Origin of the sequence: Bifidobacterium pullorum subsp. saeculare, assembly GCF_016899725.1 — a bacterium.
GTDB lineage: Bacteria > Actinomycetota > Actinomycetes > Actinomycetales > Bifidobacteriaceae > Bifidobacterium > Bifidobacterium pullorum_C.
This window is the reverse complement of the sequence record NZ_JACLYU010000001.1, coordinates 57,672-115,342: the sequence shown is the minus strand read 5'-3', so window position 1 is coordinate 115,342 and position 57,671 is coordinate 57,672. Positions and strand designations below refer to the sequence as shown.

The 57,671-nt window shown below is 68.4% G+C and carries 47 protein-coding genes, 1 tRNA gene and 2 pseudogenes (2 of these 50 cut by a window edge); 19 read left to right on the top strand and 31 right to left on the bottom strand.

The window, feature by feature from the left end; genetic code table 11:
- A protein-coding gene (locus tag H7U32_RS00480; RefSeq protein WP_204467071.1) for a hypothetical protein crosses the window boundary here: on the top strand, positions 1 to 73 show its 3' portion. The gene continues 599 nt to the left of window position 1, outside the view; the window shows 73 of its 672 coding nt (coding positions 600–672); the start codon falls outside the window, past its left edge; its stop codon occupies positions 71 to 73.
- Between the two features lie 14 nt (positions 74 to 87).
- Here the strand turns inward: H7U32_RS00480 and H7U32_RS00475 are convergent, their stop codons facing one another.
- The 13 genes from H7U32_RS00475 to H7U32_RS00415 all read right to left on the bottom strand — a co-directional run bounded on the left by H7U32_RS00475 (position 88) and on the right by H7U32_RS00415 (position 16,974).
- Positions 88 to 1,509, bottom strand: a complete 1,422-nt coding sequence (locus H7U32_RS00475) for a glycosyltransferase family 39 protein (protein WP_204467069.1) — start codon at positions 1,507 to 1,509, stop codon at positions 88 to 90.
- 198 nt (positions 1,510 to 1,707) lie between these two features.
- Positions 1,708 to 2,709, bottom strand: coding sequence for a glycosyltransferase family 2 protein (locus H7U32_RS00470; protein ID WP_239457373.1), 1,002 nt, complete (start codon positions 2,707 to 2,709; stop codon positions 1,708 to 1,710).
- 158 nt (positions 2,710 to 2,867) lie between these two features.
- Positions 2,868 to 3,515, bottom strand: coding sequence for a guanylate kinase (gene gmk, locus H7U32_RS00465; RefSeq protein ID WP_204467068.1), 648 nt, complete (start codon positions 3,513 to 3,515; stop codon positions 2,868 to 2,870).
- The gene (pyrF, locus tag H7U32_RS00460; RefSeq protein WP_204467359.1) at positions 3,512 to 4,477 is read right to left on the bottom strand and encodes an orotidine-5'-phosphate decarboxylase; all 966 of its coding nucleotides are present in this window, start codon (positions 4,475 to 4,477) and stop codon (positions 3,512 to 3,514) included. The genes gmk and pyrF overlap by 4 nt, the downstream gene beginning before the upstream one ends.
- A 108-nt stretch (positions 4,478 to 4,585) precedes the next feature.
- The gene (gene carB, locus H7U32_RS00455) at positions 4,586 to 7,975 is read right to left on the bottom strand and encodes a carbamoyl-phosphate synthase large subunit (RefSeq protein ID WP_204467066.1); all 3,390 of its coding nucleotides are present in this window, start codon (positions 7,973 to 7,975) and stop codon (positions 4,586 to 4,588) included.
- Between the two features lies 1 nt (position 7,976).
- Entirely contained in the window at positions 7,977 to 9,176 is a 1,200-nt protein-coding gene (gene carA, locus H7U32_RS00450; protein WP_204467064.1) for a glutamine-hydrolyzing carbamoyl-phosphate synthase small subunit, read from the bottom strand.
- A 161-nt stretch (positions 9,177 to 9,337) separates the two neighbouring features.
- Positions 9,338 to 9,805, bottom strand: coding sequence for a transcription antitermination factor NusB (gene nusB, locus H7U32_RS00445; protein ID WP_204467063.1), 468 nt, complete (start codon positions 9,803 to 9,805; stop codon positions 9,338 to 9,340).
- A gap of 93 nt (positions 9,806 to 9,898) precedes the next feature.
- On the bottom strand, positions 9,899 to 10,462 hold the full coding sequence (efp, locus tag H7U32_RS00440) for an elongation factor P (protein WP_204467061.1): 564 nt from the start codon (positions 10,460 to 10,462) through the stop codon (positions 9,899 to 9,901).
- Between the two features lie 184 nt (positions 10,463 to 10,646).
- Positions 10,647 to 11,846 carry an elongation factor Tu gene (tuf, locus tag H7U32_RS00435; RefSeq protein WP_204467060.1) on the bottom strand — a complete coding sequence of 400 codons (1,200 nt, stop codon included), beginning with the start codon at positions 11,844 to 11,846 and terminating at the stop codon, positions 10,647 to 10,649.
- A gap of 134 nt (positions 11,847 to 11,980) precedes the next feature.
- On the bottom strand, positions 11,981 to 14,107 hold the full coding sequence (fusA, locus tag H7U32_RS00430) for an elongation factor G (RefSeq protein ID WP_204467058.1): 2,127 nt from the start codon (positions 14,105 to 14,107) through the stop codon (positions 11,981 to 11,983).
- A gap of 45 nt (positions 14,108 to 14,152) precedes the next feature.
- Positions 14,153 to 14,623, bottom strand: a complete 471-nt coding sequence (gene rpsG / locus H7U32_RS00425; RefSeq protein ID WP_204467056.1) for a 30S ribosomal protein S7 — start codon at positions 14,621 to 14,623, stop codon at positions 14,153 to 14,155.
- 5 nt (positions 14,624 to 14,628) lie between these two features.
- Positions 14,629 to 15,000, bottom strand: coding sequence for a 30S ribosomal protein S12 (rpsL, locus tag H7U32_RS00420; protein WP_003813881.1), 372 nt, complete (start codon positions 14,998 to 15,000; stop codon positions 14,629 to 14,631).
- Positions 15,001 to 15,921: 921 nt separating this feature from the next.
- Positions 15,922 to 16,974, bottom strand: coding sequence for a bile acid:sodium symporter family protein (locus tag H7U32_RS00415; protein WP_204467054.1), 1,053 nt, complete (start codon positions 16,972 to 16,974; stop codon positions 15,922 to 15,924).
- A 229-nt stretch (positions 16,975 to 17,203) separates the two neighbouring features.
- On the opposite strand from H7U32_RS00415, the gene H7U32_RS00410 reads away from it, so the two are divergent.
- Both H7U32_RS00410 and H7U32_RS00405 read left to right on the top strand, forming a co-directional pair.
- Positions 17,204 to 17,279, top strand: a tRNA-His gene (locus H7U32_RS00410).
- Between the two features lie 63 nt (positions 17,280 to 17,342).
- Positions 17,343 to 18,374 (top strand): threonine aldolase family protein, encoded by a 1,032-nt coding sequence (locus H7U32_RS00405; RefSeq protein WP_204467053.1) that lies wholly within the window; start codon positions 17,343 to 17,345, stop codon positions 18,372 to 18,374.
- A gap of 8 nt (positions 18,375 to 18,382) precedes the next feature.
- Here H7U32_RS00405 and H7U32_RS00400 read toward each other — a convergent pair whose 3' ends face one another.
- Positions 18,383 to 19,546 carry a glycosyltransferase gene (locus H7U32_RS00400; protein WP_204467051.1) on the bottom strand — a complete coding sequence of 388 codons (1,164 nt, stop codon included), beginning with the start codon at positions 19,544 to 19,546 and terminating at the stop codon, positions 18,383 to 18,385.
- 74 nt (positions 19,547 to 19,620) lie between these two features.
- Between H7U32_RS00400 and purT the strand changes: the two genes are divergently transcribed.
- The gene (purT, locus tag H7U32_RS00395; RefSeq protein ID WP_204467050.1) at positions 19,621 to 20,874 is read left to right on the top strand and encodes a formate-dependent phosphoribosylglycinamide formyltransferase; all 1,254 of its coding nucleotides are present in this window, start codon (positions 19,621 to 19,623) and stop codon (positions 20,872 to 20,874) included.
- Between the two features lie 80 nt (positions 20,875 to 20,954).
- Positions 20,955 to 22,409 carry an NADP-dependent phosphogluconate dehydrogenase gene (gene gndA, locus H7U32_RS00390; RefSeq protein ID WP_204467048.1) on the top strand — a complete coding sequence of 485 codons (1,455 nt, stop codon included), beginning with the start codon at positions 20,955 to 20,957 and terminating at the stop codon, positions 22,407 to 22,409.
- 16 nt (positions 22,410 to 22,425) lie between these two features.
- Here gndA and pgl read toward each other — a convergent pair whose 3' ends face one another.
- The 5 genes from pgl to purC all read right to left on the bottom strand — a co-directional run bounded on the left by pgl (position 22,426) and on the right by purC (position 30,524).
- Positions 22,426 to 23,229, bottom strand: coding sequence for a 6-phosphogluconolactonase (gene pgl / locus H7U32_RS00385; protein WP_204467046.1), 804 nt, complete (start codon positions 23,227 to 23,229; stop codon positions 22,426 to 22,428).
- 38 nt (positions 23,230 to 23,267) lie between these two features.
- Entirely contained in the window at positions 23,268 to 24,302 is a 1,035-nt protein-coding gene (locus H7U32_RS00380) for a glucose-6-phosphate dehydrogenase assembly protein OpcA (protein WP_204467045.1), read from the bottom strand.
- A complete protein-coding gene (gene zwf / locus H7U32_RS00375) occupies positions 24,299 to 25,867 on the bottom strand; it encodes a glucose-6-phosphate dehydrogenase (protein ID WP_440201413.1) in 1,569 nt (522 codons plus the stop codon). Before zwf ends, H7U32_RS00380 begins: the two co-directional genes overlap by 4 nt.
- A 120-nt stretch (positions 25,868 to 25,987) precedes the next feature.
- The gene (locus H7U32_RS00370) at positions 25,988 to 29,737 is read right to left on the bottom strand and encodes a phosphoribosylformylglycinamidine synthase (RefSeq protein ID WP_204467041.1); all 3,750 of its coding nucleotides are present in this window, start codon (positions 29,735 to 29,737) and stop codon (positions 25,988 to 25,990) included.
- A 37-nt stretch (positions 29,738 to 29,774) separates the two neighbouring features.
- Positions 29,775 to 30,524 (bottom strand): phosphoribosylaminoimidazolesuccinocarboxamide synthase, encoded by a 750-nt coding sequence (gene purC, locus H7U32_RS00365; RefSeq protein ID WP_204467040.1) that lies wholly within the window; start codon positions 30,522 to 30,524, stop codon positions 29,775 to 29,777.
- Between the two features lie 363 nt (positions 30,525 to 30,887).
- Between purC and H7U32_RS10660 the strand changes: the two genes are divergently transcribed.
- From H7U32_RS10660 to H7U32_RS00345, 4 genes and pseudogenes are all read left to right on the top strand, one after another.
- Positions 30,888 to 31,409 carry an MFS transporter gene (locus tag H7U32_RS10660; protein WP_239457392.1) on the top strand — a complete coding sequence of 174 codons (522 nt, stop codon included), beginning with the start codon at positions 30,888 to 30,890 and terminating at the stop codon, positions 31,407 to 31,409.
- Positions 31,294 to 32,287 (top strand): annotated as a pseudogene (locus H7U32_RS00355) (IS3 family transposase). The gene H7U32_RS10660 and the pseudogene H7U32_RS00355 overlap by 116 nt, the downstream one beginning before the upstream one ends.
- Complete coding sequence (locus H7U32_RS00350) at positions 32,284 to 32,493, top strand: hypothetical protein (RefSeq protein WP_204467038.1); 210 nt, start codon at positions 32,284 to 32,286, stop codon at positions 32,491 to 32,493. Before H7U32_RS00355 ends, H7U32_RS00350 begins: the two are co-directional and overlap by 4 nt.
- 150 nt (positions 32,494 to 32,643) lie before the next feature.
- Positions 32,644 to 33,033 (top strand): hypothetical protein, encoded by a 390-nt coding sequence (locus H7U32_RS00345; RefSeq protein ID WP_204467036.1) that lies wholly within the window; start codon positions 32,644 to 32,646, stop codon positions 33,031 to 33,033.
- Positions 33,034 to 33,174: 141 nt separating this feature from the next.
- Here H7U32_RS00345 and H7U32_RS00340 read toward each other — a convergent pair whose 3' ends face one another.
- The 3 genes from H7U32_RS00340 to H7U32_RS00330 form a co-directional block, all read right to left on the bottom strand.
- Positions 33,175 to 33,396 (bottom strand): hypothetical protein, encoded by a 222-nt coding sequence (locus H7U32_RS00340; protein ID WP_204467034.1) that lies wholly within the window; start codon positions 33,394 to 33,396, stop codon positions 33,175 to 33,177.
- Between the two features lie 54 nt (positions 33,397 to 33,450).
- Positions 33,451 to 35,052: a Y-family DNA polymerase gene (locus H7U32_RS00335; protein WP_204467033.1), complete on the bottom strand. Its 1,602-nt coding sequence runs from the start codon at positions 35,050 to 35,052 to the stop codon at positions 33,451 to 33,453.
- Between the two features lie 123 nt (positions 35,053 to 35,175).
- A complete protein-coding gene (locus H7U32_RS00330) occupies positions 35,176 to 36,369 on the bottom strand; it encodes an SLC13 family permease (protein ID WP_204467031.1) in 1,194 nt (397 codons plus the stop codon).
- Positions 36,370 to 36,732: 363 nt separating this feature from the next.
- On the opposite strand from H7U32_RS00330, the gene H7U32_RS00325 reads away from it, so the two are divergent.
- The 8 genes and pseudogenes from H7U32_RS00325 (at position 36,733) to dnaG (ending at position 47,064) form a co-directional block, all read left to right on the top strand.
- Positions 36,733 to 37,602, top strand: a complete 870-nt coding sequence (locus tag H7U32_RS00325) for a MurR/RpiR family transcriptional regulator (protein ID WP_204467029.1) — start codon at positions 36,733 to 36,735, stop codon at positions 37,600 to 37,602.
- A 117-nt stretch (positions 37,603 to 37,719) separates the two neighbouring features.
- Positions 37,720 to 38,606, top strand: a pseudogene (locus H7U32_RS12550) (ABC transporter ATP-binding protein).
- 1 nt (position 38,607) lies between these two features.
- Positions 38,608 to 40,344, top strand: coding sequence for an ABC transporter permease subunit (locus H7U32_RS00315; RefSeq protein ID WP_204467028.1), 1,737 nt, complete (start codon positions 38,608 to 38,610; stop codon positions 40,342 to 40,344).
- 67 nt (positions 40,345 to 40,411) lie between these two features.
- Positions 40,412 to 41,452 (top strand): ABC transporter substrate-binding protein, encoded by a 1,041-nt coding sequence (locus H7U32_RS00310; RefSeq protein WP_204467026.1) that lies wholly within the window; start codon positions 40,412 to 40,414, stop codon positions 41,450 to 41,452.
- A 240-nt stretch (positions 41,453 to 41,692) separates the two neighbouring features.
- Positions 41,693 to 42,865: a 2-aminoethylphosphonate--pyruvate transaminase gene (gene phnW, locus H7U32_RS00305; RefSeq protein WP_275051208.1), complete on the top strand. Its 1,173-nt coding sequence runs from the start codon at positions 41,693 to 41,695 to the stop codon at positions 42,863 to 42,865.
- A 69-nt stretch (positions 42,866 to 42,934) separates the two neighbouring features.
- On the top strand, positions 42,935 to 43,729 hold the full coding sequence (gene phnX / locus H7U32_RS00300) for a phosphonoacetaldehyde hydrolase (protein WP_204467024.1): 795 nt from the start codon (positions 42,935 to 42,937) through the stop codon (positions 43,727 to 43,729).
- Positions 43,730 to 43,826: 97 nt separating this feature from the next.
- Positions 43,827 to 44,777: a hypothetical protein gene (locus H7U32_RS00295; protein ID WP_204467023.1), complete on the top strand. Its 951-nt coding sequence runs from the start codon at positions 43,827 to 43,829 to the stop codon at positions 44,775 to 44,777.
- Positions 44,778 to 44,973: 196 nt separating this feature from the next.
- A complete protein-coding gene (gene dnaG, locus H7U32_RS00290; protein WP_204467021.1) occupies positions 44,974 to 47,064 on the top strand; it encodes a DNA primase in 2,091 nt (696 codons plus the stop codon).
- 18 nt (positions 47,065 to 47,082) lie between these two features.
- On the opposite strand, the gene H7U32_RS00285 is transcribed toward dnaG, so the two are convergent.
- Positions 47,083 to 48,372: a deoxyguanosinetriphosphate triphosphohydrolase gene (locus H7U32_RS00285; RefSeq protein WP_204467020.1), complete on the bottom strand. Its 1,290-nt coding sequence runs from the start codon at positions 48,370 to 48,372 to the stop codon at positions 47,083 to 47,085.
- 22 nt (positions 48,373 to 48,394) lie between these two features.
- Entirely contained in the window at positions 48,395 to 49,741 is a 1,347-nt protein-coding gene (gene alr / locus H7U32_RS00280) for an alanine racemase (RefSeq protein WP_204467018.1), read from the bottom strand.
- Positions 49,742 to 50,028: 287 nt separating this feature from the next.
- On the opposite strand from alr, the gene H7U32_RS00275 reads away from it, so the two are divergent.
- Positions 50,029 to 51,459 carry an amino acid permease gene (locus H7U32_RS00275; RefSeq protein ID WP_204467016.1) on the top strand — a complete coding sequence of 477 codons (1,431 nt, stop codon included), beginning with the start codon at positions 50,029 to 50,031 and terminating at the stop codon, positions 51,457 to 51,459.
- Positions 51,460 to 51,541: 82 nt separating this feature from the next.
- On the opposite strand, the gene gnd is transcribed toward H7U32_RS00275, so the two are convergent.
- From gnd to H7U32_RS00260, 3 genes are all read right to left on the bottom strand, one after another.
- Positions 51,542 to 52,435, bottom strand: a complete 894-nt coding sequence (gene gnd, locus H7U32_RS00270) for a phosphogluconate dehydrogenase (NAD(+)-dependent, decarboxylating) (protein WP_204467015.1) — start codon at positions 52,433 to 52,435, stop codon at positions 51,542 to 51,544.
- Between the two features lie 75 nt (positions 52,436 to 52,510).
- Entirely contained in the window at positions 52,511 to 53,839 is a 1,329-nt protein-coding gene (locus H7U32_RS00265; RefSeq protein WP_204467013.1) for a GntP family permease, read from the bottom strand.
- A 123-nt stretch (positions 53,840 to 53,962) separates the two neighbouring features.
- The gene (locus H7U32_RS00260) at positions 53,963 to 54,511 is read right to left on the bottom strand and encodes a gluconokinase (RefSeq protein WP_204467011.1); all 549 of its coding nucleotides are present in this window, start codon (positions 54,509 to 54,511) and stop codon (positions 53,963 to 53,965) included.
- A 182-nt stretch (positions 54,512 to 54,693) separates the two neighbouring features.
- Between H7U32_RS00260 and H7U32_RS00255 the strand changes: the two genes are divergently transcribed.
- A complete protein-coding gene (locus H7U32_RS00255) occupies positions 54,694 to 55,404 on the top strand; it encodes a FadR/GntR family transcriptional regulator (RefSeq protein WP_204467010.1) in 711 nt (236 codons plus the stop codon).
- A 36-nt stretch (positions 55,405 to 55,440) separates the two neighbouring features.
- Here H7U32_RS00255 and H7U32_RS00250 read toward each other — a convergent pair whose 3' ends face one another.
- From H7U32_RS00250 to H7U32_RS00235, 4 genes are all read right to left on the bottom strand, one after another.
- A complete protein-coding gene (locus H7U32_RS00250) occupies positions 55,441 to 55,944 on the bottom strand; it encodes a GNAT family N-acetyltransferase (protein WP_204467354.1) in 504 nt (167 codons plus the stop codon).
- A gap of 167 nt (positions 55,945 to 56,111) precedes the next feature.
- The gene (locus H7U32_RS00245) at positions 56,112 to 56,597 is read right to left on the bottom strand and encodes an S-ribosylhomocysteine lyase (RefSeq protein ID WP_204467008.1); all 486 of its coding nucleotides are present in this window, start codon (positions 56,595 to 56,597) and stop codon (positions 56,112 to 56,114) included.
- 51 nt (positions 56,598 to 56,648) lie between these two features.
- Positions 56,649 to 57,227, bottom strand: coding sequence for a cysteine hydrolase family protein (locus H7U32_RS00240; RefSeq protein WP_204467006.1), 579 nt, complete (start codon positions 57,225 to 57,227; stop codon positions 56,649 to 56,651).
- 21 nt (positions 57,228 to 57,248) lie between these two features.
- Positions 57,249 to 57,671 carry the 3' end of a purine-cytosine permease family protein gene (locus H7U32_RS00235; RefSeq protein WP_204467005.1) on the bottom strand. The gene runs 1,077 nt beyond the window's last position, so 423 of the gene's 1,500 nt are visible here — the last part of the coding sequence; the start codon falls outside the window, past its right edge; it ends in the stop codon at positions 57,249 to 57,251.

Below are 57,671 nucleotides of genomic sequence, written 5' to 3'. Positions count from 1 at the left end.
GGGTGACGCCGGCTTCCTGCCACGCGGTCCGTTGGCGGACGGCATGCGCATCCCCGCCATCGTCCAAGACTGAGTCCTCACTGCCTCTCAGCGGAAACGGCACACCGTGTATTCGCCGATATCCGTGCAGGAGGCCAGCGGGTGGCGCGCCGTGGCCGACGGCGGCCGGCCGGCGCCGAAGGTCTGGATGACGGTGATGGAGCGCACGCCTGCCGGCAGGTCGTCCAGCGACCGTATGACGGGCACCGTCCCACGCAGCGGCGCATAGCCGCCCCAGGACGGTAGACCGCCTTCCGGTGCGATCAGCCGGTACCCGGGGCATGCGCGGTAATACCACCATGCGTCGGTGGCGGTGAACGGGTCGGCGGCCACCACGATGTCCCGCGCCGAGCAGGGCACCGCGGCGGCCACGGCGCGCGCATGGGGCGTGCGCGACTGCTCGTAGACGGTGTTGCCGTTGACGGCGAGCGCGATGTCACCGGCCACGACCATCGTCAGCACGCATGCCCATGCGCCCCAGCGCCGGCAGACCGCGGCCAGCCGGGCTGTGCGGCGGCTTCTGCCATCCCCCGCGGCCGCGACGCGGGCGGTCCCGTCCCCGCCGTCCCGCAGCGCCACGTCCGCGCACAGCACGCCGAGAAAGGCGTAGCAGAACGGCATGGCCATCACGGTGTAGCGCACCATCACCAGCACGCCGTATCCATGCATGAAAGGCTCGCGCACCGCCGCCACCAGAACGAGCAGCAGCACCGGTCCCAGCCACATCAGCGCCAGCATCCGCCACCGGCGGGGCACCTGCCGGCACGACGCCACGACCACGACGGCCACGGCCAGCAGTCCGAGCGTCACCAGACCCGTGGCATGCGCCGCGCCGAGACCGGTGAACCAGGCCATGACCAAATCCGCCAACGCGGCCGGCGTGAACGCGCCGTGCATCGCCGGCAGCACGGCATGCCCGAACTGGTCGAAGGCGGTCGGCAGCCACAGCAGGAACAGCACGACGGCCAACGCGTACGCGCCCAGCCACCGCCACGATGCCCGCTCACCGCTCCCGTCACGGATGGTGCGCACGAGCAGCCATATCGCCTGGGTGAGCCAGACCAACGCCATGAGATATTGCGTGAGCATGCCCGCGACCACGACGATGCCATACGCCACCCACCACAGCCAGATGCGACGGCGGGCGGAGGCTCCGCCGGCGTCCCGCTCGGCGCGCAACGCCCTGAGCATCGCGATGGTGCCCAGCACGGCGAGCAAAGCCGTCAGCGCATACATGCGCAGCTCATAGCCGTAGCGCAGGGTGAGGGGCCCGAGCACGAGGAACGGCAGAGCCAAGGCCATGCGCCGCGTTCCGGCGAGCATCGTCACCAGCCTGGCCGTGGCCACCACCGTCAGTTCACAGAGCGCGGCGCCCATCGCGCGCATCGCCGGCTCCGAGAACCCGAACACCGCGGTCCAGCCGCGCAGCAGCAGGTAGTACAGCGGCGGGTGCGCATCGACCGCCAGCATCGCCATCATCCGGGGGGAACGGCAGGGACAGCACCATCGTGGTGTAGCCTTCGTCGAACCACAACGAGCGCCCCACGCCCAGCAGGAAGGAGATCAGGGCGGCCGCCACGCCGCCCACCCACGGCAACGCCCGAGCCATCCTGGGCAATGCCCGGGCCATCCGCGCCGTCCCGCCGCCTGCGGTCCTCGAGCCGCCCGTCACGACCGGCCCCCTGCGCCGCGCGCCGTCGACTCCTCCTCGACCAGATAGTCGGGCCGTCGCTTCACCTCGGTGAACATGCGCCCCAGGTATTCGCCGATGACGCCCAACGCCAGCAATTGCACACCGCCGAGGAACAGCAACGCCACCAGCAGCGAGGCGTAGCCCGGCACGTCCACGCCGAGGGCCAGCGTGCGCGCCACGATGTACCCCGCGTAGCCCAGCGCCAGCACGGACACGGCCGTGCCGACGTAGGCGGCCACGCGCAGCGGCGCGGTGGTGAACGAGGTGATGCCGTCCAACGCGAGCCGCATCAGCTTCGGATAGTTCCATTTGCTGTGGCCGGCCGTCCGCGCGTCGCAGTCGTAGAGGAATTCCTTCTTGCGGAAGCCGATCCAGCTGAACAACGCCTTCGTGTTGCGGTTCGCTTCCCGCAGGCGACGCAGCGCGAGCACGCACCGGCGGTCGAGCAGACGGAAGTCGCCGGTGTCGGGCTGGATGGCGACCGGGCTCATCGCGGCCAACAGCCGGTAATACCACCGTGAGGTGGTGCGTTTGAACCAGCTCTCGCCCGCCCTCGACCGTCTGCGGGCGTACACGTCGTCGTAGCCTTCGCGCCACAGGTCCAGCATCCGCGCAATCAGCTCGGGAGGGTCCTGCATGTCCGCGTCCACGATGACGGCAGCGTCGCCCTCGGCCCGGTCCAGGCCGGCGAGCATCGCGCATTCCTTGCCGAAGTTGCGCGACAGGAACACATAGTCCGCGTACCCGCGGCGCTTGGCGTACGCGCCCACCAGGCCGCGCGTGCCGTCCGTCGAGCCATCGTCGACGAACAGCACCTCGTAGCGGCACCGGTCCGCCGGCCCGCGCGCGGCGAGCGCGTCGAGCCGGTCGAACGCCGCCGGCAGCACCGCCTCCTCGTTGTAGGTGGGCACGATGAGCGTGACGGTCGGCGTCATGGCCTCCCGTCCGCCGATGACCTGCGCTGGTCCCCCGGCCATGGCCGTTCCTTCCCCTCGGCGAGCCGGCCCCGAGCCGGCATCCTTGGTCTCCAGTGTGGTACGGCCAAGGTCGCGGGGCGGTCAGGGGACACACGGAAACGATCCCGGCCGCATCGAAGGCAGCCGGGGCGTTCCCCTAGGGGAGGGATGCGGGGGCGTCAGTCGGCCAGGCCGTATTCGGCGGCGATGACGCCCCAAAGCTCGTCGGCGGCGCGGTCGACGGTGTCGTTGACGATGACCACGTCGAACTCCGGTTCGGCGGCCAGCTCCACCTTGGCGGTCTCCAGGCGGCGGGCCTGCTGCTCGGGCGTCTCCGTGCCGCGGCCGGTCAGGCGGCGCTTGAGCTCGTCGAACGAGGGTGGCGCGATGAACACGTACACCACGTCCAGCCCCAGCTCGCGGGCGCGTTCGCGCACGCGGCGCGCCCCCTGCAGGTCGATCTCGAGCAGCGTGGGCACGCCGGCGGCCAGATGCTCGAGCACCGGCTTGAGCGGCGTGCCGTAATGCGCCATGCCGTGCACGACGGCGGTCTCCAGGAACTCCCCCGCCCGTTCGCCGGCGAGGAACTGCTCCTCGGTCATGAAGTGGTAGTCCACGCCGTCGGTTTCGCCGGGGCGCGGCGCGCGCGTCGTCGCCGACACAGACACCCACACCTCGGGATGCCGCTCGAGCAGGCGTGCCTCGACCGTGCCCTTGCCCACGGCGGTCGGGCCGGACAGCACCACCAGGCGTCCGCCTTTGCGGCCGGCCTGCGCCGATGCGGACGGCGGCACGGTGGTCGTCGTGGTCGTGGTGGTCGTGGTCATGCGTGGTGCTCCTTCGGTCCGGTCTCGTCGTCGTCATGGTGGTGGGGGTTCTCCGGCTGCGCGGTCGCCTCGAGCAGCGCCTGGCGGATGTCCAGCAGCACGGCTTCGGTGGCCTCCGTCAGGTCGGCGATGTCCGGGCCGTGCGTGGCGATGGCGCGCGACACCGTGACCAGCACATTGCCGCTGGTGCCGCTGAACACGTCGGTCAGGTCCTCGGCCTTCGCGCCCTGCCAGCCGTAACCGGGCGACAGGATCGGGCCGGTGAACTCGGCCGGGTCGAGGCCGGAGTCGTCGAGCCACTGGCCGATGGTGGCGCCGACGATGAGTCCGACGGAGCCCATGCCCTTGACGCCTTCGTTGTGCTTCTGCGCGGTGGCGGCGATGCCGTAGGCCACGGTTTTGCCCTTGTACTCGCCGTGCTGACGGATTGCGGTCTGCAGGCTGCGGCCCTCCTCGTTGGAGGTGAGGGAGGCGACGAACACGCCGCGGCCGTTGTCCAGGGCGTCGCCGATGAGATGGTTGAGGGAGCGGGCGCCGTAGTACGGCAGCAGCGTGATGGCGTCCGCCAGCAGCGGGGCGCCGGGTTTGAAGTAGGCGTCGGCGATCGCGGAGATCGTGGTGCTCAGCCCTCCGTGCAGGCAGTCCACGATGGTGATCATGCCCATCTCGCGGGCGGCGAACAGCACACGTTCCAAGGCGGCGAAGCCCTTGGAACCGTAGCGTTCGAACATCGGGGACTGGAATTTGACGGCGGCGGCGCGCCCGTTGGCGGCCTGGAGCATGCGCATCGCGAACATCTCGGCGCCGTCGGCGTCCACATCGTAGCCCCAGTCGGTGAGCAGACGCCGGTGGGGGTCGATGCCGACGCACAGCGGACCGTACTTGTTCATCGAATTGCGCAGGCGCAGGCCGAAGTCGGAGCGCAGCGCCTCCTGGGCATCCTCATGCGTGCTGGCGATCATCGTCATCGCGGTCCCATCCTTTCTCCTCGCCTTCCATGGTAGCCGCTGCGCAAACGGCGACGGGCGGGGTCGCCCCCGCCCGTCCGTCGTCATCCTAGTCGCCCGGCCTCAGGCCCGGGCGTCCTGCTGCTCCAGCTTGAAAAGCTGGGCGGAATGCTCCTGGATGCTCATGATCTGGTAGTCGTTGCGCTTGACTGCCTCGATGGCCAGCAGCACGGCGGAGAACTCGGTCATCGTCGTGAACTGCGGGATGTCGGCGGCGATGGCGGCGGCGCGGATCGAGTAGCCGTCGGAGCGGGAGCCGCGGGAGTTCGGCGTGTTGAGGATGAGGTCGATCTTGCCTTCCTCGATGAGCTCCATGACGTTCTTGCCGGTGGACCCCTCGGCGTGGCGCACCTCGACCGGGGCGTCCGGTTCGGAGTCCATGCGCGAGGAGATCTTGTCCACGATCTTCGCGTCGATGCCGTAGCGGCGCAGCACGGAGGCGGTGCCCTCGGTGGCCCAGATGTCGAAGCCGAGCTCCACCAAGCGCACGGCCACCATCGGCAGCTGGCGCTTGTCGGAGTCGTTCACCGAGACGAACACGTTGCCGCCGGTGGGCAGCCCGCCCTCGTAGGCGGCGAGCTGGCTTTTGGCGAAGGCGTGCGGGAAGTCGCGGTCGAAGCCCATGACCTCGCCGGTGGAGCGCATCTCCGGGCCGAGCAGCACGTCCACGGTCTTGCCGACCGGAGTGCGGAAGCGCTTGAACGGCAGCACGGACTCCTTGACCGCCACCTGCTGGCCGCGGTGCGTGATGCCGCCGTCGCCGACGGGCAGGAGCAGGCCGTTGTCACGCTGCTGCTGGATCGTCTCGCCGGCCATGATGCGGGCCGCGGCCTTGGCCAGCGCCACGCCAGTGGCCTTGGAGGCGAAGGGCACAGTGCGCGAGGCGCGCGGGTTGGCCTCGATCACATACAGCGTGTTCGCCATGAAGGCGTACTGCACGTTGATCAGCCCCTGCACGTGGCAGCCCTTGGCGATGGCGTAGGTGCCCTCCCGCAGGCGGCGGATCTGGTCGTCCGACAGCGTGCTCGGCGGCAGCGTGCAGGCGGCGTCGCCGGAGTGGACGCCGGCCTCCTCCACATGCTCCATGATGCCGCCGATGTACAGCTCCTCGCCGTCGAACAGCGCGTCGACGTCGATCTCGATGGCGTCCTGGAGGAACTTGTCGATGAGCAGCGGGGAGGGCAGACGGCCGGAGACGACCGTGTCGGCCTGGGCCTCCTCGAGCGCGCGCTCGACGTACTTGACCAGCTGCGCGTCGTCGTACACAATCTCCATGCCACGGCCGCCGAGCACGTAGCTCGGGCGCACGAGCACCGGGTAGCCGATGGCGTGCGCGGCCTCGCGCGCCTCCTCCAGGCTCAGGGCGGTGCCGTAGCGCGGCGCGTTCATATGCGCGTCCTTGAGGACCTGGCCGAACAGCTCGCGGTTCTCCGCCAGGTCGATGGACTCAGGCGTGGTGCCCAGGATCGGCACGCCGGCGTCCTTGAGACGCTGGGCCAGGGACAGCGGCGTCTGGCCGCCGAGCTGCACGATGACGCCCTTGACCGGGCCCATCCGCTTCTCGGCCTGGTAGATCTCGAGCACGTCCTCGAAGGTGAGCGGCTCGAAGTACAGGCGGTCGGAGATGTCGTAGTCGGTGGACACGGTCTCCGGGTTGCAGTTGACCATGATCGTGTCATAGTCCTTGCCGAGCTCCTGCACCGCGTGCACGCAGGTGTAGTCGAACTCGATGCCCTGGCCGATGCGGTTCGGGCCGGAGCCGAGGATGATCACGGCCTCGCGCTCGCGCGGCTTGACCTCGGACTCGTCGGCGTAGCAGGAGTAGTAGTACGGCGTGGCCGCGTCGAACTCGGCGGCGCAGGTGTCCACGGTCTTGTACACGGGGCGCAGGCCGTAGGCCCAGCGCAGCTCGCGCACGGTGTTCTCGCCGCCGTCGCCCAGGCCGCGCAGATGCGCGATCTGCAGGTCGGACAGGCCCGCCAGCTTCGCCCGCTTGAGGAGCTTGGGGTCGAGGACCTCGGCCTGGCGCACGGCCTGCGCGGTCTCGTTGATGAGCGTGAGCTGCTTGAGGAACCACGGGTCGATCTTGGTGGCCGCGAACAGCTGCTCGATCGTGGCGCCGCCCCAGATGGCGCGCATGAGCTCGAGGTAGCGGTTCTCGGTGGGGGTCCTGACGGCCTCGAGCAGCTGCGCGACCTCGTCCTCGGTCGGCTTGGCGCCGTCCCAGTTGAAGCCCATGTGGCGCTTGTCGATGGAGCGCATCGCCTTGCCGAGGGACTCCTGGAAGTTGCCGCCCAGCGCCATGGCCTCGCCCACGGACTTCATCGAGGTGGTCAGCGTCGGGTCGGCGCCGGGGAACTTCTCGAACGCGAAGCGCGGCACCTTGGTGACCACGTAGTCGATGGTCGGTTCGAAGGAAGCCGGGGTGGACTGGGTGATGTCGTTGCGGATCTCGTCGAGCGTGTAGCCCAGGGCCAGCTTGGTGGCGATCTTGGCGATCGGGAAGCCGGTGGCCTTGGAAGCCAGGGCGGAGGAGCGCGAGACGCGCGGGTTCATCTCGATGACGATGATGCGGCCGGTGTCCGGGTGCACGGCGAACTGGATGTTGCAGCCGCCGGTGTCCACGCCCACGCCGCGGATGATCGCGATGCCGATGTCGCGCAGCTTCTGGTATTCGCGGTCCGTGAGCGTGAAGCAGGGGGCCACGGTGATCGAGTCGCCGGTGTGCACGCCCACCGGGTCCACGTTCTCGATCGGGCAGACGACGACCACGTTGTCCTTGCGGTCGCGCATGAGCTCGAGCTCGAACTCCTTCCACCCCTCGATGCCCTCCTCGATGAGCACCTCGTCGGTGGGCGAATAGTGGATGCCGGCGCCGGCGATGCGGTGCAGCTCCTCCTCGTCGTGGGCGATGCCGGAGCCCAGGCCGCCCATGGTGAAGCTCGGGCGCACGACCAGCGGGTAGCCGAAGCGCTCCGCGATCGCGTCGACCTCCTCCATGCTGTGGGCGATCTCGGAGCGGGCGGATTCGGCGCCCGCCTCCTCGACGACCTTCTTGAACAGCTCGCGGTCCTCGCCGCGGTCGATGGCCTCCAGGGAGGCGCCGATGAGCTCGACGCCGTACTTCTTGAGCACGCCGGCCTCGCCCAGGGCCATCGCCGCGTTGAGCGCGGTCTGGCCGCCGAGGGTGGGCAGCAGCGCGTCGGGGCGCTCCTTGGCGATGATCTGCTCGAGGATCGGGACGGCGATCGGCTCGATGTACGTGGCGTCGGCCATCTCCGGGTCGGTCATGATGGTGGCCGGGTTGGAATTGACGAGGATGACGCGGATGCCCTCCTCGCGCAGCACGCGGCATGCCTGGGTTCCCGAATAGTCGAACTCGGCGGCCTGCCCGATCACGATCGGGCCGGAGCCGATGACCATCACGGATTTGATGTCGGTGCGCTTCGGCATATCACTTACCTTCCTTGTTGCTCTTCATGAGGTCGCAGAAACGGTCGAACAGATAGGCCGCGTCGTGCGGACCGGCGGCGGCCTCCGGGTGGTACTGGACGGAGAACGCGGGGATGTCCACGCACTGCAGGCCCTCGACCACGTCGTCGTTGAGGTCGATGTGGCTGACGAACACCTTGCCGTAGCGGCCGTTGCCGTAGGGCGCGGGCACCGGGTCGCCGACCGGCGCATCCACCGCGAAGCCATGGTTGTGGGCGGTGATCTCCACCTTGCCGGTGGTCAGGTCCTTGACCGGCTGGTTGATGCCGCGGTGGCCGAACTTGAGCTTGTAGGTGCCGAAGCCGAGCGCGCGGCCGAGCAGCTGGTTGCCGAAGCAGATGCCGAAGAACGGGTAGCCGGCGTCGAGCACCTGGCGCAGCAGCTCCACCTCGGGGCCGGCCTGCTCCGGGTCGCCCGGGCCGTTGGAGAAGAACACGCCGTCCGGGTCGATGGCCTTGAGCTCGTCGAAGCTGATCGTGGAGGGCACCACATGCACGCGGCAGCCGCGCTCGGCCATGCGGTGCGGGGTCATGCCCTTGATGCCCAGATCGACGGCGGCCACGGTGTACAGCGGCTCCTGGCCCTCGTACTCGCCGCAGGGCTCGACCACATAGGCTTGCTTCGTGGAGACCTCGTCGTACAGGGACATGCCGGCCATCTGCGGGGTGGCCTTGACGTCCTCCATGAGCTGGGCGACGGTGCGCACGTAGCCGGTGGCGGGGTCAATGAGCGAGTCGCCGGAGAAGATGCCGGCGCGCATCACGCCGGCCGAGCGCAGGTGGCGCACCAGCTTGCGGGTGTCGATGCGGGCCATGCCGACGATGCCCTCCCGGACGAGGTCGTCGTCGAGGCTGCCGTCGGCGCGCCAGTTGGACACGTTCGGGCTGGGTTCGCGCACGATGTAGCCGGCCACCCAGATACGGGAGGACTCGGGGTCCTCGTGGTTGACGCCGGTGTCGCCGATGTGCGGGAAGGTCTGCACGACGATCTGACGGTCGTAGCTGGGGTCGGTGAGCGTCTCCTGGTAGCCGGTCATGCCGGTGGCGAAGACTATCTCGCCGGTGGTGCGGCCCCTCGCGCCATAGGGCTCGCCCACATACACCTGGCCGTCTTCGAGCACGAGAACGGCATCGTCCTTGCCATAGGTCGGATTGTCGCTCACCAATTACCCCCTTGGTCTCTTTCGGGTATTCGTATCAACACTAGCATCATGGGCCGTTCGGCCCGCTGGGGCGCCGCCCGGCGGCGCCGGCGGACGTGGCTTCCGCTGGCGCGTGAGCGGCATGAAAAAGCCTCCCCGGGACGGGGAGGCCAAGGAATGGATCATTCGTCCGACTGCGGATCGGCGTCGGACGGATCGGCGGCGGACAGGTCGCCGGAGGAATCGGCGCTGCCCTTGCCCTCGCAGACGGCGGAGAGCAGGCCGTGGATGAAGGACGGGGAGCCTTCGTCGCTGAGCATCTTGGCCAGCGACAGCGCCTCGTCGATCGCCACCCGGTCCGGTACGTCGGCGTTGAACAGGATCTCCCACGTCGCCATGCGCAGGATGTTGCGGTCCACGACCGCCATGCGGCGCACCTTCCAGCTGGTGGAGTGCGCGTCGAGCGTGCGGTCAATCTGGCCGAGATGGTCGGCCACGCCGCGCACAATCTCGATGGCGTAGTCGGGCAGCGGCGTCTGCGCGCCGGGGTGCGCGATGCGCTCGTCGAGCAGGGAGAAGATGTCCTGGCCCTTCTCGTCCGCCTCATACAGGGTGTTCAGAGCCCGCTTGCGGGCGGTGGAACGTGCCATGGGAGCGTATCCGTCCTTCCAGTCTTGTCCGTCGATGGCGCCTGGCCCGGGGCGTGGCCCCGGGCCAGGCTTGCGGGGCATGCCCCCGCAGCGTCAGTTCTCGCGGCCGGTGTAGGAGCCGTCCTCGGTGTTCACCTTGACGCGGTCGCCCTCGTTGATGAACAGCGGGACCTGGATCTCGGCGCCGGTCTCGACGGTGGCCGGCTTGGTGCCGGCGTTGGAACGGTTGCCCTGCAGGCCCGGCTCGGTGTGGGTGACGGTCAGCACGATGGAGCCCGGCAGGTCGACGTTCAGCGGGGTGCCGTCATGGAAGGAGACGACGCAGTCGGTGCCCTCGAGCAGGAACTTGGCCTTGTCGCCCACGAGCTCCTTGGGGATGAAGATCTGGTCGTAAGTCTCCATGTCCATGAACACGAAGTTGTCGCCGTCCTCGTAGGAGTACTGGAGGGTGCGGTTGTCGACGGTTTCGAAATCGACCTTCATGCCGGCGTTGAAGGTCTTATCCACGATCTTGCCGGAGAGGACGTTCTTGATGGTGGTGCGCACGAAGGCCGGGCCCTTGCCGGGCTTGACGTGCTGGAACTTCAGGACGGTCCACAGCTGGCCGTCCAGGTTCAGGACGGACCCGTTCTTGATGTCGTTGGTAGTCTGTGCCACGTTACTCACCTATTTCTCGAAAGTGTGGAGGCAACCCCTAAAAATTGCCTTGGTCATTATGCCACCACCCGTGGAAGAACGGGGCGCACGCCCCTGAATATGCGGGAACCCCCGGGACCTTGGGGTCCCGGGGGTTCCTCCACGCGTTCTCAGGCGTCCATGACGCTCGCGCGATTCACATGAATCAGGCGAGGATCTTGGTCACACGGCCGGAGCCGACGGTGTGGCCACCCTCACGCACGGCGAAGGTCAGGCCCTCCTCCATGGCGATGGGCTGGATCAGCTCGACGGTGAAGGTGGCGTGATCGCCAGGCTGCACCATCTCGACGCCCTCCGGCAGCTCGATGACGCCGGTGACGTCGGTCGTGCGGAAGTAGAACTGCGGACGGTAGTTGGAGAAGAACGGCGAGTGACGGCCGCCCTCGTCCTTGGTCAGGACGTAGACCTCGCCCTCGAACTTGGTGTGCGGGGTCACGGAGCCCGGAGCAGCCAGGACCTGGCCACGCTCGACGTCCGTGCGGTTGATGCCGCGCAGCAGCAGACCGGTGTTGTCGCCGGCCTCGCACTCGTCCATCTGCTTGTGGAAGGTCTCGATGGAGGTGACGGTGGTGTTCTGGGTCGGACGGATGCCGACAATCTCGACCGGGGAGTTGACGGCGAGCTTGCCGCGCTCCACACGGCCGGTCACCACGGTGCCACGGCCGGAGATGGTGAACACGTCCTCGATCGGCATCAGGAACGGCTTGTCGAGGTCGTGGACCGGGGTCGGGATGTACTCGTCGACGGCGTCCATGAGCTTCTTGACCTGCTCGACCCAGTGCTCGTGGTTCGGGGCATCGTCGTGCAGCGCGCCGTAGGCGGACACGTGGATGACCGGGCAGTCACGGTCGAAGCCGTTCTCGTCGAGCAGGTCGCGGACCTCTTCCTCGACGAGCTCGATGAGCTCCTCGTCGTCGACCATGTCGCACTTGTTCAGGGCGACCAGGATCTTCGGCACGCCGACCTGACGGGCGAGCAGCACGTGCTCGCGGGTCTGGGCCATCGGGCCGTCGGTGGCAGCGACCACGAGGATGGCGCCATCCATCTGGGCGGCGCCGGTGATCATGTTCTTCACGAAGTCGGCGTGGCCCGGGCAGTCCACGTGGGCGTAGTGGCGCTTCGCGGTCTGGTACTCGATGTGCGCGATGTTGATGGTGATGCCGCGCTGCTGCTCCTCCGGAGCGGCGTCGATCTGGTTGAAGTCATACTCCGGGTTGACATCCGGGTACTCGTCGTGCAGCACCTTGGAGATGGCCGCGGTCAGGGTGGTCTTGCCGTGATCGACGTGGCCGATGGTGCCGATGTTGACGTGCGGCTTAGTGCGCTCGTACTTTTCCTTTGCCATTGATTGTCCTCCTGGACGTTCGTAGGGTTACTGGGTTTCTGGGTTGCGTGCCACATCGGTGCCAGAACCCAGTCAGCGGTACATCATAATACCGCTGACCGGGGATTACCGCCACCGATGGGGCGACGTGTGTGTCACTCGCCGCGGGCGCCCTTGATGATCTCGTCGGCGATCGACTTCGGGACCTCGTCGTAGGAATCCATCTCCATGGTGAACATGGCGCGGCCCTGGGTCTTGGAGCGCAGGTCGCCGATGTAGCCGAACATCTCAGACAGCGGGACCTTCGCGTCGATGACCTTGACGCCCATGCCGTCGGTCATGGAGGTGATGTTGCCACGGCGCTGGTTGAGGTCGCCGATGACTTCGCCCATGTACTCCTCGGGAGTACGGACCTCGACCTTCATGATCGGCTCGAGGATGACGGGCTTGGCCTTCGGCGCGGCCTCCTTGAAGCACATGGAGCCCGCGATCTTGAAGGCCATCTCGGAGGAGTCGACCGGGTGCATCTGGCCGTCGGTGACGGTGGCCTTGACGCCTACGACCGGGAAGCCGGCGAGGATGCCGGACTCCATGGCCTCCTTGACGCCCGCCTCGATGGCGGGGATGAACTCCTGGGAGATGTGGCCGCCGGTGACGGCGTTCTCGAACTCGAAGGTCTTGCCCTCGGTGGTGTCGAGCGGCTCGAAGTTCATCAGGACCTTCGCGAACTGGCCGGAACCACCGGTCTGCTTCTTGTGCGTGTAGCCCTGGTCCATGACGGCTTTGCGGATGGTCTCGCGGTAGGAGACCTGCGGCTTGCCCTGGTTGCACTCCACCTTGAACTCGCGGCGCATGCGGTCGACGATGATGTCGAGCTGGAGCTCGCCCATGCCGGCGATCAGCGTCTGGCCGGACTCCTCGTCGGTGGTGACCTGGAAGGTCGGATCCTCCTCGGAGAGCTTGGCGAGGGCGATGCCCATCTTCTCCTGGTCGGCCTTGGTCTTCGGCTCGACGGCCACCTGGATCACCGGATCCGGGAAGGTCATGGAGTCGAGGGTGATCGGCGCGTCCGCGGCGCACAGGGTGTCGCCGGTGGTCACGTTCTTCAGGCCCACGAAGGTGTAGATGTTGCCGGCGTCGGCCTCCTCCACCGGGTTCTCCTTGTCGGCGTGCATCTGGAAGATCTTGCCGATGCGCTCCTTCTTCTCACGGGTGGAGTCGAGCACGGTGTCGCCGGGCTTGACCGCGCCGGAGTAGATGCGCACGAACACGAGCTTGCCGTAGAACGGGTGCGTGGAGATCTTGAAGACGAGCGCGGAGAACGGATCCTCGCGGGTCGGCTTGCGGTCGATCTCGATGGACTCGTCCTTCGGGTCGTAGCCCTTGATGGCCGGCACGTCCTCGGGGCTCGGCAGGTAGTCGATGACCGCGTCGAGCATGGGCTGCACGCCCTTGTCCTTGAAGGCGGAGCCGCAGAAGACCGGGAAGGCCTCCTTGGCGATGGTGAGCTGGCGGATGCCGGCGCGCATCTCCTCCTTCGTGAGGTCGCCCTCCTCGAAGAACTTGTTCATGAGGTCGTCGTTCGCCTCGGCGGCGGCCTCGACGAGCTGCTCGTGGTACTGCTCGGCCTTCTCCCGGTACTCCTCGGGGATGTCCTCGATGTTGTAGTGGGCGCCGAGCTCGTCGCCGGTGTTCCAGTCGTAGGCCTTCATCTCCACGAGGTCGATGACGCCGTGGAAGTCGTTCTCCGCGCCCATCGGGATCTGCATGACGAGCGGCTTGGCGCCCAGCTTCTCCTTGATGGTGTCGACGGAGTAGAAGAAGTTCGCGCCCAGCTTGTCCATCTTGTTGACGAAGCAGATGCGCGGCACGCCGTACTTGTCAGCCTGGCGCCACACGGTCTCGGACTGCGGCTCCACGCCTTCCTTGCCGTCGAAGACGGCGACGGCGCCATCGAGCACGCGCAGGGAGCGCTCCACCTCGGCCGTGAAGTCCACGTGGCCGGGGGTATCGATGATGTTGATCTGGAACTTGTCCTCGGTGTCGTGCGTCTGGCGGTTCCAGAAGCAGGTGGTGGCGGCGGACTGGATCGTGATGCCGCGCTCCTGCTCCTGCTCCATGAAGTCCATGGTGGCCGCGCCGTCGTGCACCTCGCCGATCTTGTAGCTCTTGCCGGTATAGTAGAGGATGCGTTCGGTGGTGGTGGTCTTGCCGGCGTCGATGTGGGCCATGATGCCGATGTTGCGGACGTGATGAAGGTCCTTGAGCACCTTTTCAGCCATTGTTGTTCCCTATCTCTCGATTTCGAGTGGAATTGATGCCGGGGACTACCAGCGGTAGTGGGCGAAGGCCTTGTTGGCCTCGGCCATCTTGTGGGTGTCTTCGCGGCGCTTCACCGCGGCGCCGAGGCCGTTGGAGGCGTCGAGGATCTCGTTGGCGAGGCGCTCGGCCATCGTCTTCTCGCGGCGGGCGCGGGAGAAGTCGGTCAGCCAGCGCAGCGACAGCGTGTTCGCGCGGTTCGGCTTGACCTCGACCGGCACCTGGTAGGTGGCGCCGCCGACGCGGCGGGAACGCACCTCGAGGGACGGGCGGATGTTGTCCAGGGCGCGCTTGAGCACGGCCACGGGCTCCTGGTCGGTCTTCTCCTTGACCATGTCGAGCGCGGAGTAGACGATGTCCTCGGCGATCGACTTCTTGCCGTCAAGCAGGATCTTGTTGATGAGCTGGGCGACCACGGTCGAGCCGTAGATCGGATCGGGCAGCACGACGTGCTTCTTGGCAGGTCCTTTACGAGACATAGTTCTTACTTCGCCTTCTTTGCTCCGTACAGGGAACGACCCTGCTTGCGGTCCTTGACACCCTGGGTATCGAGCGCGCCACGCACGATGTGGTAGCGCACGCCCGGCAGGTCCTTCACACGGCCGCCGCGCACGAGCACGATGGAGTGCTCCTGCAGGTTGTGGCCCTCGCCCGGGATGTAGGCGGTGACTTCGATGCCGGAGGACAGGCGGACACGGGCGACCTTACGCAGCGCCGAGTTCGGCTTCTTCGGGGTGGTGGTGTAGACACGGGTGCACACGCCGCGGCGCAGCGGGCTGCCCTTGAGAGCCAAAGTCTTGGACTTCTTCGGCTTAGCCTGGCGTCCCTTGCGGACGAGCTGTTCAATGGTAGGCAACTTGAATTCTCCGATTCAGTGGTGTTCTCATTACCTGTGGGGCCGCCGCGCCGCAGCCGCACTCCCCCGTTGCCTTCCGGGGTGCCATACGGTTCCCCTGAATCGGAAAGTCAGCCACAGTCCACCGGCCCGATGGCCCGCTCCTCTCTCGCCGCCGCATTGCTGCGCGCGATCCGGTCGATTCGCGGGATATCCCGACGCGCAGTCCTGTCACATAAGGTCTGCCATCGGCACACACGAGGAATCATTGTACGCGGACGCCGGACATTCCGCGCCGCCACGCCACGCCGAGCCGCGGCGCGCATGCCCGGACAGACGATGGCCCCGGGACCCGATGGGAAGGTCCCGGGGCCATCGCGGGGGAAGGAGGTGATGGTCCGTCTTCAGTTATCCCCTGTGCCACGCCGCCTCGCGTGGCTCTTTCGTTGCCTTTCCTTCGCTCGTACCTCGGTTGGTGTTCAGCCCGCCGCCCCGGCGGACCCGCGGCGGCCCGGCGCCTGCGCCGTACATCCTCGCCACCGCTGTTCGAATCGCCATAACCACTATGTCAATCTTCAGTTATCGATCTTCAGTTATACCGGCCTTACGGCCGACTTCGAAGGCGTTGCGCCTGCGCCTTGCGGCGGCGGCGCCCCGTTGCAACCTGCCGGCTGATCCGGCCGGTCACAACTCCGGCCTTCGCTTTCAGTGTACCTGACAACCGCACATCCGTCAACCCTTCCGACATGCCTGCCATGCCGTCAGACCCCAATGATTCCAAGCCTTACAGCCATATCATCCTAAACGCACACTATCGAACATTCTCTCCGCTCCAGGGCAGGCAAACGCGCATCCCGCCTCCTCCGCCTCCACATGGAGCGGCCCCCGCGCGGCATATGCGCGCGGGGGCCGGAGAACGGACCGGCCGGGCAGGCCAGGCGGTCAGGCGGCCAGATCCGAGGCGTGCGCCTTCGCCGGGGCTCCGGGCTGCGCGGCGGCCGAGCCTTTCTCGCCGTTGTCGGAATCCCAGTGGATCGCGTGCCGGTCGTCATGGTTGCGCCACCAGCTCGACAGGATGGAGCCGGAGATGTTGTGCCACACCGAGAAGAACGTGGAGGGCACCGCCGCCAGCGGATTGGAGGCGAAGGAGCTCAGCGCCAGCGTGGCGCCGAGCGCGGAGTCCTGCATGCCCACCTCGAAGGTGATGGCCTTCTGCTGCGCGTAGCGGAAGCCCTTCGGATACACCTTGTACATGAGGCGCGAGAAGCCGAAGCCCAGGCCGTAGCCGCACAGGTTGTGCAGCATGACCACCGGCACCGCCACCAGCGAGGAGGCCACGAACAGCTTGGGGCCGTTGGCCGCCACCACCACGCCGATGATGAGCAGGATGGCCACCTGGGAGACGATGGGCAGCGCCACGGTCACCTTCTCGATGTTCTTGCCGAAGATCATGTGGCAGACCAAGCCCAGGCCGACCGGCAGCAGCACCACCTTCACCGCGTTGAGGAACAGCGACCCCGCCGGCACGTCCACGTACTGGGATGCCAGCAGCTGCATGAGCAGCGGAATCATGAACGGCGCGCACAGCGTGGAGAGGATGCCGATCGACACGTCGAGCGCCACGTCGCCGCGCGACAGGTAGCTCATCACGTTGGAGGAGGTGCCGGACGGGCAGCAGCCCACCAGGATCACGCCCACGGCCAGCGGGCCGTCCAGGCGGAAGATCCAGCACAGCAGCACGGCGACCAACGGCATGATGACGAAGTGGGCCACCGTGCCGACGATGACCATCAGCGGCTGGGTCAGGATGCGCCGGAAGTCATCCAGGGACAGGGTCAGACCCATGCCGAACAGCACGATGCCCAGGAAATACCCGGTGCAGCTTTTGCCCCACAGGCTTGTCTGGGGCACGAAATAGTTGAAGACGGCCCACACGATCACGATAAGCGTGAACCACTTGGTGAGCCAGTCGCCGAAGGCCTTCACCTTCTGCATGTCAGCCGCTCCTCTCTCGTATGTCTTGCGGTTGGCACCGACGCTAGGCCGGCGGCCGCGCCCCCCTCCATCATCGATTCACATTGTGGACGCACGCCCGTAATGCGGATCGTCGACCCCCGCCCATCCGCGACACGCCCGGGCACCCCCGTCGGTTCGCGCAATCGGACGAATCGTGTATAATCATCCTTCGTTGCGCGAATCCGCCCGTCGGATTCGAAGCCACATGGTGGATATAGCTCAGTTGGTAGAGCATCTGATTGTGGTTCAGAAGGTCGCGCGTTCGAGCCGCGTTATCCACCCCACGAAAGCCCTCCTCGGAGGGCTTTTTTGTTATCCGCACAACCCCACGGTAAGGAGAGCACGCCATGCTGAGCTTCGAGAACGACTATTCGCGCGCCGCGCATCCGGCCATCCTCAAGGCGCTGGCCGACACCCAGGAGGACCTCTACCCCGGCTACGGCTCGGACGAGGTGTGCGAGCGGGCGAAGGCCCGCATCCGCGAGGCCTGCGGCCTGGCGGACGGCACGCCGGTATGGTTCCTCGTCGGCGGCACGCAGACCAACCAGGTCGTCATCGACGCGGTCACGCCGTCCTGGGCGGGCGTCGTGGCCGTGGCCTCCGGCCATCCGAACGTGCACGAGGCCGGCGCCATCGAATACTCCGGCCACAAGGTGCTTACGCTGCCCCACCACGACGGGCTCATGGACCCGGACGAGCTCGACGCGTTCTGCCGCGACTTCTACGCGGACGGCAACTTCGAGCATATGGTGTTCCCCGGCTGCGTGTACGTCTCCCAGTCCACCGAGTACGGCACCGTGTACTCCAAGGAACGCCTCCAGGCCATCGCCGACGTGGCGCACCGGTACCACATGCCGTTGTTCGTGGACGGCGCGCGCCTCGGCTATGCGCTCACCGCGACCGGCTGCGACATGACCCTGGAGGACCTGGCGCATATCGCGGACGTCTTCTACATCGGCGGCACCAAGCAGGGCGCGCTGTTCGGCGAGGCCGTCGTCTTCTCCAACCCCGAATGGGCGCCGCGACATTTCCTCACGCAGATCAAGCAGCACGGCGCACTGCTGGCCAAGGGCTGGCTGCTCGGCCTGCAATTCGACACACTGTTCACGGACGGCCTGTACCTGCGCATCGCCCGCAACGCGAATGTGGCGGCCGACCGCATCCGCGAGGCGCTGGTGGCCAAGGGCTACGAGCTGACGTTCGCCACGCCGACGAACCAGATCTTCGTCACGCTCGACCAGCCGACCATCGACCGTCTGGAGGCCCATGTGCGCCTGGGCTTCACCGAGAAGGCGGACGACACCCACACCGTGATGCGCATCTGCACGAGCTGGGCCACCACCGAGGCCGAGGTGGACCAGCTCATCGCGCTGCTGTAGCGGACGCGTCAGCCGGCGTCGGCGATGGCCTCGCGCTCCATGTCCACGAACCGGTGCACGGAGGCCTCCACCGAATAATGTTCCTTGGTGTGTTCGCCGTACACGGCGCCCCAGCGGGCCAGCTCGCCGGGATGGTCGATCCACCAGTCGATGCGGTTGGCCAGAATCGCCGCGTCGCGCACCGGGAACAGCGACCGGTCCGTCAGCGCGAACTGGCTGGCGGCGGACAGCTCGGAGGCGGCGATGACCGGCACCAGCCCGCAGGCCATCGCCTCGATGACGCTGACGGACTCGATGTCCGCGATCGAGCAGTGGACGAACAGGTCGCAGGAGCGCAGCAGGGCCGGCATGTCCGCGTTGCGGTGGAAGCCGATCTCGGCGTGGCGGGGCAGCCAGCCGGCCCGGAACTTGAGGTAGTGCTTGAGCGGGCCGGTGCCGGCGATGACGAGCTGGATGTTCGAGGCGTGCCGGCTCATCGCCACGGCCTTGACCAACGTGACCTGGTCCTTCTCTCGGGCCAGCCGGCCGGAGGCGACGATGCGGAACGGCACCGGCGCCGCCGCCTCGGGGTCGCGGGGCTCGCGGGCGGTGAACCGGGTCGAATAGCCGTTGGAGATGACGTGGAGTCGGGCCTGGTAGCCGTGGCCGCGCAGCAGGCTGGCGGTCATCTCGGTGGGCACGTGGATGTGATCCACCTTGCGGTACAGCCAGTGGCGGAACAGCGCGTACAGCAGGCTCTGCATGCCGGGGATGAAGCGCAACGGGCCCGCCGAGTAGAGCACGTTCTCCGGCTGCAGGTGGAAGCCCGCCGTCACGGGGATGCCCATGCGGCGGGCGACCTTGGCCGCGTGCCGGCCGAATTTGAAAGGCATGTAGATGTGCACGACGTCGCAGCCGGCGAAGGCGGCGCGGAACAGCGTGTCGCTCGGCTCGGCGAACTGCATCTGCTGCTTGGCGGCGACCCAGGAGACCAGCGGCACCTTGTTCACGCGCGCCGGGTACTCAGGGGCGCCCACGCCCACCAGGCGCACATGGTGCCCCTGCCGCTCCAACTCCTGCGCCCATTGCAGCGCCGAATTCGACGTGCCGTTGCCCTGGTTGCCGACGGTGTCCACCACCAGCGCGATGGTCAGCGGACCGTCGATGCGCCGCTCGTTCTCGTTCTCACGCATTGGTTCATCGTACCGCCGCGTCCAGGACGAGCCGGAGGCCGGGCCGCGGCGGCGCGCGTGGCACAATGGTGGGCATGACAGACTTCGACCGCCCGCTGGGCACTCCCCTCGGATCCCGTCCCACCCGCGTGCTGTTCCTCGGCGCCGGCGAACTCGGCAAGGAGGTGGCCATCGAGCTCATGCGCCTCGGCGCGTGGGTGTGCGCGGCCGACTCGTACGCCGGCGCGCCCGCGCAGCAGGTGGCGCACGAGGCCCGCGTGCTCGACATGGCCGATCCGGACCAGCTGCGCGCGCTGTTCGCCGAGGTGCGGCCGGACATCATCGTGCCGGAGGTGGAGGCCATCGCGACGGCGGAGCTGGCCGGCGCCGCCGCCGCGGGTGCGCAGGTGGTGCCCTCGGCCGGCATCGCCGCCATCTGCATGGACCGCGAGCGTCTGCGGGTGCTCGCGCATGAGACGCTGGGCCTGCCGACCACCCCGTACCGTTTCGCCGGCACGCCCGAGCAGCTGCGCGAGGGCGCGGCCGCCGTCGGCTACCCGTGCGTGGTCAAGCCGGTGATGAGCTCCTCCGGCCACGGCCAGTCCGTGGTGCGTGACGCCGCCGCGATCGACGCCGCGTGGACGGAGGCGCAGGAGGGCCGCCGCGCCCATGACGAGGGCGATGTCTCCCGCGTCATCGTGGAGGCGCTCGCCCCGCTCGACTACGAGCTGACGATGCTGACGGTGAGCTCGTCGGCCGGCATCGTGACCTGCGCGCCGATCGGTCAGCGCCAGGAGAGCGGCGATTATCGCGAATCCTGGCAGCCGGCCGTCTGCCCGGCCGGCGTGCTCGACGAGGCGCATCGCATCGCGCGTCGCGCCGTCGAGGGGCTGGTCGCCGAGGCGCGGGCCCATGGCGAGACCGGCTGGGGCGTGTTCGGCGTGGAGCTGTTCGTGCTCACCGACGGTTCGGTGCTGTTCAACGAGGTCTCTCCACGCCCGCATGACACGGGCATGGTGACGATGGCCTCCCAGCGGTTGAGTGAGTTCGCGTTGCATGCGCGCGCGATCCTGGGTCTGCCGGTGACGGAGGGCCATGTGGCGTTGGCGCTGCCCCAGGGCCGCACCGCCGCCAGCCATGCCATCGTCGTGGAGGGCGACGGCGAGGCCGTGTTCACCGGCGTGGCGCAGGCGCTGGCCGCCCCGGACGCGGACCTGCGCATCTTCGCGAAACCCGAGGTGCACGGGCACCGGCGCATGGCCGTGGCCCTGTCCACCGGCGGCTCGGCCAAGGAGGCGCGTGGCAAGGCGGCCGAGGTGGCGAGCCGGCTGCATATCGACGTCATCTGATCTGATCCGGCCTCATCGGACGCCGCGGGGATAGACTGTGGAACCGTACAGTCTCATCCCGATCTCAATGGAGGGAAGCAATGACCGCTGAAGCAAACGTCGGCGTCGTCGGCCTGGCCGCGATGGGCGGCAGCCTCGCGCGCAACCTGGCGTACCATGGCAACAAGGTGGCGGTGTTCAACCGCACGTACGCGCGCACCGAGAAGCTCATGGCCGAGCATGGCGACGAAGGCGAGTTCTTCCCCGCGAAGACGCTGGCGGAGTTCGTCGCGAGCCTGGCCAAGCCGCGCGTGGCGATCATCATGGTCAAGGCCGGGGCGCCGACCGACACGATGATCGATCAGCTCGCGGACCTCATGGAGCCGGGCGACATCATCGTGGACGCCGGCAACGCCCACTTCCCGGACACAATCCGCCGCGAGAAGGCGATCAGCGCCCGCGGCCTGCACTTCGTGGGCTGCGGTGTGTCCGGCGGCGAGGAGGGCGCGCTCAAGGGCCCGTCCATGATGCCCGGCGGCAGCGAGGAAAGCTGGAAGGCACTCAAGCCGATCTTCGAATCCATCGCCGCGAAGGCGGAGGGCAAGCCGTGCGTCGCGCATATCGGCGAGAACGGCGCCGGGCACTTCGTCAAGATGGTGCACAACGGCATCGAGTATTCGGATATGCAGCTCATCGCGGAAAGCTACGACCTCATGCGCCGGGGCCTGGGCATGACCGCCGAGGAGATCGCCGACGTGTTCGAGGCGTGGAACGCCACCGAACTCAACTCCTATCTCATCGAGATCACCGCGGACATCCTCCACGAGAAGGACAAGAAGACCGGCAAGCCGCTGGTGGACGTGATCGTGGACCATGCGGGCATGAAGGGCACCGGCACGTGGACCGTGCAGTCGGCGCTCGACCTGGCCGTGCCAGTCACCGGCATCAGCGAGGCGGTGTTCGCCCGCGGCCTGTCCGACCAAACCGAGCTGCGCGAGGAGGCCCAGAAGCAGGACTTCCAGGTGGGCCGCTCCGGACTGGAGGGCATGCCGCTGGAGGAGCGCCAGGCCTTCGTCAACAACATCCGCGAGGCGCTGTACGCCTCGAAGATCGTGGCCTACGCGCAGGGCTTCAACGAGATCCAGGCCGCGGCCAAGGCCTACGGCTGGGACATCGACCTGGCGGCCGTGGCGCGCATCTGGCGCGGCGGCTGCATCATCCGCGCGAAGTTCCTCAACCGCATCTCCGACGCCTTCGAGTCGGGCGAGGCCAACGTCTCGCTGCTGTTCGCGCCGTATTTCAAGGACGCGCTGGAAACGGCCGACCACTCGTGGCGGCGCGTGGTGTCCCGCGCGGTGAACTTCGGCATTCCGGTGCCGGTGTTCTCCTCCTCGCTGGCGTACTTCGACGGCCTGCGCTCCAAGCGCCTGCCCGCCTGCCTCATCCAGGGCCAGCGCGACTACTTCGGCGCCCATACCTACCAGCGCGTCGACGAACCCGGCGTCTTCCACACGTTGTGGGCGGAAAAGGACCGCCCGGAGATCAAGGAATCCTGATCCACCGCCGAGGCCGTCAGTCCCGGTCGAGCCGGCTGGCGGCCTCGGTGTCGACCATCCACAGCAGCTCGTCCTCGGCGTCGGCGCAGGACACCGGCGCCCCGGGATCGCATGGCGCCGCGAGGGCGCGGGCCACGGCGTCGGCCTTGCGCAGGCCGGAGGTGAACACCCAGGTGCGGCACGAGGCGGCGATCATCGGCGCGGTGAGCGTCAGGCGCAGCGGCGGCGGCTTGGGCGAGTCGCGCACGCCGGCGACCAGCACATGCGGGTCGCCGATGCCGATCTGCGGCAGTCCGGGGAACAGGGAGGCGTAATGCGCGTCCGGCCCCATGCCGAACTGGGCGAGGTCAAGGCGCGGCCGCTCCCCCAGCTGATCCGTCAGCTCGAGCCGGTAGGCCTCGGCGGCGTCGGCGAGCATGCGGTCGGTCTCCTCAGGACTGGCGGCGGCGATGGCGGCCGCCGGCCGCGGGTCGGCGGGCATCTCATGGATGTTCGCCTCGGGCAGGCGGCCGTCGGCGACCAGCGCGTCCAGCAGCTCACGACGGGCCTGGCCGGCGTTGCGGTCGGCGTCGCCGGCGGGCACGAAGCGTTCGTCGCCCCACCAGAAGTGCACACGCGACCAGTCGACGGCCTGGGCCAGCGGCGACCGGCCGATGGCGGCGAGCACGCGGTTGCCGTCGGTGCCACCGGTCACCGCCATGTCGAAGCGGCTGTGGCCGGGTGCGGCGAACGTGTCGGCGATGACAAGCAATGTGCGCGCGGCGACGGCCTCGGCCAGCGTGACCGGGTCGGGGTAGACGAGGAGTCGGCGTTCAACCATGGTGTTCCTTTCCGTTGTGGCGTGGATTCCCGCGGGCGTCATTCGGCGGGGTGGATGAGGTCCCAGCCGCGGGTGATAACCTCGGCGTACACCTCGTCGGGGTCGAGGCGACGCAGTTCCTCGCTCAGGCATTCCTGCAGCGTGCGCGCGGGCACGGAGATGGTCTGCGGCGCCTGGCCGGGCATGCTGATCGTGGCGACGCCCTGCTCCACGGAGGGGCGTTCGAGCGAGAGCACGCCGTCCACCCGGGTCAGATACACGCCGGTGACGGCCTGGGCGCCGGGCACGTCCTCGATGCTCACGGACACGCCGAGTTTGAGCCGCAACCAGGCGGCGAGCATGTTGAGCGACAGGTAGTCCTTCGGCCCGCTCACCTTGGCGGCGATGACGGGCAGGTGCGGCGGCTGGTCGAGCATGGTGGCGGTCATCGCGCGCCAGACGGTGAGCCGGGTCCAGGCCATGTCGATGTTCTGGCTGGACCAGTTGCGCCTCAGGTCGTCGAAGGTGCGCCACGGGTTGGCCGAGCGCATCGCGTCGGTGATGCGGCGGCGGGCCATCGCCCCCAGCAGGTCGGTTTTCGGATTGGCCGGCGCCTCGGTGGGCCACCAGGCGACGACGGGCGCGTCCGGCACGAGCAGCGGGATGACCAGCGTGTCCGGGTGGTGGACGAGGCCACCGCGCGGGCGCAGCACAATGATCTCGCCGGCGCCGGCGTCCGCGCCGAAGCGCACCTCGGCGTCCAGGTTGCGGTCGTGGCCGCGGCTGTGCAGCGGGTTGCCGTTCGCGTCGGTGCCGTTGGCCTCGGCCTCGCGTTCGGGATCGACGGCCGCCGGCTCGGCGTCGCCGGCCCGGGCGGTCTGCTTGCCGGACTGCGGTACGACGGCGATGACGCGGCAGGGATGCTCGCGGCTGGCGCCGTTGGCCAACGCCAGGGCGTGTTCCAGCCCGCCTTCGTCGGTGGCGATGAGCAGCGTCAGGACGCGGCCCAGCGCCGCCTCGCCACGTTCCTCGTGCAATTCGTCGATTTTGCGCGCGATGGCGGCGGTGTCGGTGTTGCGCATCGTGATGATCATGGCATCCTCCAATGGCGTCCGTCGCGGGCGAGCATCTCGTCGGCCTCGGCCGGCCCCCAGGTGCCGGCGCGGTACGGCTGCGGCTGGCCCAGCGTGGACCAGAACTCCTCGATCGGGTCGAGGATCTCCCAGGAGAGCTCCACCTCGCGGGTGGTGGGGAACAGCGGCGGCTCGCCGAGGAGCACGTCGAGGATCAGGCGCTCGTAGGCCTCCGGCGAGCCTTCGGTGAAGGAGCGGCCGTAGCTGAAGTCCATCGACACGTCGCGCACCTCCATCGCGGTGCCGCCGGGTACCTTGGCGCCGAAGCGCATGGTGACGCCCTCGTCGGGCTGCACGCGGATCACGATCGCGTTCTTGCCGAGCTCGCGCGTGGCGGTGGATTCGAACGGCAGATGCGGGGCGCGCTTGAACACGACGGCGATCTCGGTGACACGCTTGCCCAGCCGCTTGCCGCAGCGCAGGTAGAACGGCACGCCGGCCCAACGGCGCGTGTCCACGTCGAGGCGGATCGCCGCGTAGGTCTCGGTGGTGGAGTCGGGGTCGATGCCGGCCTCGTCGAGGTAGCCGCACACCTCCTCGGAGCCCTGCCAGCCGGCCGCGTACTGGCCGCGCGCGGTGTGCGCCGCCAGGTCGCGCGGCAGACGGATGGCGGAGAGCACCTTCGTCTTCTCGGCCGTCAGGTCAGCGGCGGCGAAGCTCACCGGCTCCTCCATGGCCGTCAGCGCCATGAGCTGGAGCAGATGGTTCTGGATCACGTCGCGCGCGGCGCCGATGCCGTCGTAGTAGCCGGCGCGGCCGGCCACGCCGATGTCCTCGGCCATGGTGATCTGCACATGGTCCACGTAGTTGGCGTTCCAGATCGGCTCGTACATCATGTTCGCGAAGCGCAGGGCCAGCAGGTTCTGCACGGTTTCCTTGCCCAGGTAGTGGTCGATGCGGAACACGCTGGACGGGTCGAACACCTCGGAGACCACGCGGTCGAGCTCGCGGGCGGAGGTCAGGTCGTGGCCGAAGGGCTTCTCGATGATCACGCGGCGCCATGCCCCGTCGGCCGACTTGGCCAGACCGCAGTCGGCCAGCTGGCGGGAGACGACCGGGAAGGCGCGAGGCGGCACGGACATGTAGAAGGCGTGGTTGCCGCGGGTGCCGCGCTGGCGGTCGAGTTCGGAGACCGTGTCCGACAGCCGCGCGAAGGCGGCCGGGTCGTCGAAGGAACCCTGGACAAAGCGGATGCCGGAGGCGAGCTGGCGGAACGTGTCCTCGCGGAAGGTGGTGCGGCAGTGGGCCATCACGTTCTCGCGCACGAATTCGATGAAATGGTCCTCTGTCCAGTCGCGCCGCGCGAAGCCGGTCAAGCCGAAGCTCGGCGGCAGCAGGCCGCGGTTGGCCAGGTCGTAGATGGCGGGCAGCAGCTTCTTGCGCGACAGGTCGCCGGTCACGCCGAAGATCACGATGCCGCAGGGGCCCGCGATGCGCGGCAGGCGCAGGTCGCGCGGGTCGCGCAGCGGATTGGCCCACGGCTGTTCCGCGGGCGCGGTGGTTGGGGATTGGCTCATAGCGCCCATTGTAGGGCGCGGGCGGGCTCCCCTCCGCGTGTCCGCCGTATCGCGGAAGGTGCCCGCCCTGTGTGATGCGGCGCGGCGGCGGCGCACCATGGCGCCGCCGCCGCGCCGGGACTCCGCCCGTCAGGCGGCGAAGTACTCGACGCCCGCCTCAAACAGCGGCTGGTAGGTGTTGCCCGGCACGTTGCGGTACAGGTTCTCGCCGGCGCGCTCCGAGTGGCCCATCTTGCCGAACACGCGGCCGTCCGGGCTGGTGATGCCCTCGACGGCGAGCAGCGAGCCGTTCGGGTTGACGTCCAGGTCCATGCCCGGCACGCCCGCCTCGTCCACGTACTGCGTGGCGATCTGGCCATTGGCCTTGAGCTGCGCCAGAGTCTCGGGCGAGGCGACGAAGCGGCCCTCGCCGTGCGAGATCGCCACCGTGTGCACGTCGCCCACAGCGGTCTTCGCCAGCCACGGGGACAGGTCGGAGGCCACGCGCGTGCGCACCAGGCGGCTCTGGTGGCGGCCGATCGTGTTGAAGGTCAGCGTCGGGCTGCCCTCGGTCGCGTCCACGATGTCGCCGAACGGCACCAGGCCCAGCTTGATGAGCGCCTGGAAGCCGTTGCAGATGCCGAGCATGAGGCCGTCGCGGTTCCTGAGCAGGTCGCGCACCGCCTCCGTCACCTCGGGGGCGCGGAAGAACGCGGTGATGAACTTGGCGGAGCCGTCCGGCTCGTCGCCGCCGGAGAAGCCTCCGGGGATCATCACAATCTGCGAGCCGCGGATCGCCTCGGCCAGCGCGTGCGTGGACTCGGCCACGGCCTGCGGCGTGAGGTTGTTGACCACCAGCGTGGTCGCCTCGGCGCCCGCGCGGCGGAACGCGGCGGCCGTGTCGTACTCGCAGTTGGTGCCGGGGAACACGGGGATGACCACGCGCGGCCGGGCCACCGGGCCGCCCGCGTACACGTGCTTCGTCGGCGCGGCGAAGCTCAGCGCCTCGACGGTCCTGCCCTCGTCGGCCGGGTCCACGGAACGGGAGCGATACGGGAACACCGACTCGATGCCGGACTCCCAGTCCTCCTGCACACGGGCCAGGTCGAGCGTCTCGCCGCAGGCGGCGAGCTCGTACGCCTCGGTCGTCTCGCCGATCTGCCCCACCTCGACGAGGTTGGAGGCGGCGGGGATGCGCTCCAGGTCCTTGAGCTCGACGAGGAAGGAGCCGTAGGCCGGGCGGAACAGGTCGTCGGCGGCGATCGCCGGATCCAGCGTCAGGCCGATGCGGTTGCCCAGCGTCATGCGGAACAGCGCCTCGGCCGTCGCACCATAGCCCGGGGTGGACACAGCCAGCGCCACGCCCGACTCGGTGAGCGATTCCACCAGCGCGAAGGTCTCGAGCAGCGCCTCCGGCTCCGGCGTGAGGCCGTCGGCCCGGTAGCGCGGCGCGATGCGGAACACGCGGTGGCCGGCGCCCTTGAACTCCGGGGAGACGGCGCGGCGCGCGTCGCCCAGCGCCACGGCGAAGCTCACCAGCGTGGGCGGCACGTCCAGGTCCTCGAAGGAGCCGGACATGGAGTCCTTGCCGCCGATCGCCCCGGCGCCCAGGTCGATCTGCGCCATGAGCGCGCCCAGCACGGCGGCCATCGGCTTGCCCCAGCGCTCCGGATCGTCGCGCAGCTTCTCGAAGTACTCCTGGAAGCTCAGGTACGCCTTCTCATGCTCGAAGCCGGTGGCCACGAGCTTGGCCAGCGACTCGACCACGGACAGGTAGGCGCCGGTGAACTGGTCGGCGCTCATGAGGTACGGGTTGAAGCCCCAGGCCATGGCCGAGGCGGTCGTGGTCTCGCCGTCCACCGGCAGCTTGGCGACCATCGCCTGCGTGGGCGTCAGCTGGCGCGCGCCGCCGAAGGGCATGAGCACGGTGGCCGCGCCGATCGTCGAGTCGAAGCGTTCCGCCAGGCCCTTGTTGGAGGCGACGTTGAGGTCGGTGACCAGCGCGTGCATGCGCTCGGCCAGCGTGCCGGTGCGCCAGGTGGCCGGCACCTCGTAGGTGCCCTGCGCCTCGACGTGCACGGCCTGATGCTTCGGCGCGCCGTTGGAGGCGAGGAAGGCGCGCGTGAGGTTGACGATCTCGTCGCCGTTCCACGACATCACCATGCGCGGGTCCTCGGTCACGGTGCCGATCACCGTGGCATCGAGGTTCTCCTCGCGCGCGTAGCCGAGGAATTCCTCGACGTCGTCGGCGGCCACGTCCACGGCCATGCGCTCCTGGGATTCGGAGATCGCCAGCTCGGTGCCGTCCAGGCCCTCGTACTTCTTCGGCACGGCGTTGAGGTCGATGGTCAGGCCGTCGGCGATCTCGCCGCACGCCACGGACACGCCGCCGGCGCCGAAGTCGTTGCAGCGCTTGATCAGGCGGCAGGCGTCGCCGCGGCGGAACAGGCGCTGCAGCTTGCGTTCGACCGGCGCGTTGCCTTTCTGCACCTCGGCGCCGTCGAGCTCCAGCGACTCCACGTTATGCGCCTTGGACGCGCCGGTGGCGCCGCCGATGCCGTCGCGGCCGGTGCGCCCGCCCAGCAGGATGAGGCGGTCGCCGGGCGCCGGCGTCTCGCGGCGCACGTGGTCGGCCGGGGTGGCGGCCACGACCGCGCCCACCTCCATGCGCTTGGCCACGTAGCCGGGGTGGTACAGCTCGTTCACCTGCCCGGTGGCCAGGCCGATCTGGTTGCCGTAGGAGGAGTAGCCGGCGGCCGCGGTGGTCACAATCTTGCGCTGCGGCAGCTTGCCCTTGAGGGTCTCGGACACCGGCACGGTCGGGTCGCCGGCGCCGGTCACGCGCATCGCCTGGTACACGTAGGAGCGGCCGGACAGCGGGTCGCGGATGCAGCCGCCGATGCAGGTGGCGGCGCCACCGAAGGGCTCGATCTCCGTGGGATGGTTGTGCGTCTCGTTCTTGAACAGGAACAGCCAGTCCTGCTGCTCGCCGTTGACGTCCACCTTCGCCTTGACGGTGCAGGCGTTGATCTCCTCGGACTCGTCGAGCCCGGTGAGCACGCCGTTGGCCTTGAGCCACTTGGCGCCAATCGTGCCCATGTCCATGAGGCACACCGGCTTGGCCTCGCGCCCCAGCTCCTGGCGGAGCTTGAGGTAGCGCTGGAACGCGGCCTGGACCGTCGCGTCGTCGATCGCCACATCCGTCAGCTCGGTGCCGAAGGTGGTGTGGCGGCAGTGGTCGGACCAGTACGTGTCGATCACGCGGATCTCGGTGATCGTGGGGTCGCGCCGCTGTTCGCGGAAGTACGCCTGGCAGAACTCGAGGTCGGCCAGGTCCATGGCCAGCCCACGCTCGTCGATGAAGCGGGCCGCGGCGGCCGCGTCCATGTCACGGAAGCCGTCGATGACCTCCACCTTGCCGGGGGTCGGCACCGCGGTTTTCAGCGTCTCGCGGGCGGCGAGCGAGGCTTCGCGGGATTCGACCGGGTTGATGACGTAGCGCTTGATCGCCTCCACGTCCGCCTCGCTCAGCTCGCCGGCGAGCGCGTACACCTTGGCGGAGCGCACGGCGGGGCGTTCGCCCTGGCTGATGAGCTGGATGCATTCGGAGGCGGAGTCGGCGCGCTGGTCGAACTGGCCGGGCAGGTATTCGGTGGCGAACACCTGGTCGCCGCCGAAGTCCGGCAGGTCGAAGCTCACGGTGTCGACCGGGGGCTCGCTGAACACGGTGGGGACCGTGCGCTCGAAGAGGTCGGCGGAGATGCCCTCCACGTCGTAGCGGTTGACGATGCGCACGCCGGTCAGGGCGCTGATGCCGAGGATCGTGGTGAGTTCGTCGGCGAGTTGGCGGGCTTCGACGTCGAAGCCGGGTTTTTTCTCCACGTACACGCGGTAAACCATGGGTGTTGTCCTTCGGGGGTTGTGGCGGTGCCGGGCGTCAGTCGATCGCGATGCCTTCGGAGGCGGCGAGCTCGCTCAGGCGGCGTTCGATCTCCTCGTAGGCGGGGATGATGTCGCCCAGGTCGCGGCGGAAGAGGTCCTTGTCCAGGTGCTCGACCTTGCCGGAGTGGTCGCGCTGGTCCCACAGGCGGCAGGAGTCCGGCGTGATCTCGTCGCCGAGCAGCAGCGTGCCGTCGGAAGTGCGGCCCATCTCGATCTTGAAGTCGACGAGCTTGACGTCAATCTTCGCGAAGATGTCGATGAGGGCCTCGTTGATGCGCTTGGCCAGCGGGGCGATCTCGGCCAGGTCCTGGCGCGTGCACACGTGCAGCACCACCAGGTCGTCGTCGTTGACGAAGGGGTCGTGCAGCTCGTCGTTCTTCATGAAGTATTCGAGCACCGGCTCGTCGAAGTCGATGCCTTCCTCCACGCCCAGGCGCGAGCAGAAGTGGCCGGCGGCGGTGTTGCGCAGCACGATCTCCAGCGGGAACATGTCCATCTTCCTCACGAGCTGGGCGGTGTCGCCCACGCGCTTGACCAGATGCGAGGGGATGCCACGCTTGGCCAGCAGGTCGAACACCAGCGTGGTGATGCGGTTGTTGAGGCGGCCCTTGCCGGCGAAGTCCTCCTTCTTCTCGCCGTCGCCCGCGGTGGCGGAGTTCTTGTACTCGACCCAGAGCACCTCCGGGTCGTCGGTTGCGAACAGCTGCTTGGCCTTGCCCTCGTAGAGCTTCTCCAGCTTCTCCATGGATCGCCTTCCTCATGCGTGTGTCAGGGTGGAAAGGGTGGATATGACGGGCCCAAGGATACCAACCGCCGGCTACATGCCCGCCTTCTTCTGCGCCCTCGCCCGGCCACAGTGGAGTGCGGCACCCGCGAGGATGGGCGCAATCCATCCCCACAGGAATCTTGCAATTTTTATAATCATCAACTTGCCGGGGGCTAGACATGCACATAACCCCACATAGCTGGCTTCCGAGCACCAATTCAAATGCTGGACATCAGCATTCGCGTGTGAATCCGAAAAGGATTAACTGGCATCGTCTGCTTTGAGAAGGATACATATACGTCTATTAATGAGCGTCCGACGCGCCAGCGCGCGCAGGTGGCAATGCTGCTGGCGGGGCAGGCGGCATCGCTGCTGGGCTCGAATATTGTGCAGTACGCGATTGTGTGGTACATGGTGATGTCCACCAATTCGGGCCTGATGATGACCGCGGTGATGATCATCCAATGTCTGCCGCAGGGACTGGTATCGCTGTTGGGCGGCGTGTGGGCGGACCGGTGGAATCGTAAAACACTGATCATGCTCCCGGATGCGGTGATCGCGGTGATCACCGTCTTTCTCGCGCTGGGGTTTGCCTCGGGACGGATCAGTGCGCCGTTTATTCTGTGCGCACTGGCGTTCCGTTGGGGGTGCGGACGAAAGGTTGGACGCGTGGGTGTCTGGATTGGAGTCCGATATGTATGGCGAGGAGCAGCGTCGCAGGGCGGTCGATCTGTATTTCCAGGATGGCGTGTCGTTGAGGAGGACGATCGCGGTGCCGGGCCATCCGTCCGAGGCGGGGCTGGCGAACTGGGTGTCCCGCGATCCGCGGTATTCCGGGAGGCGGCGTGTGTCGTATACGCTTGATGCCAGGGCAGGGGCCGCCAGGCGCGTGATCGCCGGGGAGAGTCGCGCCGCCGCCCCCGGCGCGGCGGGTCCCGGGCGCGGCGCCCACCACTGCCAGCGCGCGGCCATGGAGGCCGGCGACAGGCATGCCGTCCCGCGCGGACGGATACGCGCCCTGTCCGAGAGGGGGCGGGCGCGTGTGGGGCTACCGCACCATCCATGCCATGCCGCGGCGGGACGGGACGGACCCGCCGGCCGTCTCGGAGAAGGCGGCGCGCCGCATCATGGGCGGGGAGGGGCCGCGGCCCGTGTGCCCGAAGAGGCCCAGGCGGCGGAGCCCCCACAGGGGGGAGCCGTCCGAGGCGCCCGCCAACCTCGTGGAGCGCGACTTCCGCGCCGGGGCGCCGAACCGGCCGTGGCCGACGGACGCCACCCGGTCCGCCATGGACGGCTACAAGCGCCGGCCGTCCCCGGTCATCGACCGCTTCGACGGCATGGTCGTCTCCCGGAGGCTGTCGCGCAGCCCGGACGCGGCCATGGCCGACGGCATGCCGCTCGACGCCATCGCCACGCCCGCGCCCGGCGAGACACCGACGGCCCGCTCGGACCGGGGCTGTCACTACCGGCGGCCCGGATGGTTCCACATCCGCGAGGAACACGGGCTGGTCCGGTCCATGAGCGCCAAGGGCCGCGGCCCCGACAACGCCGCCGCCGAGGGATTCCTCGGCAGGCCCAGGAACGAATTCCTCCACTGCCGCGACTGGAAGGACGTGACCTACGACGAGCTCCACGGGCGGCTCGCCGCCTACCTGACCCACCACAATGAGACACGCACCAAGAAATCTCCGGGCCGGCAGAGCCCCGTGCAATACCGCAGAAGCCTTGGACTGGCCGCATGACCATCCAAAAAAACATCCACACCCCCACATTCGGTCTGCTCACCGCGTTCTCCACATTCGGCACACCGCTGGGCATGGCGGTCTTCGGCCCGCTGTGTGATGTGATTGCCGTGCAGGCGGTGTTTGTGATCGGCGGGCTGCTGACCCTGCCGGTTGCCGTCTGGGTGCTTCATGGCGCACTGGCGCGGCAGACTGTCATACAGTGACGTTACTCACCCAGACTCCCCGAGGCAGTCCAAGCCAAAGTCAGCCCCGCCGTGCGAGGTTGGGAATCATACCGTATTATTCGATGAAAACCCGGGCCTTGCCCTTATGCGCAGGATCCTGCAGCGTGGTTCGAATCGGAGGGACGATCGATGAGAAAAAGGCAATTATTGTCTTTCTGCATTTGCCTGGCAACATGTGCGCTCATGGCGGGTTGCGGCGCATCGACTCAAAGCAGTGAGACCGGGGCTCATCTTGAATTTCATGCCTCTGTGGAATCGGGGATTGTCAGGATCGAGTCGCAGGGCGAGACAGTTCTCGAAACCCGAATCAAAGGGGACTGGCTGAAAGTCGCTCCGGACGATTGGCTCGAAACCGACAGACCATTCACCTTGACAGTTGAACGTGATTCCGGAGCGGTGGAAGGCAATGTCTCCTGCGAAATCATATTCAGCGGTCACACGATTGACGAACAACAAGCCACCGGATCCGAGACATCGGCCACATGTCAGTATGACACATGGCGGGATGCGATCTACTGAGCGAAGCTCACGGTTTCGCGCTCACTTTTAAATGAGGCACCTTGCTGAGCAACGAGTAATCTTCCTCCAGTTGTGGCTGACTCGTAGCCACGGAGATACGGTGTGGAATCATCAGTATGACGGAATCCGACACCCGGCCCATCACGCCCCGTCCATGACGTCCGCGGACGGGGCGTCGGCCCGTTCCACGGCCTGCTCGACCTGCCGCGCGGTCCGCGCGATGACCGCGTCATAGCCGGTCAGCGCGGCGAAGGGCATGAACTGCGCGGCCCGGTTGCGCCGGCTCATCGGCGGATGACGGCGCGAGACGTGGTGCGGCAGACCGATGATGTCGTCATAGCGGTGCACATCCTCGAAGGGCATGGCCGTTCCTCCTGTCGTTGCCGTTGCTTCTGTTCCAGAGCATCACGTTAAGCGTCACGCGCGGTGGCCTCCGATCTGCCGGTTGCGGTCCTGCCCAGTGGCTCCCGGCTCCATATCCATCGCCTTGATGACCGCGTTCCTGCCGAATCGGCGTTTCACGTCGAGCAGCGCGCGCTGCACGCTTGCCTCCTGGGCCTCGCTTCCATGGCCGACCGGCGGGGCGGACAGTGTGCCGTCCACGTCCTCGGCGAGGCCGGAGAACAGGTCCGGCTGCTCGTAGGAGGCGCCGTCCTGCGCTTGACGAGCGTAGGCCAGGCCGTCGGCGACGACGGTGATGCGGCGCACGAGCAGGCGCGGGTCGACGATGCGGTCGCACAGCCGCGCCATCGCGTCGCGGATGGCCTGGGAGGACGAGGTGTGCCGTTCCAGCGCGATGGCGCCGGAGGCGGGTTTGGGCACGCGGCGCCCGTACCAGTCGCGGGATTCGGGTCCGTCGTAGTCGACGGCGGAGCGGGCGGCCAGCCGCCGCATCTCCGGCGAGGCGCAGGAGTCGAGCCGCGCGGGGTCGAGGCTGCCGACGTCATAGCCGATGGCGAGCGCCAGTCTGCTGGCCTTGAGTCCCTGGTCCACCAGGTCGAGGGCGAGCGAGTCGGCCATCTCCTTGACGATCAGCCTCGCGGTGGCCGCGGTGGCGGGTCCGGTGAGCACCTGGCCGGAGCTGATGGAGTGGCCTTCGGGTCGGTAGTCCTTGATGTCGGCGATCGTGCACGGCTCCCAGCCCCAGGCGTGGTCGATGAGCAGCTCGGCGTTCACGCCGAGCATCCGGTAGAGCAGATCCTCGTTGTAATGCTCTGAGTCCCGGCCCAGGGAGCAGCGGGCGACGTCGCCCATCGTCATCAGTCCCTCGTACTCGAGCCGGCGCGCGGTGCCGCGCCCGACGCGCCAGAAGTCGGTGAGCGGCCGGTGCGCCCACAGGCGTTCGCGGTAGGAGCGCTCGTCGAGCTCCGCCACCCGCACCCCGTGCTCGTCCGCCGGCTCGTGCTTGGCCAGGATGTCCATCGCCACCTTGGCCAGGTACAGGTTGGTGCCGATGCCGGCGGTGGCGACGATGCCGGTGGCGCGGTACACGTCGCGCACCATCGCGGAGGCCATCTGGCGCGGGGTCATGCCCAGGGCATTGAGGTAGCGGGTGGCGTCCACGAACACCTCGTCGATGGAGTAGACGTGAATGTCCTCGGGCGCCGCGTATCTCAGATAGGTGGCGTACACCTCGGCGCTGGCCTCCAGGTAGCGCGCCATGCGCGGCATGGCCGCGATGTACGTGGCCTTGAGCCGTGGGTCGGCGGCCAGGTCGCGCGCGTCGCAGGATTCGCCGGCGAGCCGGCGCCCCGGCGCCCTCAGGCGGCGCTCCTCGTTCACCGCCTTCATCCGTTCGACGACCTCGAACAGGCGCGCCCGGCCGCCGATGCCGTGCGCTTTGAGCGAGGGCGAGACCGCCAGGCAGATGGTTTTCTCGGTGCGGCTGGTGTCCGCGACGACGAGGTTCGTGGTCATCGGGTCCAGGCCGCGATCCACGCATTCCACCGACGCGTAGAACGACTTCAGGTCGATGGCGAGGTAGGCGCGGCCGCCCTCCTGCGCCGCTTGGTCCGGCATCGCCGTCACCTCCTGCCGCGTCAGCCGTGGCGGAGGGGACGCTCCGCCGACCCTGCCGCCAGGGCCGTGCCCCATCCTACCAGATATTCGAACATTTGTTCGAATGCCGCATGTCGCAAGCGCTCACTCGATGATCCAGCTCAGCGTCAGCAGCACGGCGAGGAACAGCACGTTCATCGCGGTGTACACCGCCAGATACCAGCCCTTGCGATCCGGATACCGGCGCGTCACGTTCTTGTAGGCCACCAGCGAGGCCATCGAGGCGATGAGCGTGCCCATGCCGCCCAGGTTGGTGCCGATGATGAGCTCGCGCCACTGGTCGCAGAAGCCGGAGAGCAGCAGCGTGGACGGCACGTTGGAGATGAGCTGGCTGGAGCCGACGGCCACCTCCAGCGGATGCGCGTCCACCAGGGAAGCGGCGAGCTCGTAGAAGGCGGGCACGCGCTTCATATTGCCGATGAAGATGAAGAACATGCAGAAGGTGAGCGGCAGACCCCAGTCCACGTGGCGGAACGCGCGGCGGTCGGTGACCAGGAAGGCCGCGACCACCACCACGCACATCGCCCACAGCGGGATGATGTCACTGACGGCCAGCAGGCACACGACGAACAACGCCGCGTACACGATGGTGCGCCAGCCGCCGTAACCGGCGCCGTAGCCGGTGATGCGGATCTCGTCCGGGCGGGGCTTGGAGGAGTCGGGGGCGAGCACGCCTGTCTCCAGGCCGGCGCCGTCCAGCGAGCGCAGCTCGTCCACGGGTTTGCGGCCGAACGCGACGAAGATGACCACGAGGAGCAGCAGCGCCGCGGTGAGCGAGTAGGGGGCCATGATGCCGATCATCTCGCCGCTGGGCATGCCGGTGAGGGCCTTGAGGTAGAGGTTGTGCGCGTTGCCGATGGGGGTGAGCATGGAGCCGACGTTCGCGGCGATGGCCATCAGCGCGCCGACGAGGACGGCCCGGTCCTCCATATCCGCCATCATGAGCACGGCGATCGCGAAGGGCACGAAGGTGACCAGTGCCACGTCGTTGGTGATGAGCATCGCGGAGAAATAGGTGAGCGCCACAAGCGTGACGACCAGCCCCCGCTCGGTGTTGACGTGGTGCAGCAGACGCGAGCCGATGATGCGGAACACGCCGATGCGCTGCAGGCCGCACACCACGAGCATAAGGCACACGAGCTGCAGGATGGTGCTGGCGTGGATGTAGTCGGCGTACTGCGCGTCCGGCGGCACGATGAAGCAGGAGACGAGCGCGAGCACCGCCGCCACGATGAGGATGGTTTCGTTCTTGGCCAGCTTGACGAGCAGTTGTCGCATCAATCCCTCCGCGGGTTGCCTTCGACGGGCACAGACAACGTCATTCTATCGGCGCGGGCGACGAGCTACGTAGTTCGCGCGGGGCGCGGGCCATTCCCCCGTCATCCCCTCCATGGCGTCCGGCGGCCGGCCGCGCGCCAGAATTCACAGCGCGTTCACCTGCCATCCAGCTTGCGCCGCGCATGGACGGCCGCCGTACCGTACCGTAGGAAGGAGGGGTCGCCATGCGGACCGGAGCGCGCCCGGCGTGACGCCGGGCGGCCGGCCGCGGCCACGGCCCCGCGATCCCCTCTCCGTCGGCCGCCCCGGCGCGGCGGACGGACGAGGACGGGCCTTCCGCGACAAGGACAAGGAGGCGGGCAGGTGCAGACCCCGGTGGGCATCCGCGGACGCATCGACCATGTGTATGCGTCGCTGCGTCCGGCCGAGCGTGCGGTGGCGCGCTTCGTGCGCGACCATCTGGACGAGACCGCCGACCTGACGGTCGGCCAGCTGGCCGACGCCTCGCATGTGAGCCAGCCGACCGTGATCCGTTTCGCCCGCAAACTGGGCTTCGGCGGGTACCGCGAGCTGCGCTATGTGCTGCGCCACCCGGAATCCGAGCACGAGGTGACCGTCGACCCGCTGGGCGGCTTCGACCTCAATCCGTGGGACGACCAGGACGATGTGCCGGCGAAGGTGGCGGCCGGGGCGACGGAGCTCATCGGCGAGCTGCGCCATGCGCTCGATCCGAGGGCCTTCCGCCGCGCCTGCGCGCTGCTGGCCGGGGCGCGCCTGGTGGACGTGTACGGCGTGGAGAACTCGCAGGTGCCGGCCGTCGACCTGTACACCAAGCTCTCCTATCTGGGCCTGGCCTGCCGGCGCAACACCGACGCCTACCTGCAGCAGATCGGCGCCGCGCATCTGACGGACCGGGACGTGGCCATCGCCTTCTCCCATTCCGGCTCGTCCGTGGACACGGTGAAGGCGCTGCGCGCGGCGAAAACCGCCGGCGCGCGCACCATCGCGGTGACGAACACGGCGGGCGCCCCGCTGGCCGCGGCCGCGGACGTCACGCTGCTCACCGGCGTGGGCTCGCATGAGATCCACGGCAACGCCATCTTCTCCCGCGTCGCCAACGTGGCCCTGGTGGACATGCTGTACATGGGCGTCATCCTGGCCGACTACGGCCGCTTCTCCACCGCCCTCGACGAATCCGGCCGCATGATCCGCGACCGCGGCCTCGAGCGCTGAGGCGGAACTACGAAACTACGGAACTACATCGCCGCCACGTAGTTACGCTTGCTGTTCACCTTCATTTCCCTGCGTCTTCCTCCCGGACGGCCCCCGGCGCCCCGCAGCGGCCCGAGGATGGATACAGGCCCGCAAGGGCGTTCCGCTCCCCCAGCCCGCACGCCACCGGCGGCGGCCCGGAGAGGCCCCACCCACCATCGATCCGCAGGACAAGCAGGACACCACATGCTCGAACTCAAGGACATCACGAAGTCGTTCGACGGCAAGCCCGTGCTGGACGGCATCTCCCTCACGCTCGGGGACGGCGAGATCATGTCGATCCTCGGGCCGTCGGGCGGCGGCAAGACCACGCTGCTCAACATCATCCTCGGCATCACCGAGCCGACCGGTGGCCGCATCCTCTTCGACGGCAGGGACATGACGGCTGTGCCGATGGAGAAACGCGGCTTCAACATCGTATTCCAGGACTACGCGCTGTTCCCCAATCTCACCGCCCGGCAGAACATCGTGTACGGGCTCAGGAACAGGGGGGTGCGAGCAGCCCCGAGGAAGTGGACGAGCTCATCGACCTGCTCGATCTGAAGGAGCATCTCGGCAAACGCATCGACGAGCTCTCCGGCGGGCAGAAGCAGCGCGTGGCCTTGGCCCGCACATTGGTCATGAAGCCGCAGCTGCTGCTCGACGAGCCGCTGGCCGCCCTCGACGGCGTCATCAAGGAGTCGATCAAGGCGAAGATCCGCCAGATCGTCGACCAGTACCATCTGACCACCGTCATGGTCACGCACGATCCGGAGGAGGCGTGCACGATGAGCGACCGCGTGCTCATCCTCGACCATGGCCGCATCGCGCAGTACGGCACGCCGGCGGACATCATCGCCCGCCCGGCCGATGACTTCGTCAGGGCGTTCATCCTGCGCCAGCTGGAGGTCAAGCGCGGCAACATCCGCACGCTGTTCGCCGACGGCGCGGACGGGCGGGCGGCCGGCACGGGCAGGGCGGCGTGACATGAGCTTCGAAAGCATCCAGGCGCGCAAGCAGCTCGGGAACATCCGGCCCACGGTCGTCAACTATGTGCGCCGGCCGGCCAAACCGCGCGAAACCGAGCTCAAGGCCATCGCCATCGCCGTGGCCGCGTTCTTCGCGCTGTTCCTCCTCCTGCCGCTGGTCCTCGCGCTCACCGGCTCCTTCCAAGCCACCGACGGCTCGGTCACGGCGGCCAACTACCTGGCGGTGTTCGCCGAACCGGGGTTCCTCACCGCCGTGGGCAACAGCGTCAAGGTCTCGGCGGCGAGCGCCGCCGTCGCCGTCGCCCTGGCCTTCCTGCTGGCGTACACGGTCAACTGCACCGACGCGCCGCGCGGCCTGCGCACGGCGATCCGGCTGCTCGCGCAGGTGCCGATGCTGCTGCCGACCATCACCTACGGCTTCGCGATCATCTACTCGCTGGGCCGCCAGGGCTTGATCACGCGGCTGCTCGGCGGGCATCAGCCGATCGACATCTACGGGTTCAACGGGCTGCTCATCGGCTACGTGGTGTACACGATGCCCACCTGCTTCCTGCTGCTGGACAACGGCTTCCGCTTCCTCGACCGCCGCTTCATCATCGTCTCGCATGTGATGGGCGACCGGCCGGCCGTCTCCTTCCTGCACACCGTCGTGCGCCCGCTGGCCGGCGTCATCGGCGTGGCCTTCGTACAGAGCTTCTTCCTGAGCTTCACCGACTACGGCATCCCCACCTCGGTGGGCGGCACGTACGACACGCTGGCGATGGCCCTGTTCGGCCAGATGCTCGGCAGCATGCCCGATTTCAACCGCGGAGCGGTCATCGCGATGGTCATGCTGGCGCCGAGCCTGCTGAGCATCGCGCTGTTCGCCGTGCTCAACCGCCTCACTGTCCGCACCGACCATGTGTCGCGCGTCGCGCTGCCGCGCGGACGGCGGCGCGACGCGCTGTGCGCTGCGGGGTCGCTGCTGGTGCTCGCGGCCGTGCTCTCGCTGTTCGTGGTGATCCTGGTCGTGCCGTTCGTCACGATGTGGCCGTTCCTGCCCGCGCCCACGCTGGCTCATGTGGCCGACGTGTTCGCCGACCCGAGTCTTATGCAGGTGCTCGCCAACTCCCTGCTCGTGGCGGCGCTGACCGCGCTGCTCGGCACCGTCGTCGCCTACGGGGCGCCCCTGGCCACGGCGCGCAGCCATCTGCCCCGCTGGGTCGCCGCGCCGATCGACGCGCTCGGCAGCGTCATCAACACCGTCCCCAGCATGGTGCTCGGCATCGGCTTCCTCTTCGCCTTCACCGGCAGTCCGCTGCAGAACACCGTCGCCATCCTGGTGGTGTGCAACGTGGTCCACTACTTCGCCACGCCCTACCAGATGATGCGCGACACGCTGGGCCGCATGAACGGCTCCTACGAGACGACCGCCCGCCTCATGGGCGACACCTGGCTCAAGACGCTGAGGCGCGTCATCACACCGAACGCGGCGCCCGCCCTGCTGCAGGTGTTCGGCTACTACTTCGTCAACGCGATGGTGACGATCTCCGCCGTGGTGTTCCTGACCGGGGCCACCACGCAGGTGCTCACCACGCAGATCTCCGCGCTGCAGCATCTGACGAAGTTCGACTCCGTCTTCGTGCTCAGCCTGTTCATCCTCGTCGCCAACCTGGCGGTCAAGAGTCTGGTCGCCCTCGGCACTGCACTGATGGCGCGCCGCCGCGCGCGGCTCGCCGTCTCCAAGGCCGCCTGAGCAGGCCCTCCCCCGCCCGCACACCATCGATCGCACATACCCACCCCAACCCACGGAAAGGACCATCATGACCTCCACGCACCGTCTGCTCACCCGTCTCGGCGCCATCGCCGCCGTCGCCGCGCTCGGCCTGTCCACGGCGGCCTGCGGCGCGAACGCCGCCGCCACCGCCACCGGGGCGCGATCCCAGGGCAAGGTCGTCATCTACACGAACGCCGACGACGAGGCCGTCACCGCCTTCAAGCACGCGCTCGACAACAGCGGCTTCGCCGGCAAGTACGTGATGCAGGGCTTCGGCACCTCCGAGCTCGGCGGCAAGCTGCTCGCCGAGGGCACTGGCATCGAGGCGGACCTCATCACGATGAGCTCGTACTACGTCGACTCCGTCCAGACCAAGCACCACATGTTCGCCACGCTCACCGACGTCAAATCCAAGCCCCTGGACGCCTCCACGCCGGACTACCGCCGCCCCACCACCAGCCAGGAGGGCGCCATCTTCACCAACACCGAGGCGCTCAAAGCCGCGGGGCTGCAGGCGCCGACCAGCGTCAAGGACCTGGCCGACCCGCAGTACCAGGGCCAGATCGCCTTCCCGGACATGGAGGGCTCATCCACCGGCTGGCTCATGGTGCAGGACATCATCGGCGCCTACGGCGAGGGCGCGGAGGGCCAACGCATCCTGACCGACTTCTTCCGCAACGCCGGCCCGCACGCCGAACAGTCCGACGCCGCGCCGCTCAAGGACGTGCGCTCCGGCGAGACGGCCATCGGCTTCGGTCTGCGCCACCAGGCCGCGGCCGACAAGGCCAAGGGCCTGCCCATCGACTTCGTCGACCCGTCCGAGGGCAACTACTCGCTGACCGAGTCCGTCGCCGTCATCGACAAGGGCGCCACGACCAAGCCCGACGCGCAGAAGATGGCCGCCGCCATCATCGATCAGGGCCGCGCCGAGCTCATCAAGACCTACCCGAACCCGCTGTACGAGGGCGAGCAGGAACCCGCGAACCACTCCGCCCACCCGAAGACCTTCGGCCAGCCGCTGACCGCCGATCTGCTCCAGCAGCACCTGAAGTTCTCCGAAGCCGCCAAGCGGGCCTCGCGCGCCTGAGCCACAACGGCGCACGGCGACAACAAAACTACGCGGACGTCCGTCATCCGACACGCCCGCCCGGATGCCGCGTCCACCGCGGATCGCCTGCCGTCCGGCCCGGCGGCAGGCGACCCATTTGACCAACCAACTACGTAGTGGCAATCGTCACTTATGCACTGACCTTAGAATCGACCGCACCCGCCACCCCATCCCAGGAAGGAACCCCATGAACGAGTACAAGCTGCTCACCCCGGCCCGCTGACCACCACCCGCACCGTCAAGGAGAAGATGCTCTTCGACCACTGCACGTGGGACGACGACTACAAGGCCATCACCCAAGACATCCGCCGCCGGCTCGTCAAACTCGCGCAGTGCTCGCCGAGCACGTACACGGCCGTGCTCATGCAGGGATCCGGCACCTTCGGCGTGGAAAGCGTGCTCACCTCCGTGGTCGGGCCGGGCGAGAAGGTACTGCTGTGCACCAACGGCGCCTACGGCGACCGCCAGGTGGAGATCTGCCGGCATGCGGGCGTGGCCTGGCGCCAGTACGCCGAGCCGTACGACACGATCCCCTCCGCCGCGAAGGTCGAGGCGATTCTGGACGAGGACCCGTCGATCACGCATGTGTCGATGATCCACTCGGAGACCACCTCCGGCCTGCTCAACGACATCGAAGCGGTGGCGCGCGTGGCCAAGGCGCACGGCAAAACCTTCATGGTGGACGCGATGAGCTCCTTCGGCGGCGTGGACATCCCGGTCGAGGACTGGGGCATCGACTTCCTCGTCTCCTCCGCCAACAAGTGCATCCAGGGCGTGCCGGGCTTCAGCTTCATCATCGCGAACACGGCGGCGTTGAAGGCCTCGAAGGGCAAGGCCCGCAGTCTCTCCCTCGACCTGTACGACCAGTGGCGCGGCCTGGAGGACGGCGACGGCAAGTGGCGCTACACCTCGCCCACGCATGTGGTGCTCGCCTTCCACAAGGCGCTGGAGGAGATGGAGGCCCAGGGCGGTCTTGCGGCCCGCTCCGGCCGCTACGCGCTCAACAACCGGCTGCTCATCGCGCGCATGGGGACGCTCGGCTTCTCCACGTTCCTCAAGGACCATCAGGGACCGATCATCACGACCTTCCTGTACCCGGACGGCACGGATTTCGACTTCGCGGACCTGTACGCGTTCATCAAGGAGCGCGGCTACGCGATCTACCCGGGCAAGCTCACCGACGAGGAGACCTTCCGCCTGGGCAACATCGGCGAGATCTACGTGGACGACATCGTGCGCGTCACCGAGCTGTTCGCGCTGTACATGGCCGAGCGCGGGCTGCTGGAGCCGGCCTGCGGCACCGCGGACGTCGCCGAGGCCATCCGGCGCATGGACGAGGCGGGGACCGCCGTGCTGGCGGGCGCGCCCGCTGGCGTGCGGCTCCACGCCTGACCGGCCGACGGCACCACCCACGCGATCCGCACCACCCACATATCATCCCTATAGGAAAGGACCACCATCATGACCATCGCCATCCCCGGCTTCGACGCCGTCATCTTCGACTGGGCCGGCACCACCATCGACTACGGCTGCTTCGCGCCCGTGCGCGCACTGCTGGAGGCGTTCTCCGACTGCGGCGTCGAGGCGACCGTCGAGGAGGCACGCCAGCCGATGGGCCTGCTCAAGCACAACCACATCGAGGCGATGCTCCATATGGAGCGCATCGCCGGCGCCTGGGCCGCCACGCACGGCGGCGCGGCGCCGACCGCCGCATCCGTGGACGAGGTCTACCGTCGCTTCGAACCGCAGCTCATCGACATGCTGCCCCGGTACGCCACGCCGAAGCCCGGTGTGACCGACGCCGTGGCCGAGCTGCGCGCCGCGGGCCTCAAGATCGGCTCCACCACCGGCTACACGGACACGATGATGGCGATCGTCGCCCCGCAGGCCGCGTCGGAAGGCTACCGGCCCGACTTCATGATCACGCCCGACGGCGTGGACGGCCACGGCCGCCCCGCACCGTACATGATCTTCGCGAACATGCGGGCGCTGGGGCTCACGGACGTGCGCCGCGTCGTCAAGGTGGGCGACACGGTCTCCGACATCAAGGAGGGGAAGCACGCCGGCTGCTACACCATCGGCGTCACGGAGGGCAGCTCGCTCATGGGCCTGGGCATCGCCGAGTTCAAGGCGCTGGACGAGGCCGGCAAGGCCGCCGCACGCCGCCGCACGCGCGACGCCTTCGCCGAGGCCGGCGCCGACGCGGTCATCGACACGATGGCCGAGCTGCCGGCCCTGCTGGCCCGGCTGGTCTGACCGCGGTCGGATCCTCCGACACGCCCGGAGCGGAGGATCCGACCACACTGCCCGCCCACGCTTGCCCCGGCCCGATCCCGCCAATACGGTCGATGGCATGACCGGATCGCAAGACGTCGCCGCAATGCTGGACACCGCGCAGGCACAGCGCCGGTGCGCCTACGGGACCACGCCCGTTGTCCGCCGCGCGCTGCAACGGCAAGCCGCACGCGGCATACTGGCTCGCCCATACCGCAATATCTATGCCCGCGCCGCCTATTGGGACACGCTCAACGCCAAAGACCGGTCCAATCATGTGGCCCGCGCACTGGCGCAGCTCCACCCCTCATGGGTGTTCGCCGGACTGACCGCCGCCACGCTCTACGGATTCGATCACGCCTATGCCCTGCACCGAGGCAATGCGATCCTCATCGCCAGCGCCTTCGGCGCCAGGGCGCATGACCACCCCGGGCTCGTGCGCATCCGCATGCGGGATATCCCCGCGGTACGGCTCGACGGCGTCACCGTGACTGCCCCGGAACGGACGCTGCTTGACTGTGGGTTGCGCCACCGGTTCCATGAGGCGCTGCCCATCTTCGACTCCGCCGCCAGGCAGGGCGTCGATGTCACCGCCGCACTCGCACTCTGCCGCCGGCTCCGCATCGACAGCACCGCCATCGCCCTGCTGGTCTCCTATACCGACCCGCTGAGCGAGAACGGCGGCGAGTCGTGGGCGCGCGCCGTGATGATCGAACGCGGCTTCATCGCGCCGAAACTGCAATACCCGTTCGTCAACCCCGACAAACCGTCCGGCTCATACCGCGCCGATTTCGCCTGGCTGCTGCCGGGCGGGCGGATCGTCGTGGGCGAATACGACGGCATGGGCAAGTACATCGCCACACCTTCCCGATCGTCCATCCAGGCCGCGGTCCATGCGGAGCGCCGCCGCGAAGACCACCTGCGCAGCCAGGGAGTGGACGCCATCGTCCGTTTCGAGTTCGAAGACATCAGTCACCCTGACCGCTTGGAACGCAAACTGCTCGGCGCCGACATCCCCAAACGCCGATGACGCCGGAACTCTCCCCCGACTGTCGCATCCGTTTCCGCGGGGTCAACGGATGCGACACCGGACCGGGGTATGACGTCGCATCCGTTTACGGCCAGTAAACACTTGCGACGTTTTCGGCCGCCGAAGTGTCGCATGTGTTTACCGACCATCACCGCACGAGTCCGCCGGGCGGCCGTGCGCGGTAGACTGGACCGTTATGGCCGGGATGATCAAGAAGGAAGACATCGAGAAGGTGCGCGCCGCCGCGGACCTGTACGACATCGTGTCCGCCACGGTGACGCTCAAGCCTTCCGGCACCGGCACCTACGTGGGCCTGTGCCCGTTCCACGACGAGAAGACCGGCAGCTTCAACGTGCGCCCCGCCCTGGGCGTCTGGCACTGCTTCGGCTGCGGCCTGGGCGGCGACGTGTTCAAATACGTGGAGCAGGCCGAGAACATCGACTTCCGCGAGGCCGTGGAACTGCTCGCCGACCGCTACCACATCGAGCTGCACTACGAGGATGCCGGACGCGCCGGACGCCCGGAGCACAGCGGTTCCAAACGGGCCCGTCTCTTGGAGGCGAACGAGGAGGCGCAGCGCTTCTTCACCGGCAACATCATGAGCAAGGAGGCGCTCGCCGCACGCAAACTGCTGGGCGGGCGCAACTTCAGCCAGGCCGACTGCGAGCGCTTCGGCTGCGGGTACGCGCCGCAGGGCTGGGACAATCTGGTGCGCCACCTCGCCGCGAAGGGCTTCACGCAGCAGGAAATGCTCGACGCCGGCCTCGCCCGCCAAGGGCGCAACGGCGTCTACGACTATTTCCGCGGCCGCGTGACCTGGCCGATCCGCGATTCGACCGGCCGCACGCTCGGTTTCGGCGCGCGCAAGCTGTACGAGGACGACCAAATCGCCGCCAAGTACATCAACACCCCGGACACGGCCCTGTACCGCAAGACGCAGGTGCTGTACGGCATCGACCTGGCCAAGCAGGCGATCGTACGCAAGCGCCAGTGCGTGATCGTGGAGGGCTACACCGACGTGATGGCCATGCACCTGGCCGGCGTGGACACGGCCATCGCCACCTGCGGCACCGCCTTCGGCGCGGAGCATGCGAAGATCGTGCGCCGCCTCATCGCCGACGATTCGCTGGGCGCGGTGCAGCTGGTCGGACCGCTCAAGGTGCCGGGGCAGCCGCTGAGCTCGCGGATCGTATTCACCTTCGACGGGGACGCGGCCGGACAGAAGGCCGCGCTGCACGCCTTCGGCCTCGACTCCGCGTTCCTCTCCCAGACCTTCGTGGCCGTGGCCGACGACAACCTGGACCCCTGCGACCTGAGGATCGAGCGCGGCGACCAGGCGGTGGCCTCGCTGGTGGAGCACGCCAAGCCGCTGTACGACTTCGTGATCGACACGGCGATCGACCGCTTCGACACCACGCTGGCCACCGGGCAGATGGGGGCGGTGAAGGCGGTCGCGCCGCTGATCGCGCAGATCCGCGACCGCTCGCTGCTGGACCTGTACACGCGCAAAGCCACCCGCCAGGTCGGCGTCGACCTGGACATCATGCGCCGCGAGGTCAACACGGCCCGCCGCCAGCTGCAGGTGCGCGACGCGGACGCCTACGCCCCCAGGCGGCGTGCCGCGGCGGGCGCCGGGCCGCTGCGCGTGGAGCCGGGGGGCAACCCGTATGCCGATCCGGCGGCGCGCAAGGCGTTGGAGCGCGCCGATGCGCAGCGTCAGACGTACCATCGCGTGGATGACACCGTGTTCATGACCGAGCAGCAGTTCATGGCCGTGCTCATCCAAATCCCCCGCGCGATCGACCGCGGATGGTTCGCCCGGCTGACGCTCGGGGACTTCATGACCCCGGTGTTCCGCACGCTGTTCCAGGCGATCGCGGCGGCCGGCGGCCTGCCCGCCGACGCCACGCCGCAGGGGCTGTGGATGCACAACCTGACCAAGGCGGGCGGTCCCGTGCTGGAATCCACGATCAACGAGCTGGCGGTGATGCCGCTGCCGCTGCCGGCCGACGACTCCGGCGCCGCCGGCGCGCAGGGCCCGGACGCCGCCAATCCGTCCGCGCAGCCGCTGCGCCCGGCCACCGCGGCCGAACGCCAGTACGCGATGGAACTGCTGGCCAAGCTGCTCGACACCGGGCTCATGCGCCGCATCGGCGCGATGCGGCTGAAGATGGCGCGCATGCCCGACGGCGAGGAGAAGTTCAACCTGCTCGGCCAGGTGACGCGCATGGAGACGGACCGCAAGAACATCCAGGCGGCCGCCTACGGCAACAACGCCATCGCCTGACGGCCCCGGCATGGTCCGTCAGCACAGGATCGAATGGAGCGCCAGCGCCGAGGAGTCCGTCAGCGACGCCACCTGGTCGATGGCCACGCGCAGGCGCGCGCCGTCGTCCGCGGCCGTCTGCCAGTCGTCGAGGAACTGCGGGTCCAGCGCCTCCGACGCGCGTGGCGCGTCCGCCATAAGCACCTCGACCAGGTCGGTCACGATGGTCATCTCCTGGCGGTGCAACGGCTCGCGCTCCCGGGGCGCCATCACGAAATGCACGGCCAGCCCTTTGAGCGCCACGATCTCGTAGGCGGTCTCCTCCGGCACCACCACGCTCGCCGTGTACCGGGTCAGCGGACCGGGCCCGTACGCGTCGCGCGTCGCGCGTTCCACGGATCCGGCGAACCGGCCGATGAGCGCGGAGGTCATGTTCTTCAACCGGGCCAGCGCCCGCCGCGAACCGTCGAAGCCGTCCGGCAGCAGCCCGGCGCGCCGCAACCGGCCCAACGCCTCGACCAGCCGCGCCGCGTCCCACCGCGCGCCGTACCAGGCGCGGGTCTGCTCCGCGGTCTCGTCGATCACGGCGCCGTCGGCCAGCGCCGCCGGCTCGAGCGTGCCGGTGGCCACCGCGTCCTCCACATCGTGCACCGAGTAGGCGATGTCGTCGGCCAGGTCCATGACCTGGCATTCCATCGGCCGGACGGTCGGGTCGGCCCGCCCCGCCTTGAGCCAGCGGAACACCGGCTCGTCGTCCGGGTACACGCAGAATTTGGCGCTGCGCTCCCCCTTCGGGTGGGCGGCGGCCTCGGCCAGCGTCCACGGGTATTTGACGGCCGCGTCGAGCGCCGCCCGGGTCAGGTTCACGCCGGCGGACCGGCCGTCCGCGAACAGGACCTTCGGCTCCAGGCGCGTCAGGATGCGCAGTGTCTGCGCGTTGCCTTCGAATCCGCCGATGTCTTCCGCGATGGCCGCCAGCGCCCGCTCGCCGTTGTGGCCGAAGGGCGGGTGGCCCAGGTCGTGGGCCAGGCAGGCGCAGTCCACCACATCGGGGTCGCAGCCGAGCATCGCGCCGATCTGGCGGCCGATCTGCGCCACCTCCAGCGTGTGGGTCAGCCGGGTGCGGGCGAAGTCGTCGGTGCCGGCGACGAGGATCTGGCTTTTCGCCCCCAGCCGGCGCAGCGCCGAGGAGTGGATGAGCCGGGCCCGGTCCCGTTCGAAGGCCGTGCGGGACGGGGATTTCGGCGGCTCGTTCGCCCATCGTTCCTCGTCGGCGGCGGTGTAGCCCTCGCCGGAGAGCACCGCCTCCCCATCACGCGTGGTGGTCATAACGCATACTGTAGCCCGGCGCCTACAGCAGCGAGGCGGGGTCGAGCAGCGCCCGGTCGGCCTCGGGCAGCACGTCGGCGTGCTCGTACAGGCGCGGGATGCGGTTGCGCAGGCAGGTGAACACCTCGTAGCTGATGGTGTCGGCGGCGCGCGCCCAGTCGTCGGCGGTGGGTTCGGCGAACATCTCGCCGCGGCCCGGGCCGAACAGCTCCACGGTGTCGCCCTCGTGCACGTCCAGCTCGGCGGCGGAGCCGTGCAGGTCGATGATGAACTGGTCCATGCACACGCGGCCGGAGACGCGGTACAGCCGCGGCCCGCGGGCGGTCATCACGCGCACCGGGCCGCCGAGCTTCTCCACATGCTTGGCGCCGGCCATGTCGAAGCCGGAGGCGGAGCGGTGGATGCCGTCCGCGTAACCGAGCGGCACGATGGCGGTGGAGGTGGAGTCGGGGGTCAGGTAGGTGCGCCCGTAGGAGATGCCGTGGCCGGCCTCCACGTCCTTGACGGTGCCGAGCTGGGCCTGCAGCGTCATCGCCGGCCGCAGCTTGTAGTCCCCGGGCGTGCCCATCGCCGGGTCTGGCTCGTAGCCGTACAGGCCCACGCCGGGGCGCACGAGCTCGAAGTGGATCTCCGGGCGGTCCAGCGTGGCGGCCGTGTTGGCCAGGTGTCGGATGCGCGGGGGGATGCCGGCGGCCCGCATGCGGCGGGTGAAGTCGTGGAAGGCCTCGATCTGGCGGTCGGTGGAGGCGACGAATTCGGGCACGTCGGGACTGTCGGCCACCGCGAGGTGGCTCCACTGGCCGACGATGTCGAACACGCCCTCGTGCGCCAGCGGCGCCAGCTTGGCGAGCGCCTGGTCGAAGGCGGCGGGAGTGAAGCCGTTGCGGCCGAATCCGGTGTCGCATTTGACGTGCACGCGCGCGGGGCGGCCGACGCGCCGCGCGGCCGCGGCGAGCGCGTCGATGCCGTCGAGCGAGCCGACGGACACGTCGATGTCGGCCTCGATGAGCTCGTCGAAGGGCGCGGCGGCGCCGTTGTACACCCAGGTGAGGATGCGGGCCCGGTCGGGGCCGATGCCCAGCCGGCGCAGCAGCAGCGCCTCGTGGCTCTGCGCGGTGCCCAGCCAGGTGGCGCCGCCGGCCAGCGCGGCCAACGCGGCCGGCAGCAAGCCGTGGCCGTAGGCGTCGGCCTTGACGACGCCCATCACCGCGGCGCCGTCGCCGGCCACGGACACCAGATGGCGCATGTTGTCGCGCAGGGTCTTGAGGTCGACGATGGCTTGGGCCGGGTAACGGCGGCAGGCGGCCGCGTAGTTGGCGGGGCCGTCCGGCTGGGTGAATGCGATCGCGGGTGCTGCGTTCAAGGTCATGGTCCCCATTGTGGCGCGTCCATATGACGTGGCGGGAACGATTCACATAGTGGGACACGGGGGTGGGCACGACACGCCCGTTGTCCCCGGTGCGGCCGTACACTCGTCATCCATCGGGGGCGCCGGACCATGAGGCCGGACGACCCCGCATTCAGATTCCCGGCGTTGAGGCGTGTCCGGGATCCCGGAAATCCGTCCGGTTCGTCCATGATCAACAGGTGTGGGGGCGTGCCGTGGCGGAGCCGCGGCAGGTCCGTCGCACCGTATGCGTGTGAAGAGAGAACCTTATGGATCTGTTTCGCAAGAAAACGGTGGGCCAGATGGTCGCCGAATCCACCCCGCTCAAGCGCACGATGCGCACCGTCGACCTAACGTTGCTCGGCATCGGCGCGATCGTGGGCACCGGCATCTTCGTGCTCACCGGCAAGGGGGCGCTCACGGCTGGGCCGGCGCTGTCGGTGTCGTTCCTGCTGGCGGCCGTCTGCTGCGGCTTCGCGGGCCTGTGCTACGCGGAGTTCGCGTCGATGGCCCCCGTCTCCGGCTCCGCCTACTCGTACGCGTATCTGGCGTTCGGCGAGCTCATCGCGTTCATCATCGGCTGGGACCTCATCCTCGAGTACGCGCTGCAGGCGGCCACCGTGTCGGCCGGCTGGGCGGGCTACTTCAACAAGTTCCTGGAGACCTTCGGCCTGCATCTGCCGGTGGAGCTCACGGCCGCCTACGGCACCACGCCGGGCGTGACCACGTATTTCAACCTGCCGGGCTTCGTGATCGTGCTGCTCATCACCTGGGTGCTGTCGATCGGCATCAACCAGACCAAGCGCACCAACGACATCATGGTCATCATCAAGCTGGCGATCATCGTGCTGTTCATCGTGTGCACGGTGTGGTTCGTCAATCCGGCCAACTGGAAGCCCTTCTCCCCCTACGGCCTGTACACCTTCCAGCCCGGTTCCACGCAGCCGTACGGCATCGTGCCGGCCGCCTCGATCGTGTTCTTCAGCTTCATCGGCTTCGACGCGGTCTCCTCCTCCGCCGAGGAGACGATCGAGCCGAACAAGACGCTGCCGCGCGGCATCCTGCTGTCGCTGGCCATCTCCACGGTGCTGTACATCGCGATGACGCTCATCATGACCGGCATCGTCCCGTACCCGGACTTCGCGAACTTCGTGGACGCCCCGGTGGCCGGTGTGATCCTGGCCACCGGCATGAACTGGCTGGCGGTGATCGTGAACCTGGGCGCGCTCGTGGGCATGACCACGGTGATGCTCGTGCAGCTGTACGGCCAGAGCCGCATCTGCTACGCGATGAGCCGCGACGGCCTGTTCCCCAAGTTCTTCGGCGAGGTGCACCCCAAGTACCGCACGCCGTTCAAGGGCACCTGGTTCTTCGGCCTGCTCACCGCGTTCGCCGGCGGCTTCATCAACATCAACGTGTTGTTCGAGCTGGTGAACATCGGCACGCTCACCGCGTTCATCATCGTCTCGGCCGGCGTGCTGTGGATGCGGCACACGCAGCCGGACGCGCACCGCGGCTTCCGCGCGCCGGGCGTGCCGGTGACGCCGGTGCTGGCGATTGTCTTCTGCCTGGTGCTCATCGCCGGGCTTAACTGGGAGACCTGGGTGCGCTTCGCGGTGTGGTTCGCCCTGGGTCTGGCCGTCTACTTCCTCTACGCGCGCAAGCGCTCCAAGCTCGGGCAGGCGGCCGCCGAAGGCTGACCGGCCGTCCGACTGCTTCATATACGCGGGCGGGCCCGCCCTCCGGAGACCTTCCGGAGGGCGGGCCCGCTCGTTATGGGCGTCAGTGCGTGGCGATCTCGTCGACCTTCGTGACGTGCCCGCCGAACTGGGCGCGCATGGCGGTGACGACGCGCAGGATATCGTCGGCGCCGCCGCGGGAGGTCTGGCGCTGCCACAGGGCCGCCGCGGTGGCGGGCGTGGGCACCCCGAGCTCCAGCGCGGCCTCGACCATCCAGCGGGCCTCGCCGGACTCGTTGGCCACGGCGGGCATGCCCCGCAGCCCGGGATCGGTCTGGACCGCGTTCTCGAACAGGTCCAGCAGCCAGGAGGCAACGACGGAGCCGCTGCGCCAGGAGACCATGGTCGCCGCCGGATCGTCGATGAGATCGGAGCGCATCATGGTGGCGAAGCCTTCGCCGAAGGCCTGCATCATGCCGTATTCGATGCCGTTGTGCACCATCTTGGCGAAATGGCCGCCGCCGACGGGGCCGGCGAGCGTCAGCCCGTAGTCGCCCTCGGGCTTGAGCGTGTCCAGCAGCGGGCGGACGCGGTCGAAGACGGCGCGGTCGCCGCCGAGCATCAGCGCGTAGCCGCGCTCCGCCCCCCACACGCCGCCGGAGACGCCGCAGTCGAGGAAGTCGATGCCGCGTTCGGCGAGGTCGTCCGCGTGCCGCCGGTCGTCGGGGTAGTGGGTGTTGCCGCCGTCGATGACGATGTCGCCGGCGTCGAGCAGGCCCTTGAGCTCCGTGATGACGGCGTCGGTGGGCCCGCCCGCCGGCACCATCGTCCACAGGACGCGGGGCGCGGGCAGCGCGGCGACGAGCTCGGCGAGCGAGGTGACGTCGCGGCCGGAGTCGGGGCTCATGTCGTAGCCGACGACGGTGTGCCCGCCGGCGCGCAGACGCTTGGCCATGTTGCCGCCCATGCGGCCCAGTCCGATCATTCCGATGTGCATGATGGTCTCCTTTGTGATGAACGTGAATGCGATGGATATGCGATGGGATGAAGTACGGGGGATGCGGCCCGGCGCTCACAGCACGAGCGACAGCAGCATGGTGAACACGAGGCCGGTCACGGACAGCACCGTCTCCATGAGGGACCAGGTCTTGAGCGTCTGGCCGACGGTCATGCCGAAGTACTCCTTGACCAGCCAGAAGCCGGCGTCGTTGAGGTGGGAGAAGAACACGGAGCCGGCGCCGATGGCGAGCACGAGCAGCGCCAGATGCGTGGGGCTCATGCCGGCGGTCAGCGGCACCATGATGCCCGCCGCGGTGACTGTGGCGACCGTGGCCGACCCGGTGGCCAGGCGGATGAGCACCGCGACGAGCCAGCCGGCGAACAGCGGGTTCATGGCGGACTCGGTGATGCCATGGGCGATGACGTCGCCGATGCCGGAGTCGACGAGCGTCTGTTTGAAGCCGCCGCCCGCGGCCACGATGAGCACGATGCTGGCGACAGTGCCGAAGGACTTGCCGACCATGCCGTTGACGGCGTCGCGCGTGGCCTTCTGCAAGAATCCGAGCAGCACCATCGCGAGCACGGCGGTGATGAACAGCGCGGTGAGCGGCTCGCCGACGAAGGCGATGGCACGGCCCCAGGGCTCGGCCCTCAGCCCAGTCAGGTCGACGATCGAGGCGGCGAGCATCAGCACCACGGGGCACAGGATCACGGCGATGGCCTGCGCGAAACTGGGGCGGTTCGCGGCGTCCTTCGGAGCGTCCTGCTCGGCCTCATTCTCCGGGGCCATGATCGGCACCCAGCGCGCCATGAGCTTGCCCAGCACCGGGCCGGAGATGATGACGGTGGGGATGGCGACGAGCAGACCGAGACCCAGCGTGACGCCCAGGTTGGCGTGGATCGAGTCGATGGCGGCCAGCGGCCCGGGGTGGGGCGGCACGAAGGCGTGCAGCGTGGACAGGCCGGCGAGCGCCGGAATCGCGATGAGCATGACCTTCATATGGGCACGGCGCGCGGCGAACAGCACCACCGGGATGATGATGACGACGCCGACCTCGAAGAACATCGGGATGCCGACGATGAATGCGATGAGCGCCATGGCCCAGGGCAGCCGGGCCAGCGGGGTCTTGGCCATGATCGTGTCGACGATCACGTCCGCGCCGCCCGAGGAGAACAGGATGGTGCCGATGATCGCGCCGAACGCGATGAGCAGGCCCACGCCGGAGAAGGTGGAGCCCGCGCCGGCGGTGAAGCTGCTGATGGCCTCGTCATAGGGCACGCCCGCACACACGGCCATGAGGAACGAGCCGAGCAGCAGGGAGAGGAAGGGATGCAGCTTGAGCACCGCGATGAAGACGACGATGGCCGCGATGCCGACGATGGCGGCGATGATGAGATGCATGACGTTTCTCCTGTGAAACCGAATGCGAATGAGGACGGCGGTCCGATTGGCCTGCGCGGGGCGACGACGCCCTCGCCGGAAGACCTTCCGCCGCAGCGGGCGCCCCCTGGGCGGGGAGCGCCGTCAGGCGGCCACGGCGGGGACGGGGATCCCGCAGGCGGCGGCATGGGCCACGACCGCGTCGATGGCCCGGTCGACCATCTCCTCGACGCTGCCCTCGATGGAGACCTCGACGCCGGGCTCGTCCGCCTCCAGAGGCTCGAGGATCGCGAACTGGCTGGGCAGCAGCGCGGGCGGCATGAAATGCCCCTTGCGCGCGGCCAGGCGCTCGCCGATGAGCTCCGGAGTGCCCGTCAGATGCACGAAGAACACGGGGATGTCCTTGCGCAGCACGTCCCGGTAGGAGCGCTTGAGCGCGGAGCTGGAGACGACGGTGTCGACGCCGATGGCGTCCTTGGCGGCCATCCACGCGTTGATGACGCGCAGCCAGGGCCAGCGGTCCTCGTCCGTCAGCGGGATGCCGGCGCTCATCTTGTCGATGTTGGCCTGGGGATGGAAGGCGTCGCCCTCGGCCATCTCGTAGCCGAGCCGGTCACGGATCGCCTCGGTCACGGTCGATTTGCCACAGCCGGCGACCCCCATGACCACGATGTGCATGTGCGGTGCGTCCATTGGTGCTCCTGTTCTGCCTCGTTGCCCGCCGATGGCCGGCGGATGGTTCCGATCCGGGAATCTGCCATGACCTCCGGTCCGTTGAGAATCACAATAGATTGTTTATGAGTCTTTGTCAATTCAAAAAGAGTATCTTTAAGACCGTTCGGCGTGTCACAGCGCCGATTAGTAGTCTGATTGCCATGACCACGGATCTTCAGACCCCCGGAACCGGGCATATGCACGAGCCCGTCGCCGAACGGCTCGCCCTGGACATCATCGACGGCCGGTGGCTGCCGGACTCCCCCCGGACACTGGAGGACATCCAGTCCGAGTTCGGCGTCTCGCGCACCGTGGCCCGGGAGGCGTCCCGGCAGCTCGAGTCCGCACGGGCCATCGAGATCCGCCGCCGCGTGGGGCTCATCCCCCGCTCCCCCGATCAATGGCAGGCGCTCAGCCCCCAGGTCATCTCATGGAAGCTGCATTCCACCCAACGCCGGCAGGAGCTACTGTCCCTGACCGAGCTGCGCCTGTGCATCGAGCCGATGGCGGCGCGCCTGGCCGCCTCGCGCGCCCCGCTGGAGAGCAAGGCGAAGCTGCCGGTGCTGGCGCTTGAGATGCGCCGGGACGGCACGGAGGGCAGGCTCGCGGCGTTCCACGACGCAGACATCGTCTTCCACACCCTGATTCTGCGCAGCTGCGGCAACGAGCTGTTCGCCGCCTTCTCCGACACGGTGGCGACGGTGCTGCGCGGCCGTGTGGAGATCGACATGTACCCGCGGCGGCCGAATCCGGAGGCCTTGGACGCGCATGTGGCCGTCGCCGAGGCCATCTGGACAGGGGATGCCGACCGGGCTGCGTCGGCGATGCAGGCCATCGTCGACGAGGTGGGCACGGCGATCAGCCGGCCGTGACGCGGCTATGCGCGCGTGCGGCGGGCGTGCGGCCGGTCACCATTCGTGCCGCTGATAAGCGATGCGGGTGGTGTCGGTGGGCCGGTCGTTGAGCTGGATCAGGCCGCAGCGGGCGAATCCGGCGGATTCGAGCACATGCTGCATGGCCTTGTTGTTGGGGTGCGTGTCGGCGCGCACATTGCCGTAGTGTTTGAGCGCCCAGGTGATGCAGTCGCGCGCCGCGTGGCGCACGAGGCCGGAGGAGGCGATGCGGTGGATCGTCACGTAGGCGTCGTCGTCGAGCCAGGCGCCCTCGATGCTCGCGTAGGTCGGGTCCTCGCCGGGGCAGAGCGCGAACTGCGCGAGGATGCGCTCCTTGCCGCCGCGATGGTCGACGAGCAGCATCGTGCGCTGGTTGGCGATGTCGTCGCGGACGACCGCCTCGCGCGGGAAGGTGCTCCCCCACTGGGTGGGGTTGCCGTTGGCCGCCATCACATGCCGCGCATGCTCGTAGATGGCCTGCATCTGCGGCAGGTCCCGCATCGTGGCATGGCGGAACATGCGTCCCTCCTGATCCGCAGGCGTAGCGCAGGCGCTCACAAGCCCTCCCTCGACTGGAAACGAAACGTCCCTCGGTCCGGCGCGTTCGCACGCGTTCCGGGCCGAGGGACAACGTACCATGCGGGCTGGCCTGGCATGTGCGGCCGTCCGCCGCGCCGTGCCAAGGCTCAGACGAGCTTGCGCTCGAAGGGATCGGAGCTGATGCCCTTGGCGAGGATGTCCTTGCACCACTGCTTGGCGGTGAACAGACTGTGGTCGCGGTAGTTGCCGCAGCTTTCGATCGTGGTGGCGGGCACGTCGTCCCAGGTGGCCTCGTAGGCGATGAACTCCAGCGACTCCTTGAGTGCCTTCGCCACATCCTCGGTGCTGTGCTCGCCCCAGGTGAGCAGGTGGAAGCCGGTGCGGCAGCCGAACGGCGAGCAGTCGATGTACCCGGGGATGCGCTCGCGCAGCAGCACCGCAATCATGTGCTCGATCGTGTGCAGGCCGCCGGTGGGGATGGCGTTCTCGTTAGGCTGCACAAGGCGCAGGTCGTAGTTGGAGATCACGTCGCCGTGCGGCCCCTTCTGCGTGTCGATGCAGCGCACATACGGCGCCTTGACCTTGGTGTGGTCGAGTTGGAACGATTCGACGACAGGCTTGTCCTCAGCCATATTGCTTCCCTTCCGTTGTAGTCCGGCGCCCCGTCGGCGCCGATGCCATACTCATGCTACCGCCGCGCGCCCGCCGAGGAGCGTGGCCGAATCCGTCACCTCGATCAGCGGCGAGAACAGCCGCATCGTCTCCAGGGCGAGGCGCTGGTTGTCCGGGGTGCTGCCCGCACAGGCGTCGGCGACCAGACGCACCCGCACGCCCGCGTCGGCCGCCGCCAGCGCGGTGAGCAGCATGCAGCAGTCGGTGGCCACGCCGCACAGGGCGATTCTGCGGGTTCCGCCGATGGCTACCTCGAGTTCGGGGCACCATTTGCCGAAGGTGGTCCGGCTGATCACCGGATGGCCTTCGGCCAGCCGGGCGGTCTCGTCGGTGAAGTCGTACATCGGGTCGTCCAGCGGCACCAGGAACTGCGGCCAGTCGCGGAAATATGCCACCCACGCATCCTTCGGCTCGTCGGGGGCGATGTACCGCGTGTACGCCACGCGCTCCCCGTACGCCCCGGCCAGCCGGACGAACGCCTCGTCGGTGGCATGGTAGGAGCCGTCGGCGCACGCCCACGCGGACCAGTCGCTTTGGGCGAACACCTTCTGCCGGTCGATCACGACCAGCCATTCGTCATCGTCAATCATGACCCTGCGCCTTTCCCTCGCTCAGTGTTCCCGTCGATCCGATGCCTGCGGCGCGCCATCTCCAACCCCGTCGCGCGCGGGCGCGGACTCCTGCCGCCGCACGTCGCCCCGCTGGACGAGCAGCGCGGCGACGAACCCGATGACCAGCGCGACCAGCACGCCGAGGTTCGCGGACGCCCACACGCCGTCCTTGCCGCCGAACAGCGCCAGGAAATAGCCCTGCCAGGTCAGCCAGCTGGCGGCCGAGTTCACCACCAGCCCCCAGCCGAGCACGGTGCCGACCGCCAGGATCGCCAGCGCCTTGCCATTCCACCTGCCGTACCGTCCGTTCGGGTCGTACAGGTCCACCGTGTCATAGTCCTTGCGCCGCATGATCACATCCGCTACGAACATGCCGGCCCACACGGCCATGGGCACGCCCAGCGTGGTCAGGAACCCCTGGAA

Bases quoted from the DNA above. Each gene is read 5' to 3' on its own strand.
- H7U32_RS10660 (WP_239457392.1), top strand. From the start codon at position 30,888: ATGCTGCTGGCGGGGCAGGCGGCATCGCTGCTGGGCTCGAATATTGTG.
- H7U32_RS00335 (WP_204467033.1), bottom strand. From the start codon at position 35,052: ATGCCGGACCAAGCGGCGCAGGAGGGCGGCCGCGCCTACCTCGCCATC.
- rpsG (WP_204467056.1), bottom strand. From the start codon at position 14,623: ATGTCTCGTAAAGGACCTGCCAAGAAGCACGTCGTGCTGCCCGATCCG.
- H7U32_RS00285 (WP_204467020.1), bottom strand. From the start codon at position 48,372: ATGACCACCACGCGTGATGGGGAGGCGGTGCTCTCCGGCGAGGGCTAC.
- H7U32_RS00415 (WP_204467054.1), bottom strand. From the start codon at position 16,974: ATGCAGAAGGTGAAGGCCTTCGGCGACTGGCTCACCAAGTGGTTCACG.
- H7U32_RS00265 (WP_204467013.1), bottom strand. From the start codon at position 53,839: ATGCATCTCATCATCGCCGCCATCGTCGGCATCGCGGCCATCGTCGTC.
- H7U32_RS00350 (WP_204467038.1), top strand. From the start codon at position 32,284: ATGACCATCCAAAAAAACATCCACACCCCCACATTCGGTCTGCTCACC.
- H7U32_RS00340 (WP_204467034.1), bottom strand. From the start codon at position 33,396: ATGCCCTTCGAGGATGTGCACCGCTATGACGACATCATCGGTCTGCCG.
- gnd (WP_204467015.1), bottom strand. From the start codon at position 52,435: ATGCACATCGGAATGATCGGACTGGGCCGCATGGGCGGCAACATGGCC.
- gndA (WP_204467048.1), top strand. From the start codon at position 20,955: ATGACCGCTGAAGCAAACGTCGGCGTCGTCGGCCTGGCCGCGATGGGC.
- H7U32_RS00405 (WP_204467053.1), top strand. From the start codon at position 17,343: ATGCTGAGCTTCGAGAACGACTATTCGCGCGCCGCGCATCCGGCCATC.
- gmk (WP_204467068.1), bottom strand. From the start codon at position 3,515: ATGACCACGACCACCACGACCACGACGACCACCGTGCCGCCGTCCGCA.
- H7U32_RS00250 (WP_204467354.1), bottom strand. From the start codon at position 55,944: ATGTTCCGCCATGCCACGATGCGGGACCTGCCGCAGATGCAGGCCATC.
- H7U32_RS00315 (WP_204467028.1), top strand. From the start codon at position 38,608: ATGAGCTTCGAAAGCATCCAGGCGCGCAAGCAGCTCGGGAACATCCGG.
- purT (WP_204467050.1), top strand. From the start codon at position 19,621: ATGACAGACTTCGACCGCCCGCTGGGCACTCCCCTCGGATCCCGTCCC.
- dnaG (WP_204467021.1), top strand. From the start codon at position 44,974: ATGGCCGGGATGATCAAGAAGGAAGACATCGAGAAGGTGCGCGCCGCC.
- H7U32_RS00245 (WP_204467008.1), bottom strand. From the start codon at position 56,597: ATGGCTGAGGACAAGCCTGTCGTCGAATCGTTCCAACTCGACCACACC.
- H7U32_RS00370 (WP_204467041.1), bottom strand. From the start codon at position 29,737: ATGGTTTACCGCGTGTACGTGGAGAAAAAACCCGGCTTCGACGTCGAA.
- H7U32_RS00400 (WP_204467051.1), bottom strand. From the start codon at position 19,546: ATGCGTGAGAACGAGAACGAGCGGCGCATCGACGGTCCGCTGACCATC.
- H7U32_RS00260 (WP_204467011.1), bottom strand. From the start codon at position 54,511: ATGGACGCACCGCACATGCACATCGTGGTCATGGGGGTCGCCGGCTGT.
- H7U32_RS00475 (WP_204467069.1), bottom strand. From the start codon at position 1,509: ATGCTGGCGGTCGATGCGCACCCGCCGCTGTACTACCTGCTGCTGCGC.
- H7U32_RS00380 (WP_204467045.1), bottom strand. From the start codon at position 24,302: ATGATCATCACGATGCGCAACACCGACACCGCCGCCATCGCGCGCAAA.
- carB (WP_204467066.1), bottom strand. From the start codon at position 7,975: ATGCCGAAGCGCACCGACATCAAATCCGTGATGGTCATCGGCTCCGGC.
- purC (WP_204467040.1), bottom strand. From the start codon at position 30,524: ATGGAGAAGCTGGAGAAGCTCTACGAGGGCAAGGCCAAGCAGCTGTTC.
- pgl (WP_204467046.1), bottom strand. From the start codon at position 23,229: ATGGTTGAACGCCGACTCCTCGTCTACCCCGACCCGGTCACGCTGGCC.
- fusA (WP_204467058.1), bottom strand. From the start codon at position 14,107: ATGGCTGAAAAGGTGCTCAAGGACCTTCATCACGTCCGCAACATCGGC.
- H7U32_RS00330 (WP_204467031.1), bottom strand. From the start codon at position 36,369: ATGCGACAACTGCTCGTCAAGCTGGCCAAGAACGAAACCATCCTCATC.
- H7U32_RS00240 (WP_204467006.1), bottom strand. From the start codon at position 57,227: ATGATTGACGATGACGAATGGCTGGTCGTGATCGACCGGCAGAAGGTG.
- phnX (WP_204467024.1), top strand. From the start codon at position 42,935: ATGACCATCGCCATCCCCGGCTTCGACGCCGTCATCTTCGACTGGGCC.
- H7U32_RS00295 (WP_204467023.1), top strand. From the start codon at position 43,827: ATGACCGGATCGCAAGACGTCGCCGCAATGCTGGACACCGCGCAGGCA.
- H7U32_RS00345 (WP_204467036.1), top strand. From the start codon at position 32,644: ATGAGAAAAAGGCAATTATTGTCTTTCTGCATTTGCCTGGCAACATGT.
- zwf (WP_440201413.1), bottom strand. From the start codon at position 25,867: ATGGGCGCTATGAGCCAATCCCCAACCACCGCGCCCGCGGAACAGCCG.
- nusB (WP_204467063.1), bottom strand. From the start codon at position 9,805: ATGGCACGTTCCACCGCCCGCAAGCGGGCTCTGAACACCCTGTATGAG.
- H7U32_RS00255 (WP_204467010.1), top strand. From the start codon at position 54,694: ATGACCACGGATCTTCAGACCCCCGGAACCGGGCATATGCACGAGCCC.
- pyrF (WP_204467359.1), bottom strand. From the start codon at position 4,477: ATGATCGCCAGCACGCATGAGGATGCCCAGGAGGCGCTGCGCTCCGAC.
- H7U32_RS00470 (WP_239457373.1), bottom strand. From the start codon at position 2,709: ATGGCCGGGGGACCAGCGCAGGTCATCGGCGGACGGGAGGCCATGACG.
- H7U32_RS00275 (WP_204467016.1), top strand. From the start codon at position 50,029: ATGGATCTGTTTCGCAAGAAAACGGTGGGCCAGATGGTCGCCGAATCC.
- alr (WP_204467018.1), bottom strand. From the start codon at position 49,741: ATGACCTTGAACGCAGCACCCGCGATCGCATTCACCCAGCCGGACGGC.
- tuf (WP_204467060.1), bottom strand. From the start codon at position 11,846: ATGGCAAAGGAAAAGTACGAGCGCACTAAGCCGCACGTCAACATCGGC.
- H7U32_RS00310 (WP_204467026.1), top strand. From the start codon at position 40,412: ATGACCTCCACGCACCGTCTGCTCACCCGTCTCGGCGCCATCGCCGCC.